Origin of the sequence: Salinivibrio sp. PR5, assembly GCF_001996085.1 — a bacterium.
GTDB lineage: Bacteria > Pseudomonadota > Gammaproteobacteria > Enterobacterales > Vibrionaceae > Salinivibrio > Salinivibrio proteolyticus.
This window is the reverse complement of sequence record NZ_MUFK01000016.1, coordinates 1-57,671: the sequence shown is the minus strand read 5'-3', so window position 1 is coordinate 57,671 and position 57,671 is coordinate 1. Positions and strand designations below refer to the sequence as shown.

Here is a 57,671-nt window from a genome sequence, read left to right as displayed (position 1 = left end):
TTTATCACCGTGGCTCATCCACACATCCAATAGCGCGGTGCCATCTTCTGCGATCGCATCTTCAATACCATCAAACAAAGCACTGTTGGCAACACGCTTAACTTGGGCATAACCAAATTCGCGGTGCTCAGAGCCGGCCACTTTACCGCCCAGTTGCTCAGCCATGGTTTGCATGCCGTAGCATACGCCAAGCACCGGCACGCCAGCATTAAAGACATACTCAGGCGCACGCGGTGAGCCAGCTTCAGCGACACTTTCAGGGCCACCGGAAAGGATGATGCCATCAGGGGCAAAATCACGAATATCTTGCTCTTCTACATCCCAGCTCCACAACTCACAATACACTCCGATTTCACGGACACGACGTGCGATCAGTTGCGTGTACTGGGAGCCAAAGTCGAGGATCAAAATACGTTGAGCATGAATGTTTTTGGTCATTATCTGGCTTTCTCAATTAAGTGGAACAAAGGGGCGTTGTCAGCCCTCTTGGACGAATAGAAAGCAGTGTGGCCCTTAAGCCACACCGCCATACATTATCCGAGGCGATAGTTAGGCGCTTCTTTGGTGATGGTCACATCGTGAGCGTGTGACTCTTTCATGCCCGCGCCAGTCACGCGAACAAATTGCGCTTTGGTACGTAAATCGTTGATGGTGGCAGAGCCAGTCAGACCCATGCATGAACGCAAACCGCCCATTTGTTGGTGGATGATTTCTTTCATCATGCCTTTGTAGTCTACGCGGCCTTCAATGCCTTCTGGGACCAATTTGTCGGCAGCATTGTCGCTTTGGAAATAACGATCAGATGAGCCTTTTGACATCGCGCCCACCGATCCCATACCACGGTACGATTTGTACGCGCGGCCTTGGTAAAGCTCAACTTCACCCGGTGATTCTTCCGTCCCTGCCAGCATGGAGCCAACCATCACACAGGATGCACCAGCGGCAATCGCTTTACACATATCGCCCGAGAAACGAATGCCACCGTCAGCAATGACCGGAATACCATATTCCTGCGCAACCGCTGCTGCATCACTGATGGCTGTGATTTGTGGTACACCAACCCCGGTTACAATACGGGTGGTACAAATCGACCCTGGGCCAATTCCCACTTTAACGGCATCAACACCAGCTTCAATTAGGGCACGAGCACCGTCTGCCGTGGCAACGTTACCCCCTACGATTTGCAGGTTTGGATACGCGGCGCGTGTATCACGAATGCGTTGCAGCACACCTTCAGAATGGCCGTGTGATGAGTCAATCAAAAGAACGTCAACACCGGCTTCCACCAAGGCGGCAACACGCTCTTCATTACCTGCGCCAGCACCGACGGCGGCACCCACGCGCAGACGGCCTTGCTCGTCTTTACAGGCGTTTGGTTTGCTTTCTGCTTTCTGGAAGTCTTTTGCGGTGATCATGCCGCTTAGGTGGTGGTCTTGATTGACGACCAAGATTTTTTCCACGCGGTGCTGCTGCATCATTTGCTGAACTTGCTCTCGATCCGCACCTTCTTGCACCGTGGCCAAGCGAGACTTCGGCGTCATCACTTCATCAACACGCTTGCTCAAATCAGACACAAAACGCACATCACGACCGGTGATAATACCGACAAGCTCTTTTTGCGCGTTAACCACTGGATAGCCGGCGAAACCGTTGCGTTCGGTGAGTGCTTTCACATCCGCAATGGTCATTTCTGGCGTCACTGTCACAGGGTTTGTGACCATGCCCGCTTCGTAAATTTTAACCAAGCGAACTTGCTCAGCTTGCTGTTCAATGGTCATGTTTTTGTGGATAAAACCAAGGCCACCTTCTTGCGCAAGTGCAATCGCCAGACGGGCTTCTGTCACCGTATCCATCGCCGCTGATAAAACAGGGATGTTCAGGCTAATAGAACGAGTCAGTTGGGTTCGCAGATCCGCAGTGTTCGGAAGAACAGTGGAATGGGCAGGGACGAGGAGTACATCGTCAAAGGTTAGCGCTTCTTTCGCGATTCTCAGCATTGCAATATCTCACACCAAAATTTGTGAAGGGGAACAAAATATTGCCGCAGCATTATACGTATAGCGCAAACGTTTGGCTACAGGTTTTTACTGAGAATTTTCATTTATTGGTGTCTTTGATTTTAGGCGCTTAATATTCAATCACTTCGAGTAAAAATGCCCGCTCACGCACGGCATACGCTTAGCAATTGGCATCCTCAAAGCAGACAGGTAGTATGCGTGCAGGTGAATGAAAAAGGTTGGCGACGTGAGCACAAACAATCGCAACATTTTGACGGTATCTCGGCTGAATGCCGAAGTTCGGCTGTGTCTTGAGCGCGATATCGGCATTGTCTGGTTAAGCGGGGAAATTTCCAATTTTACCGCCGCAGTCTCAGGGCATTGGTATTTATCGCTGAAAGATAACCAAAGCCAAGTGAAATGTGCCATGTTCCGCGGTAACAACCGTCGTGTTACCTTCAAACCCAAAAATGGCGACCAAGTGTTGGTCCGCGCCCGAGTGTCCTTGTATGAGCCACGCGGTGACTATCAATTGATCCTCGAAAGTATGCAGCCTGAAGGAGATGGGCGGTTACAACAAGAGTTTGAGCAACGTAAGCAAGCGCTTGCAGCCGAAGGGCTTTTTGCCCAAAGCGAGAAAAAGCCTTTACCTACTCAACCACGCCGTATTGGTATTATTACCTCCAAAACCGGCGCTGCCTTGCATGATATTCTGCATGTACTCAAGCGACGCGATCCTAGCCTGCCAGTGGTCATTTATCCTACGCTGGTGCAAGGGCGCGATGCCGCAGTCAGCATCGCGCAAGCCATTGGTCGTGCTAATAGCCGTGCAGAGTGTGATGTCTTGATTGTGGGTCGTGGCGGGGGATCGCTAGAAGATCTCTGGTGTTTTAATGAGGAAATCGTCGCCCGTACCATCGCTGCCAGCACAATTCCTATCGTCAGTGCGGTGGGTCATGAAGTGGATGTAACCATTGCTGATTTTGTCGCTGACATGCGCGCTCCAACCCCTTCAGCCGCTGCGGAGCTGGTTAGCCGCGATCTGAGTTATCGGCTTCAGCAATATCAGCAACGCGAGCAAGCACTCAGTCGCGCGATGGCCGATGTGCTTTATCGTCAGCAACGGCATCTCACCCAACTGTCGCACCGTTTGTCCCACCAGCATCCGCGCACGCGCTTACAACAGCAAAGCCAGCGATTAGATGAGCTACAACGGCGCATGCAACAGGCGATGATGACCAAAATTCGTCGCGCTCAGGCGCAATGTAACCAGTTGGACGGCCGATTGCAGCGTGCAACGCCAATCCACACCATTCATCGCCAGCAAGGGCATGTGAGCCAGCTTGAGCAGCGTCTTAATCACGCCATGGACGCTCACTTGCAGCACGCACAACAGCGGTTACATACTCTGATGGCAACCTTAGATGCCGTTAGCCCACTGGCCACCCTAACCCGAGGTTATTCCATCACGCGTACGGACGATGGCAAGGTGGTGACCCAGACCGATCAGCTTAGCGTGGGTCAAACACTACATACCCATCTGCGTGAGGGTGACATCACAAGTACGGTCACCGCGCTTGCACCCGCTTCTGTCTCCCCCACGCAGGATTAACCTCTGCGCAACCGACTTCTTTCTGATCTGATTGTGATCGCCTGATCGAGGGGTTAATGCCCCTTGATCAGCTTCCTACCCTAAAAAGAATATTTATCAATACACTTCCCGAAAGCATAAGTTACATGTTCTGCATTTGGATTTTAAGCGATATAAAAAACTATTTAGGTGGATATTTTGGACGTGATCCAGAATTAATGAAAAGAGAATAGCGTCAGGTTATGGTTGAATTCTCACCGCTCAAAAACCCGCCTAGCGCGGTATGACAGCGGATCGTTTCACTGACTGTAACCTGCATTTTAATGTGATTTAGATCAACTAAATTCAGTAAAAGATCATGAAAAAGATCGTAGACCGGCATAGAGGATCAAAAAAAGCCCAGCGCGATGGCTGGGCAAGTGATTACTTTTTGTTTCGGTTTTTCACCATATCCATCAAGCGCTTGCGCTGTCTGGACTGAGAAAGCGTCAGCTTCTCTTTCTTCCCTTCATACGGGTTTTCACTATTCTGGAACTGGATCTTAATCGGGGTGCCCATAATATCGAGCGTCCGGCGATAGTAGTTCATTAAATAGCGCTTGTAAGAGTCCGGAAGTTCATTAACCAAGTTACCGTGAATTACCACAATCGGCGGGTTATAACCCCCAGCGTGTGCGTATTTCAGCTTCACTCGGCGCCCTCGAATCATCGGCGGTTGGTGGTCGTCCTGCGCCATCTTCATGATACGCGTCAGCATCGACGTGCCTACACGCTTGGTCGCTGACTCATAGGCTTCTTGAATCGACTCAAACAAGTGACCCACACCCGTACCGTGCAGGGCAGATATAAAGTGAACACGCGCAAAGTCGACAAAACCCAGACGGCGGTCGAGCTCTGATTTGACACGCTCTTTCACTTCGCTATCCAATCCATCCCACTTGTTGACCGCTAGCACAATAGAGCGTCCGGCATTCAAGGCAAAACCCAGTAGGCTTAAGTCTTGGTCAGAGATGTTTTCGCGCGCATCAATCACCAGCAACACCACATTGGCGTCTTCAATCGCTTTAAGGGTTTGGATAACCGAGAACTTCTCGACTTTATCCGTCACGCGCTTACGACGTCGTACACCGGCGGTGTCAATCATCACGTATTCGCGTCCATCACGCTCCATAGGAATGTAGATAGAGTCGCGTGTGGTGCCCGGCATATCGTAAACCACCACGCGCTCCTCGCCGAGCATGCGGTTAGTTAGGGTCGATTTACCCACATTTGGACGGCCAATAATGCCGATTTTAATCGGCTGGGCTTGGAGGCGGGCGTACTCGTTTTCCGCTTCCTCTTCGGTCATGGTGGTTTCGTCTACCGGCTCGATATCATCCTCACCGGTGAGATCAACCAAACCAGCTTCTTGGTCTTCTTTGGCTTGTTCCGCGAACGGCATCAGCGCACGGTTGATCAAGGTACTTACACCGCGACCATGTGCGGCCGCAATTTGGTACATGTTGTCCATGCCTAGTTGCCAAAAGTCAGATGCGGCGGTGTCCGGATCCATCCCGTCGACCTTATTCACCACCAAGAAAGATGTTTTTTCACGGGTGCGAATATGCTGCGCAATCTCTTGGTCGGCCGGGGTTAAACCCACACGACCATCAACCATAAACAGGACAACGTCCGCTTCTTCAATGGCGGCCAAAGACTGCTCGGCCATTTTGGTTTCTACGCCTTCCTCGGTGCCATCAATACCGCCGGTATCGATCACGATGAACTCGTGTTCACCTAGCATCGCTTTACCGTATTTTCGATCCCTGGTCAGTCCCGGAAAGTCCGCTACTAGCGCATCACGCGTGCGGGTTAGACGATTAAAGAGCGTCGATTTCCCTACGTTCGGGCGCCCTACAAGGGCAATAACAGGAATCATGTAGACCTCTTCTCTTTCATTCTCTTATCAATGAACAAGGCTCCTCACTGTCAGAGCAGTCAGGAGCCCAAAATAATTATGTTGGCTAATTCTACTCGATGGTCAGTTTTCTCATTTGACCATCACGTGTGATCACAATATAGCCGTTATCCGTTTGTACTGGCGCAACAGCAATGCCATTACCTTCCAGTGACTGCTGAGCAACAAACTCGCCGGTTTGTGGATCAAGCCAGTGCAAATAACCTTGGCTGTCACCTACCATGATGTAACCGCTGCTCGCCGAAGGTGGCGTGAGAATCCGGTATTCCAGCTCAGTGTTACGCCATTTTTCCAGGCCGTTACGTGCATCCAATGCCACGACATCGTCTTTATCATCAATCAGATAAACGGTGTTGCCCGCAACCATAAAGTCTGTCGCTGTCGAAAAATCACGCTTCCACGCCGCTTGGCCAGAGCGCAAATCAATCGACACCAATTGACCATTATACCCCACCGCGTACAGGCGGTCGCCTTCAATCACCGGAGTGGCATCCACATCGACCAGACGATCAATTTCGGTCGCCCCTTTCGGCGTGGCAATCGGAATTTGCCAGAGCGAGCGACCATCTTGGATCATCGCCGCGCCCAATCGACCATTAGCCATACCCCAAAATAAACCGCCAGAGATAGTGACGGGCGCACTGTCACCACGCAAGCTGAGATTGGGTACATCGTTGGTGTTGCTCCATTGCACTTCACCCGATTCGGCATCCAACGCAACTAGCTCACCGCGGCTGGTGTTAACTACCACCAGTCCAGCTTCAACCAAAGGTTTTGACAGGATCTCACCGTTGACGTTTTGTTGCCAAACGAGTTCCCCGTTTTCGGCATCCAGTGCATAAAGCACCCCGGTTTCTGCACCGACATAGACTTTGCCGTAAGACGCACTCAAACCGCCCGAGAGCAACGCAGGTACATCGGTTTGCACTGATTGTTCCCATACCGACTGACCGGTCTGTAAATCGTACGCGCCGATAAGGCCGTTACGATCTGCGGCAAAGACTTTGTCATAAGCCACGACCGGACGCAGTGCAGAGTAATAATGACCGACGCCATCACCGACTTGTGCTTTCCATTGCAAGCTTGGGGTAAATTGGCTATTCACCGTCGGCAATGGTGCCATTTGCACCACATCTTCTTCACCGGCACAACCGGCGAGCAACGCCAAGGCAGCTGCCATCGCCGCCCCACGCCATAATCCTTTTGTCATACCGCGACCTTACTGACTGAGGTTGTTAAGCTTCATGTTGACAGTTGGGCTCTCTGCCGCTGCAAGTGACGCCGCATAGGCGCTACGTGCCGCATCTTTGTCGCCTTTAAGCAGCATGATATCACCACGGATCTCTTCCACTTTTGCGCGCCAGCTTGGTGCCGTCACGCTATCGAGCTCAGTCACTGCGGTGTCATAGTTACCTAACTCCGCCTCAATCCGCGCAAGACGTGTGGCAATTAAGCCATGAATGGCATCGTCTTTAACCCAAGCACTGGCTTGACGAAGCTGTTCGCTCGCTTGCGCAAGCTCCCCTTGTTCAACCAGTTTTTTCGCCAATTGCATAGCAGCTAACGCACGATAGCCTTCGTGGTCTTCGCTTTTAACCACGTTCTCAAGGGCGGCAGTTTCGCCTTTGTCCAGACCACTAAGCGCTTGAACATATTGCTGTGAGGCTTGTTCCTTGCTCTCAGTCACGTGTGCTTGGTAGTAACGCCATCCATATAGCACACCCAATCCGACTACAGCGCCAATAACAACGGCTTTGCCGTTATCTCGCCACCACTTTTTAATCGCTTCAACTTGCTGTTCTTCTGTGGTGTAGACGTCCACGATCTGTCCTCTCTAAATCAAATCTGCGAGTGTCGCGGCGACCTCGTCTTGTTTCAAGGTTTGCTGCTCGCCGCCTTTCAAATCTTTTACTGCCACGGTGCCATTGGCGACTTCATCTTCGCCAAGCACCAGTGCCACAGACGCACCGACTTTGTCCGCACGTTTAAATTGTTTTTTGAAGTTACCCCCGCCAAAGTGCGACATAACACGTAGGCCCGGGACTTGCTCACGTAAGCGCTCAGCCAGCTGCATACCGGCAACGAGGCTGCCTTCTCCAACCGTGACAACATACACATCCACTGCAGGACGCACATCATCTTGGTTCAGGGTTTCGAGCATCAGAACGAGACGCTCGAGGCCCATCGCGAATCCAACCGCAGGCGTCGCTTTACCGCCGAGTTGTTCAACCAGACCATCATAGCGACCGCCGCCACATACTGTACCTTGGGCGCCAAGGCTGTCTGTGATCCACTCGAACACGGTGCGGTTGTAGTAATCAAGGCCACGGACCAAACGGTGGTTAACCTCGTATTGGATGCCTGCTGCGTCCAAGAGTTCACATAAGCCGGCAAAATGCTGCTTCGATTCCTCATCGAGGTAGTCGCTAAGCTTAGGTGCATCCACCAGAATGGCTTGGATGTCGGCATTTTTGGTATCCAACACACGTAATGGGTTGGTTTTCATGCGGCGTTTGCTGTCTTCATCCAAAACAGATTCATGCTGCATCAAAAAATCCACCAAGGCTTGGCGATAGTCAGCACGCGCTTGTGGCGAGCCAATTGAATTAAGCTCCAAACGGACGTGATCGGCAATGCCTAGCTCACGCCATAGGCGCGCCGTCATCATGATCAGTTCAGCGTCGACGTCTGGGCCATCAATACCGAACACTTCCACGCCAAATTGGTGGAATTGACGATAGCGGCCTTTTTGTGGACGCTCGTGACGGAACATTGGGCCGGTGTACCAAAGGCGATGCTCTTGGTTATACAGCAAGCCATTTTCAATGCCGGCACGCACACAGCCCGCCGTCCCTTCCGGACGCAGTGTGAGGCTGTCACCATTGCGATCATCAAAGGTGTACATTTCTTTTTCGACAACGTCGGTGACTTCACCGATGGCGCGACTAAAAAGGTGGGTCGCTTCCACGATAGGCATGCGTACTTCGCTATAGCCGTAAGCACTGACCACCTGCTTGACCGTGTTCTCTAGTTTTTGCCATAGGGGAGACTGAGACGGGAGGCAATCGTTCATGCCTCGAATTGCTTGAATTGTTTTAGCCACGTTAACTTCCGTTACCGATTAAAGAGTGAGAATGGAGAAGGCGGCCGTTAGGCTTCGCCTTCCTTTTCAATTTGTGAGACGTCGATGCGGTTCTTTTCATCCATCATCGCCGCTTTCGCGCGAATTTTTGCCTCAAGTGCGTCGACAAGGTTGTCGTTATCGAAACGCTCTTTCTGACGCTTGCCATCGAGGTAATAGGCGCTGCGTTTGTTGCCTCCTGCCAAACCTAGGTGAGAGACTTCGGCTTCACCGGGTCCATTCACCACACAGCCAATCACAGAAACATCCATCGGCGTGGTGATGTCTTCAAGGCGCTGTTCGAGCGCATTCACGGTTCCTATCACATCAAATTCTTGACGCGAACAGCTTGGGCAGGCAATAAAGTTCACCCCGCGTGAACGAATCCGCAGTGATTTTAAAATATCAAAACCGACTTTGATTTCTTCTACCGGATCAGCGGCAAGGGATACACGCAAGGTATCACCAATGCCTTCCGCTAATAGCATGCCTAGGCCCACCGCAGATTTAACCGCACCCGCTCGGGCGCCACCCGCTTCGGTAATGCCAAGGTGCAGCGGTTGATCGATTTGCTGCGCCAATTTTCGATATGACTCAACAGCTAAGAATACGTCTGAGGCTTTCACGCTGACTTTAAATTGATCAAAGTTGAGCCGATCGAGGATATCGACATGGCGCATCGCTGACTCAACTAGCGCGTCTGGGGTCGGTTCGCCATATTTTTCTTGTAAATCACGCTCCAGTGATCCGCCATTCACGCCAATACGGATCGGGATATTCTTATCTCGCGCAGCATCCACCACGGCACGGATGCGTTCTTCACGGCCAATGTTACCTGGGTTGATGCGCAAGCAATCCACACCGTATTCTGCGACTTTTAAGGCAATACGGTAGTCAAAGTGGATATCCGCGACCAACGGGATCGCGGTCTGCGCCTTGATCAGTTTAAAAGCTTCAGCCGCATCCATCGTCGGTACCGAGACACGTACAATGTCGGCGCCCACTTTTTCTAGCGCTTTTATTTGCGCCACCGTGGCATCTACATCTGTGGTGCGCGTATTGGTCATCGATTGCACCGCTATCGGCGCACCATCACCAATGGGAACATTACCGACGTAAATACGTTTAGACGGACGGCGTTTAATCGGGGATTCGGTATGCATGTCGACGTTCTCTGATTACTGCGGAAGGCGCAACCGTGCCACTTGGCCGGTTGGATAGCCATCAAGATCAATATTATCGCCATTAAAAGTAATGGTCACCGCACTCGGGGCGCCCAATACCAGTTGATAAGGCGGCTCACCGTTTAGAGTCAGTGCATCGCCGTTGGTTTTAATGCCCGTGGCCAAGCGCGCACCGGTGGCATCACGGACGTCAATCCAGCAATCGCTGCTAAAGCGCATGACCAATGTGTTGTCCGCAGCGACCGGCGCTTCGTTATCATTGCCGACACTGTCATTGGCAACGCGCTGGGCTTCATCGATTTGTTCGCTGATGCTCGGTTCGCTGGTCGTTGACTCTGGCGCCACGGCTTGTGTCGCTTGTTGTCCTTCGCTAGAGGCCGGCACCGATGGCTCTGGTTCAGCGTCCGAGATAGGTGCTTGTGCAGGCGCATCGCTTTGTGTTTCTTGCGGCGCGGCTTCTGGAAGTGGCTCAGCCACCGGCATGGTATCGGTGTCATTCGGCGTGGTCACCAACTCGTCCGCTGCTTGCTGTGGCACTATGGGTTCAACGGTTTGTTGATTTTGCCAGTACCAAGCACCCGTGATCCCAACCAAGATCAGCGCAATCACACCCGAGAGCATCATCAAGCGACTCTCGCTTTTCTGACGCCGTGTTTTGCGTGAAAAGCTCTGCATTTTTTGCACCGTTTCAGCACTATTGGCTTCCATATCGCTGGTACCAATCAGACTATCGGCGTCAATTTGCATCAGTTTGGCGTAGGATCGCAAATAGCCACGTGTAAACGTGGCCAATTGTTCGGTATCTGGATTGTTGTTTTCGAGATCTTCAATCACGCTCACGCGCAATCTCAGCCTGTCGGCAACATCGCGAACACTCCAGCCCATTTTTTCACGCGCTTGCTTTAATACTTCCCCGGGCGCAGGTTGAGTATGCGTTTGCGCTTGTTCTTCCGTCTGTTCAGTATTCATTCGCTAGGTACAATTGATATTCTTTGGATTCTGGAAACTGTTGCGCCAATCGTTGTGCATCATGGGCAGCTTGCTCCGCGTTGCCTTGTTGTTGATGTGCCTTCACTAAAAGCAGCAACCCCGCAGGGCGCTCGCCGATCTGTCTTTGCAGACGTTGAATTCGTGCGATAGCACGCGTCTCTTGCCCATCCTCGATTTCAAGTTTGGCAAGTTGCAATCCTGACCGCACTCGAAGTGGGTCATGATCGACGGCTTTTTCAAACAAGGCTTTTGCACTTTGCCTTTCCCCAGCGGTTAGCTGACAAAAAGCGGCATTTTCATAACTGTCTGACACCCGATGATAATACGGTTGCGCAATGGCTTGCAAAAATGCTTGCTTCGCCGCAGCAAAACGCCGCTGCTCACACAAAAATACACCATAATTGTTATATACATCGCCATTATCGGGCGCCTGGCGCAATGCTTGTTGATAAAAACGGTCGGCTTTTTCACTTTCTCCGACACGTTGTTGATAATACGCCATCGACAGCAAGGCACGATAGTAGTCTGGCGCATATCGTAGCGCTTGTTGTAAGTTTTGCTGCGCTTGTTGATAGCGATCACTGTTTAGGTAGCCTAATCCCAGTGATATTCGGGCATCTGCTGCCCGAATACTATCAAATTCTGAACTTTTTTGCTTTTCTACTGGCGTGGCACATCCAGCCAACGTCATGATGAGTAAGAGTACACAGCCAGTACGGTGCATGTCCCTATCCTTTTTCTGAGCCTAATGGTCAGACTGGACGAACAGGGATAACCTCCTGTGCACCCAGTCGCTTCTCGGCGCGTTTGGTTCGATCAATGATATCGCCAGCTAATTGTCCACAAGCGGCATCAATATCATCTCCACGCGTCTTACGTACAGTCACGGTAAAATCGTATTCCATCAAGGTTTTCATAAACCTATCGATACGAGAATTACTCGGTTTCTTGTACGGAGACTCAGGATACGGGTTAAATGGAATAAGGTTAATCTTCGCTGGCGTATCTTTCAGTAGCTCTGCGAGCTGACGCGCATGCTCCATATAATCATTGACATGATCGAGCAAAATATACTCAACCGTGACACGACCACGGTTCGCGTTCGATGTCGCAATATAACGGCGCACGGCATCAAGGAATGCCTCAATGTCCCAGCGGTCATTGATTGGCATGATCTGGCTGCGAAGCTCATCGTTCGGCGCATGCAGAGAAATCGCCAACGCAACGTCGATTTTACCGATCATTTGCTCAAGGCCTGATACAACCCCTGAGGTTGAGACCGTCACGCGACGCTTCGATAGGCCGTAGGCGTTATCGTCTAGCATCAGGTTCAACGCTGGGATCAGGTTTTTCATGTTCAGTAACGGCTCGCCCATGCCCATCATCACCACGTTAGTGATCGGACGGCGACCGGTTTCTTTTTCAATCCCAATTTCTTTCGCCGCACGCCATACCTGACCGATGATCTCAGACACGCGCAAGTTGCGGTTAAAGCCTTGGGCACCGGTCGAGCAGAATTTACAATCCAGTGCACAACCAACCTGCGAAGAAACACACAAGGTAGCCCGGTCATCTTCTGGGATATAGACGGTTTCAACATCTTGGCCAGCCACACGCATGGCCCATTTAATGGTGCCATCTTTTGAGTACTGGGCCGATGCTACTTCTGGTGCGCGGATCTCCGCCACACGCTTGAGTTTCTCACGCAACTTCTTGTTGATGTTGTTCATCTCATCGAAGTCGTCGCAACCGAAGTGATAGATCCACTTCATGACTTGGTCGGCACGGAATGCCTTTTCGCCGAGCTCGTCAGCAAAATATGCACGGAGTGCCTGCCTGTCAAAATCAAGCAGATTAACTTTCTCTGTTGTCATTGGGGGTTGCCTCGTAAGAACTAGCTGTGTGGTAAAGACAAGTATATTCGCCATTGCGTCACGCTGCTTGTCCGCCCTGTCATGCCGACAAGGGGCTGGCGTGCGCGCTCAAGGCGCGAAATTGTACAGGCTTTAGATCACAGTTTCCACTCTCAGCGAGCAGGGTTATTTGCACTTAAGACGTAAAAAAAGAGGCCAACGCCTCTTTTTAAAACACCCGTGCGCTAAAAGCGTGATTAGCAACGAGGATGGACCTCATCAGCCGTGAAGAAGTAAGCAATTTCACGCTCAGCAGACGCGGGGCTATCCGAGCCATGCACTGAGTTGTATTGCATGCTTTCTGCAAAATCGGCGCGCAAGGTGCCACAGGCCGCTTCTTCTGGGTTGGTTTTCCCCATTAGCTCGCGATAACGGCTAATCGCGCCCTCACCTTCTAGCACTTGGACCATAATGGGACCCGAGGTCATAAACTCAACCAGTGACGCAAAGAACGGTTTGCCTTGGTGTTCGGCATAAAACCCTTCTGCTTGCTCCTTGGTCAGATGCAGCATTTTCGCTGCGACAATACGCAAACCAGCACTTTCGATACGCTGATAGATAGCACCAATGAGGTTACGCTCTACGGCATCAGGCTTGACGATAGAAAAAGTGCGTTCAATGGTCATTCGCTTTTCCTTTCACTCTCTATAATGGGCCTCAAGGGACGATACGGGCCTACCCTAGCAGACTTTATCCGTGCGCCCTATGGCTAATCAGGCGAAGCGTTAACTGGCACAAAAAATCAGTGACATGCTTCGCCTGTTTTCAGTCAATGAGCAATTATTTCGCCTCATCCAGCAACACACGGGCAAGGGTTTTCACGCCCATACCGGTTGCGCCCACCGCCCATTTGTCATTCGCGGCTTTTCGGTAGGTGCCGGAGCAATCAACGTGCATCCAACCTTTTTGATAATCCTCCACGAAGTAGGACAAGAACGCAGCCGCGGTGCTCGCGCCTGGCATGTATGCACCAGAAGACGCATTGGCAATGTCCGCGAACGATGAAGGCAAGAGTTTCCGGTGGAATTCTGCCAGTGGCAGCGGCCACATACCTTCACCTTCTTGCTGCGCCGCCTCAAGGGTGCGATGCGCCAGCGAGTCGTCAAAACTGAATAAAGCGTGATAGTCATTACCCAACGCGGCTTTCGCTGCACCGGTTAGGGTCGCGCAATCAATCAAGAGTTCAGGCTTGTGTTCACTGGCGTACATCAGACCATCGGCTAAGACTAATCGTCCTTCCGCATCAGTGTTGAGCACTTCGACCGTCACACCGTTTTTGTAGGTAATGATATCCCCAAGCTTATAGGCGCTGCTTGAGATCATGTTTTCTGCGCAGCATAGGATCAGTTTGACGCGCTTATTCAGCCCTTTAGCAATCGCCATCGCTAATGCGCCGGTCGCGGTGGCAGCCCCCCCCATATCGGCTTTCATCGACGCCATAAAGTCAGACGGCTTAATGCTGTAACCGCCCGAGTCGAAGGTGATCCCTTTCCCCACTAAACACGCATAGACAGGGGCAGATTCATCACCAATTGGGTTGAAGTCAAGCTGCAGCATGGTCGGTTTACGAGCCGAACCACGTCCAACGGTGTAAATACCGTTCCAGCCTTGCTCAAGCAAATCGGTGCCAGAAATAATTTTATAACTGACCGCCTCCGGGGCCATGGATTTGACAAACTCCCCCGCGCGGGCAGCTAGTTGATGAGGGCCCACTTCTTCGGCAGTTTGGTTGATAATGTCGCGCACCCAATCGCCCACTTGCTGGCGCAGGGCGAACTCATCGGCATCGGCGCCACTGAGGACGGCCTGTTCAAATGCGACGGTATTTTTCGGGCCGCGCAAACCTTGATAGAACGCCCACGCCAGTTCCAAGTCCCACTGGTCACCACCAAGCGTTAATGCGGGTACGCCTTGCCCTTCAAGCTTGCGAGCGGCTTGCTGTACTCTATCGCGTTGCGTCTCGCCTTTTGGCGCGTGTACAACCGCTTTATCCGCCTCAAATGAGACCAAGGCGTTCTCGCCCCAATGCGCGGCTGCCGGTTCATGCGACAAAGTAACCATTAATGTTTCAGACATAGTTGCACTCCTTGTACTATCGCGCTGCTTTTTGCTGCGCAGCGTCATCCGGCTATCTTAATCGAGGTCGATGACAGCCAGTTGAATGTAAAAAAGCGAGCCGATTGGCCCGCTTTTAATAATGTGTTAGATATTTGGCCACAGATACTGTGCCGAGGCAGTGGCTAAAATACAAGTATTATCAGCCACTCACGAGAGTTAACCCTCAGTCTAGCTCATCCATCCAACACATGATGATCGCTTCTAGGATACGCTCATTGGAGCGCTCCGGATCGTCATCAAAATCCTCTAACTCAGTGATCCAACGGTGTAAATCCGTAAAGCGTACCGCTTTAGGATCCACATCTGGGTAAATATCACTCAGTTCAATCGCGATATCGCGTGAATCTGTCCATTTCAAGCTCATCTTGCTTCTCCGTCCTTAGCGGCTTGGATTAATGGTTTTCTGCCGCATGGTTGAGGGTATAACGTGGGATCTCGACCACGAGATCTTCATCCGTGATTTTTGCCTGACAGCCGAGACGCGATTCAGGCTCCAGCCCCCACGCTTTATCCAGCATATCGTCTTCTAGCTCGTCACTTTCGTCGAGTGAGTCGAAGCCTTCACGAACAATGATGTGACATGTGGTACAGGCACAGGACTTTTCACAGGCATGTTCAATCCCAATACCGTTTTTTAGTGCCACGTCGAGAACCGTTTCACCTTCTTTGGCCTCTAATTCTGCGCCTTCTGGACACAAATCTTGGTGTGGCAGAACAATAATCTTAGGCATGATTACACCTCATCAATGGATTGGCCGGCCAACGCATGACGAATCGATTGGTCCATGCGACGTGCCGCAAAAGTCTGGCTTGCTTTATCCAGCGCTTTGATTCCGGCTTCTATCGCAGCGCCATCATCACCGTTGCGCAGAGCGATCAGTTTTTCTATTTCATTCACCAGTGCTTGTTGCTCATCGGCATCAAGCAAGGTATCGCCATCTTGTTGCATCGCAACAAGCAGCCCTTCAATCACGCGGTCAGCTTCAACACGCTGCTCTGCTAAGTAGCGCGCGTCTTTGTCTTCCGCCGCATGGGTAAACGATGATTTGATCATCGTAGCGATCTCGTCATCGCTGAGGCCGTAAGACGGCTTCACTTGGATGGACGCTTCAACCTCGGTCGATTTTTCCATCGCGGTGACAGACAGCAAACCGTCAGCATCCACTTGATAGGTGACGCGCACATGTGCCGCGCCAGCCGTCATGGGTGGAATGCCTTTCAGACTAAACTGGGCCAGTGAGCGACAGTCGTCGACCATCTCACGCTCGCCTTGTACCACATGCACTTTCATGCCAGTTTGGCCGTCTTTGAAGGTCGTAAACTCTTGCGCTTTGGCGACAGGAATCGTGGTATTACGTGGAATGATTTTTTCCACCAAGCCACCCATGGTCTCAATACCGAGTGATAAGGGGATCACATCCAACAACAACATGTCAGAGTCTGGCTTGTTGCCGACTAAAATATCCGCTTGAGTGGCCGCGCCCATGGCAACCACTTTATCTGGGTCAATGCTAGTGAGGGGCTCACGACCGAAGAATTGGCCAACCTGCTCACGAACCGCAGGCACACGGGTTGAGCCGCCCACCATAACCACTTCCAGCACCTCATCAGCACTGACACTGGCATCTTTCAGTGCACGACGGCACGACATCAAGGTTTTCTTGATCAGTGGCGCCACCAGCTGATCGAACGTTTCTCGCGTCAGCACGCCCTGCCAGCCAAGTACATCAATGGCCGTGGTGTCCGCCGACGATAGCGCAATCTTGGCTTGTGTCGCCGCGTGAAGTACCGTACGACGCTCATCGCCACTCAGGGTTTCAAATCCGGCTTGCTCGCAGATCCACTGTTCAACCAAGTGATCAAAATCGTCGCCACCCAGTGCCGAGTCACCGCCTGTGGCCATGACCTCAAACACCCCTTTCGAGAGGCGCAAAATAGAAATATCAAAGGTACCGCCGCCAAGGTCATACACAGCAATCACGCCTTCTTGACCAGAGTCGAGGCCGTAGGCAATCGCCGCCGCGGTTGGCTCGTTGAGCAGGCGCAAGACATTGAGGCCTGCAAGTTTGGCCGCATCTTTGGTCCCTGCGCGCTGCGCATCGTCAAAGTAAGCAGGCACCGTAATGACCACGCCTTCTAAGGCGTCGCCCAGGCTGTCCTCTGCGCGCTCACGAACGGCACGTAAAATATCAGCCGAACCTTGAACTGGGTTAATCGCCCCTCGACGCGTCTCGACTTGTGGAAGGCCGTTTTCGGTTTTAGAAAACTGATAAGGCAAATTAGGGTAGCGAGCTTGGACATCTTCCAATGAGCGCCCCATCATACGCTTCACGGACACCAAGGTGTTCGCGCTGTCTGTCTGCACTTTGTCTAGTGCATCGTAACCGACAGAAACAGTCTCTTCACCGTAGTGGACGACGGAGGGGATTAAAGGTCGGTCTTGATGGTCGTTCAAGGTGGTCGCCTTGCCACTTCTCACCGACGCTACCAAGGTGTTGGTGGTCCCTAAATCAATGCCCACCGCGTGTTTGTGCTCGTGCGGCGCAGCACTTTGACCGGGTTCTGAAATCTGTAACAGTGCCATGTCGAATCCTTAAACTTTACTGCGTTGACAGGCGAATAAGTGCAACATCAGCCCATGAGCTGATCTTCAACGCGTTCCACTTCTTGACGAAGTTTGACCGCAAACTTGAGCTTACGAACGATCACCGCAGCATCTTGCCACTGCGATTGTGCTAGCGCGGTTTTAACGTCCGCAATCAAGCTGTCGTAAAGCGCTTGAGCTTTCTCACCAAAATCAAACAATGCCGCGTCGTCATGACTGTCGGTGATTGACTCAAGTTCTTCGCGCAGCATCATTTGCTGCATTAAAAACTCCGGATCCTGCATGGTCTGTTGCTCGTCTTTCAAGTCAATGCCTTGCAGGAGCAGCATGTATTCTGCGCGACTCACCGGATCTTTTAGGGTCTGGAACGCATCGTTTATTTGGGATGCTTTCTGTACCGCCTGAAGACGGGTCTTATCGTCTTGGCTAGCCACATTGTCGGGGTGGTACTGACGTTGCAATTCCCGGAATGTGGAAGAAAGCGAGCTACCGTCCAGCTCAAACTGGTACGGTAGCTCGAAGAGTTCAAAATGATTCATGTGCTCTCACGAATTACACGTTAAAGCTTTCGCCACAACCACACTCGCTGCTCACGTTAGGGTTGTTGAACTGAAAGCCCTCATTTAGGCCTTCTTTCACAAAGTCCAGCTCTGTCCCTTCGAGATAAAGCAGGCTTTTGCTGTCGACGATCACCTTTACACCGTCACGTTCGAACACCTGATCGCCTTCTTGCAGCTCATCAGCAAACTCAAGGACATAAGCCATGCCTGAGCAACCTGACGTTCTGACACCCAGTCGCAGGCCGATGCCTTTGCCTCGGTTATCCAAAAAAGCTCTGACGCGATCAGATGCCGCTTGTGTCATGGTAATCGCCATAGTTACAACAACCCCTTGGTTTTACTGCTGGTGTTTTTTCTTGTAATCACTCACTGCCGCTTTGATAGCGTCTTCTGCCAAGATAGAGCAGTGCACTTTTACCGGCGGAAGTTCTAGCTCTTCGGCGATCTCTGAATTTTTAATCGCGGCGGCATCATCAATTGAGCGGCCTTTTACCCACTCAGTCACTAGCGAGCTTGATGCAATCGCTGACCCACAACCGTAGGTTTTAAATTTGGCGTCTTCGATGATGCCTTGGTCGTTCACCTTGATTTGTAGCTTCATAACGTCACCACAAGCCGGCGCACCTACCATGCCGCTACCGACAGACGGATCATCTTTTTCAAACGCACCGACGTTACGTGGGTTTTCGTAGTGGTCAATTACTTTATCGCTGTAAGCCATAATCGTTTCCTCAAATATGATTGCTCACTGTTGCCAGCTGGCGCGTTTTTTGAATTAGTGGTGCGCCCATTCAACGGTACTTAGGTCGATACCGTCTTTGTACATATCCCACAATGGAGACATTTCACGCAGTTTGTTCACCGCTTCGCGGACTTTTTCAACCGCGTAGTCCACTTCTTCCTCTGTGGTGAAGCGGCCAAATGAGAAACGCAGTGAGCTGTGTGCAAGCTCATCGTCACGTCCCAGTGCACGCAATACGTAAGAAGGCTCAAGGCTTGCTGACGTACAGGCTGAGCCTGAAGAAACGGCAAGGTCTTTCAATGCCATCAGCAAAGATTCGCCTTCAACAAACGCAAAGCTCACGTTTAGGTTGTGTGGAACACGCTGTTCCATATCACCGTTGACGTAGACTTCTTCCAGATCTTTGACGCCTTCGTAGAAGCGGTTACGCAATGCCAGTGCATGTTGGTAATCTTTTTCACGCTCTTCTTTGGCAATACGGAAGGCTTCACCCATGCCCACGATTTGGTGGGTAGGGAGTGTACCTGAACGCATACCGCGTTCGTGGCCACCACCGTGCATTTGCGCTTCGATACGTACGCGTGGTTTACGGCGTACATACAGTGCCCCGATACCTTTAGGTCCGTAAGCTTTGTGGGCGCTGAATGAAATCAGGTCCACTTTCATTTCTTGCACATCGATAGGCAGTTTACCGACAGATTGCGCCGCATCGACATGGAACATGATCTTGCGCTCACGACACAGTTCGCCAATGGCCGCGATATCTTGAATAACACCGATCTCGTTGTTCACGTGCATAATCGACACCAAGATGGTGTCGTCACGCATCGCAGCTTCGAGCTTTTTCATGTCTACCAAGCCATTTTCTTCTGGCTCAAGGTAGGTAACTTCAAAGCCCTCACGCTCGAGTTGACGGCATGGGTCCAACACCGCTTTATGCTCGGTTTTACAAGTAATGACGTGCTTGCCTTTCTTCGCGTAGAAGTGAGCGATGCCTTTAATTGCCAAGTTGTCAGACTCGGTCGCACCAGAGGTAAAGACGATTTCACGAGGATCAGCGTTACAGTAGTTCGCGATGTGCTCACGAGCGGTATCCACCGCTTCTTCTGCCTGCCAGCCAAAACGGTGCGAGCGAGAGGCCGGGTTACCAAAGAACCCGTCCATAGTCAGGTACTGACTCATTTTTTCAGCCACACGCGGATCAACCGGACACGTGGCTGAGTAATCAAAATAAATGGGCAATTTCATGTTTTTCTCCAATTACACCGACATGGTCATCAGGAGCGAACATTGACACCAATGGTGGCACTGTCTTGCTTTACTTGTGAGCTAAAAGAATGTCTGGGCGCCAAGGTGGCATCCAGTTTAGCGTCCTGACGATCTGCTACTTGCTTCACTTCGTTATCTTGCATCAGCTCACCGAGCGTGATGTCATTTAGAAAACCACTTATACGGGCACTTAAATCGCGCCACAAGGTATGCGTCAAACAGCGAGTACCGCCTTGACAGTCAGCTTTACCTTGGCACTTAGTGGCGTCTACGGATTCGTCAACCGCCGCGATCACGGCACCTACCGCGATATCAGTGGCTTCTACACCAAGACGATAACCACCGCCTGGGCCACGAACACTGCTCACTAGCCCCGCCTTACGCAGGCGAGAAAAAAGTTGCTCAAGGTAAGACAATGAAATGCCTTGACGCTCAGAAATGTCCGCCAGTGGCACCGGGCCCTGCTCAGAATGAAGGGCGACATCGAGCATCGCGGTTACCGCATAACGGCCTTTCGAAGTCAGTCTCATAACACGCTACCTGTGGTGAATAGATGGTCAAATGGTTACATACTTGAGTGTTTTGGTCAAGTATTTACCTGAGTAATTTAGTCAGGTTTTATTTGCCCTATTACGTCGTGCCAATGAAATCGATCAATGCCGTTATGAATTCTCTTTATTGGATGGTGATGCCTCTGCTGGCTGGGTCCCTTTTTCAACCGACGACAAGACGCCTCGCAGAATATTAAGCTCTTGGCTCTCCAGCCTTGCGCGATTAAACAGACGACGCAATTTGGTCATCACCATGCCAGGATGCTGTTTACGAATAAAACCAGTTTGGGTTAACACCTTTTCAAGGTGTTGGTAAAAACGGCTCAGCTCTTCATTAAGCGGATAGTCTTGAACCTGACTCTCGCCTTGATACGCCTGGCTTTCTAACCATGCCATACGTAGCTCATAGCAGAGTGTTTGCACCGCCATGGCCAAATTCAACGAGCTGTAATCTGGGTTGGCAGGAATAGCGACATGATAATGACAAGTTTGCAACTCCTCATTTGTGAGTCCTGTGCGCTCACGGCCGAACACAATCGCAACCGGATGAGACGGTGCTTCAGACAAGGCCTTTTTCCCACACTCGCGGGCATCTAGCATCGGCCATTCTAGCGTTCGGCTGCGTGCACTGGTCCCAATCACCAAGCCACAATCGGCCACGGCTTCTTCAAGCGTGTCCACCACTCGCGCGTTATTGGCGATATCACTGGCACCGGCAGCCAGTGCAATGGCTTGTCCATCAACGTCACATTGAGGTGCCACTAGGGTCATACGGCTTAAGCCCATTACTTTCATGGCTCGTGCCGCCGAGCCGATATTGCCGGAGTGGGAAGTGCCCACTAGCACTACGCGAATTTGATCTAGCATGGTGTTATCGTCGTCTCTTGCACTACTGGGGTAATTATTGGCTTTGACTACCCGCAAGCAGAGGTCTGAAAGATCTGCGCAGTTTATCACAGTGCAATCGATAATACTTCTCAGCTAGGACAAGAGCGACTATTAACGAAAAACATGTTACCGCGCTAATTACCTGACTCGTGGCGATGAAAAAATAACCACTTTCCTTTTCATCCAGCTCTGTTATACTCTCGCCCGCTTTCGTTCTTTAACATCCGTTGGGAAAATCGTATGCATCCGATGCTAAACATCGCCGTCCGTGCTGCACGGAAGGCTGGCGACTTTATCGCTAAATCTGCAGAACACAGAGACAACATCGAAACCGCGCAAAAAGGCACCAATGACTTTGTCACCAATGTGGACAAAGGTGCTGAGCAAATCATCATCGACATCATCAAAAAGTCCTACCCTGACCACACCATCGTTGGTGAAGAATCTGGCGTTGCGGAAGGTAAAGATAGCGACTATCAATGGATCATCGACCCACTGGATGGCACCACTAACTTCGTTAATGGCTTACCTCACTTCAGCGTTTCTATTGCTGTGCGCATTAAAGGCCGCACCGAAATCGGCTGCGTGTATGACCCAATGCGTAACGAGCTATTCACCGCACAACGCGGTGCTGGCGCGCAACTTAATAACAAACGTATCCGTACCGGCAGCGCAAAAGATCTGAACGGCACCATCCTCGCGACGGGGTTCCCCTTCAAAGCGAAGCAACATGCTGAAGGCTTTATGGCCGTGATCAGTGCTTTGTTTGTTGATTGTGCAGACTTCCGTCGTACCGGTTCAGCAGCCTTGGATCTGTGCTACGTGGCCGCTGGCCGTGTGGACGGTTTCTTTGAGCTTGGCCTTAAGCCGTGGGACCTTGCGGCCGGTGAGCTGATTGCTCGTGAAGCGGGTGCGATTTGTACCGACTTTAGTGGCGGCACCGATTACATGCACTCAGGCAACATTGTCAGTGGTAACCCACGTATCGTGAAAGGTATGCTGGCAAAAGTGCGTGAGAATGCGCCTGAGTCGATGAAGAAATAATCGACACGACAGACGAAACAAGAAAAAAGCGGTGCTCATCGAGCGCCGCTTTTTTTATTACCAAATGGAGTGGTAAAGCAGCAGCCACCGAGTCGGTAGCCGACAGCATTAAGGCATAGAGTCGAACTCTTGACCTTCTTTTTCCACCTCGGGTACCAGCAAGTGCTCGCGAGTAATCCCCAATTTCAGCGCCAACGCTGACGCAACGTAAATCGAAGAATACGTACCTACCGTGATACCAATCAGCAATGCCATGGCAAACCCGTGGATCATTGAACCGCCCAAGGTGAATAGAGCGATAACCACAAACAAGGTGGTCCCGGATGTAATCGTGGTCCGGCTTAAGGTTTGTGAGATAGAGGCGTTGATAATCTCATCCGACTCGCCTTTACGCAGCTTACGGAAGTTTTCACGAATCCGGTCAAATACCACGATGGTATCGTTCAACGAGTAACCCACCACCGTTAGCAACGCGGCAACAATGGTCAAGTCTACTTCAACTTGGAACAGTGAGAAGATCCCTAAGGTGATGATCACATCATGCGCCAACGCCATAACTGCACCGGCAGCCAGACGCCACTCAAAGCGGAATGAGACGTAGATCAAAATACAAACCAAGGCAATGATGATCGCCAGACCACCCGCTTCGGTCAGTTCGTCCCCGACGTTTGGACCCACAAACTCAATCCGGCGCATTTCGACTGCTTCACCCGTGCCTTCTTTGATCGCACGGAGCACTTCGTTACCCAGATTTTCGCCCTGCATATCATCGCGCGGACGCAAACGGACCATCACATCCGTAGCGCTGCCGAAGTTTTGCACCACCGCATCGTCAAACCCATCAGCAGATAAGGCTTCACGAATTGCAGGCAAATCTGCCGGCTGCTCGAAGCCGACTTCAATCAGGGTTCCGCCAGTAAAGTCCAGCCCCCAATTCAACCATTTGGTTGACAGGGTGACCACAGACGCGGCAATCATGACAAGCGAAAAAACGAAGGCCAACTTGGACCAACGCATAAAGTTGATCGACATGTCTGGTTTAAAAATTTGAAACATGCTTGGCTCCCTTAAATCGACAGTTTCTTGACGCGTTTACCGCCGTACACCAGGTTAACCAGCGCACGTGTACCGATAATGGCCGTAAACATTGAGGTCAAAATACCGATCGACAGCGTCACAGCAAAGCCTTTGATTGCCCCTGTACCCACTGCAAACAAGATGATGGCAGTGATCAATGTGGTGATATTGGCATCAGCAATGGTACTGAAGGCATTGGAGTAACCCCGATCAATCGCATGTTGTGGATTACGCCCTTCAATCAGCTCCTCGCGGATACGCTCAAAGATAAGTACGTTCGCATCCACGGCCATCCCCACGGTGAGGACAATACCGGCAATGCCGGGTAGCGTCATGGTCGCCCCAGGAATCAAAGACATGATACCGATGATCAGCACGATATTCGCAAACAGCGCACAGTTAGCAAAAAGGCCAAAGCGACGGTAGTAAATCAAGGTGAAGATCATCACCGCAACCAATCCCCAGATACAGGCTTGCACACCCATATTGATGTTTTGCTGCCCCATAGATGGACCAATGGTGCGCTCTTCAACAATAGAGATGGGAGCAATCAAGGCACCTGCACGTAACAGCAACGCGAGGTTGTGTGCTTCTGCAGGCGAGTCGATGCCAGTAATCCGGAAGTTACGCCCCAACGCCGATTGAATCGTCGCTTGGTTGATCACTTCTTCGTGCTTTTCCAAGATCACTTTGCCGTTTTCGTCGCGCTCTCCGCTGTCTTTGTACTCAGCGAAAACCGTTGCCATCAGTTCACCAATATGGCGTTTACTGAAGTCCGACATCTTGTCGCCACCTTCGCTATCTAGCGAGATATTGACTTGAGGACGGCTGTATTCGTCACGTGACGAGCTCGCATCGGTAATATGAGACCCGGTCAGGATCACGCGCTTTTTCAACACGGTTGGACGACCATCACGGGTCATCATCAGCTCGCTACCCGGCGGCACTCGGCCAGCCATGGCAGCAGACAAGTCGGCGTCTTGATCCACTTCGCGAAATTCCAAGGTCGCCGTCGCGCCAAGAATTTCTTTCGCACGCGCCGTATCTTGTACACCCGGAAGCTCAACCACAATGCGGCTCGCGCCTTGACGTTGCACCAATGGCTCGGCCACACCTAATTCATTCACACGGTTACGCAAAATGGTGATGTTTTGTGCCACCGCGTAGTTACGAATTTCTTTCAGGCGCTCTTCTTTGTAGACGGCGGTCAGTTTGCCTTGATCGCCATCTACCGAGAAGTTCATATCCAGATAGTTGTTCGACAGCAGCTCAAGTGCTTTGTCTGTGTCTTGCGCATTACGCAGAAGCACCACAACGCGGGTATTATCTTCAATTCGAATGCCGCGGTAGCGAATACGCGCTTCGCGCAGATCAGTACGGAAGCTGTCTTCCTGCTGCGTCATCAGCTTTTCGAGTGCCGCGTCCATGTCCACTTCCATGAGAAAGTGCACACCGCCACGCAAGTCAAGACCAAGCTTCATAGGCGTGGCACCCAGCGCGTCTAGCCAAGTCGGCGTCGCCGGAGCCAGGTTTAAAGCCACCACATAGTCGTTGCTATCAAAACGGGACATCAGAAGATCGCGAGCACTGATTTGGGTCTCAGTGTCTTTAAAGCGGGCCAACACGGTGCCGTCTTCGAGCGCGATAGATTGATAGGAGAGATCGTTGGATTCGAGGGTTTGTTTGATGGAGTCCAGCGCAGTCATATCTACCGAGGCGCCACGCGCCCCGGAAATTTGTACTGCTGGATCTTCACCGTATAAATTGGGAAGCGCATACACGATGCCGGTAACCAAGATTACCAGCAACATGATGTACTTCCACAAAGGATAACGGTTTAGCACAGCATGCATCCTTTATGGTTGCGAGAATTAAAGAGACTGGATGGTACCCTTAGGTAGAACAGCGGTCACGAAGTCTTTTTTAATCGTCACTTCGTTGTCGTCGTTCAGGGCGATGACAATAAAATCATTGTCTTCAGCGATTTGGGTGATTTTACCCACCAAACCACCACCGGTCAGTACTTCGTCCCCTTTGCTCATAGAAGCCATCAAGTTCTTGTGCTCTTTAACACGTTTGGCTTGCGGGCGGTAAATCATAAAGTAGAAAATCACCGCAAAAAGGCCAAGCATGATAAATAGCTGCATACCACCACCTTGTGGTCCGGCTTCAGCGGCTGCGTGAGCTTGTGAGATAAACATTCAATCACGTCCTCGTTCTAGTTGTTGAATTCGAAATCAGTCGAGCGGCGGCACTTCCTTGCCACGACGCGCGTAGAAATCCTCTACAAAGGCATCTAATCTACCTTCGTCAATCGCGTGACGCAAACCTTCCATCACTCGTTGATAGTAACGTAAGTTATGGATGGTATTGAGGCGCGCGCCAAGAATTTCGTTACAGCGGTCTAAATGGTGCAAGTAAGCACGGCTGTAATGGCGGCAAGTGTAACAGTCACACTCTGGATCCAGTGGCGAGGTATCACTTTTATGTTTCGCATTACGGATCTTGATCACACCGCCGGTAATAAAGAGGTGGCCGTTGCGGGCATTTCGGGTTGGCATCACACAATCAAACATGTCTACGCCACGACGAACGCCTTCCACCAAATCTTCAGGCTTACCCACGCCCATCAGATAGCGGGGCTTATCTTCTGGTAGTTGCGGACAGGTATGCTCCAAGATGCGGTGCATGTCTTCTTTTGGCTCACCCACGGCCAAACCACCGACAGCATAACCATCAAAGCCAATCTCAGTGAGCCCTTTGACCGATACATCGCGCAGATCTTCATATACACCACCTTGCACGATACCGAACAGCGCATTTTTGTTACCTAATTTGTCAAAGTGATTGCGGCTGCGCTTTGCCCAGCGTAATGACATCTCCATCGACTTTTTCGCTTCGGCGTGCGTCGCAGGGTAAGGGGTACACTCATCAAAAATCATTACGATGTCTGAACCAAGGTCATATTGGATCTCCATCGATTTTTCCGCATCCATAAAGATGCGATCACCATTCACAGGGTTACGGAAATGAACCCCTTCTTCGGTGATTTTACGGATATCGCCCAAGCTGAAGACTTGGAAGCCGCCAGAGTCGGTCAAGATGGGTCCTTGCCACTGCATAAAGTCATGCAAATCCCCGTGCAGTCGCATTACCTCTTGACCCGGACGTAGCCAAAGGTGGAAGGTGTTGCCAAGCAAGATTTCGGCACCGGTTCCTTTAACTTCTTCTGGGGTCATTCCTTTTACGGTCCCGTACGTTCCTACCGGCATAAATGCTGGGGTTTCTACAGTCCCGCGCTCAAAGATCAAACGGCCACGGCGGGCGCGTCCGTCGGTTTTCTTCAGTTCGTATTCCACGAATCCTCCTCAGTGCCAGAGAAACAGTCTGGCGTGTGTCTTATGCGTGCAAGGTTTATCATGCCGCAAGCATCGCACGAGCAGTTAATCTCGTGTCGTTGTCGATGAGTCAGCGTCTTGCTGACGGGTAATAAACATGGCATCGCCGTAGCTGAAAAAGCGATAGCGCTCTTCAACTGCCGCACGATAGGCGGCCATCGTATGTTCGTAACCGGCAAAAGAGCTCACCAGCATGATCAAGGTTGATTCCGGCAAGTGAAAATTGGTCACTAACACGTCCACCAGCTGCCATTGATAACCAGGATAGATAAAAATCTGAGTATCGTTGAAAAATGGCGCCAACGGCTCACCGTTTTGCTTCGCCGCTTGTGCCGCACTTTCCAGTGAACGCACCGAGGTGGTTCCCACCGCAATCACGCGTTTACCTTGCGCACGGGTGTGGTTCACCGCATCAACAACCTCTTGTGGCACTTCCGCATACTCTGCATGCATTACGTGCTCTTCGATATTATCAACGCGCACGGGTTGGAATGTTCCGGCGCCGACGTGCAAGGTAACAAACGCCATATTGACGCCTTTTTCTTTAAGCGCAGCCATAATGGCATCGTCAAAGTGTAACCCCGCCGTTGGCGCAGCAACTGCCCCGGGCTTTTGGTTATACACAGTTTGATAGCGTTCTTTATCGCTCTCTTCATCAGGGCGGTCGATGTATGGCGGCAACGGCATATGGCCGATGTCGTTAAGCGTATCTACCACGCCTTTATCGCCGTTTAGCTGGATTTCGAACAAAGCATCGTGGCGTGCCACCATCTCTGCAGGGATCTGTCCGTCATCGCCAAGGAATAATTCGGCACCGGGTTTGGGGGCTTTAGACGCGCGCACGTGGGCGAGGAAACGACGTTCGTCGAGCACGCGCTCCACCAGCACCTCTATTTTACCGCCCGACGCTTTGCGGCCATACACACGCGCAGGGATCACTCGTGTGTTGTTGAACACCATCAAATCCCCAGGCTCAACCAGCTCGAGGATATCTTTAAACTGACGATGTACCACCTCACCGCTTGTGCCATCGAGTGACAATAAGCGACTTGCACTGCGATCCGGCTGCGGATAGCGTGCAATTAACTCATCGGGAAGTTCAAAGTGAAAATCGGATAATTGCATGACATTTGCCTAGATAAAAAGCAGGCCGCTAGTATAGGTTCACCACGGTGAATATCAAGCAAGGTGGAGGATTAGTCGCCGCTTAAACTGTCACATCTTATTGCACTTCGCCTGCCTTTTATAACAACTATCCTTGATACGTATCACGTCGAATTAGTGCTAGGTAGACTAGAGTGTAAGTATAGCTTCCCTTCCCTGTCTTACTGTAAGGAGGTGCCATGTTTATCGTTGATGACATGATGACCCGGCATCCACATACGCTCTCCCCGGAACACACCTTGGCCGACGCTCATACGCTGATGAGTGCCGAACGCTTTCGTCATTTACCTGTGGTTGATGATGCGCAGCGACTGGTAGGACTCGTGACGCAACGCGACGTGCTATCCGCTCAAGCCTCTTCGTTAGGTAAAGCGACTAACGGGGACAACGAAATGAATACGCCCCTGTCGCATTTTGCTCATCGTCAACTAGTGACGGTGGATCCAGAAGCCTCTCTACGCGCAGCCGCCTTGACCATGCTAGAGCGCAAAATCGGTTGTTTGCCTGTGATTAAAAATCAGAAGTTGGTTGGCATTATTACCGACAGCGATTTTGTCGCCATAGCCTCAACTTTGTTGGAAATCCAAGAAGAAACTGAGCCCATGGAGGCCGACGAATAAAAAAGGGGAGTGTCGCCACTCCCCGTTTCGTCCCATCCGCATGGGTTAGAACTGATCTTCTTCGGTTGAGCCAGTCAACGCTGTCACCGACGATTGACCACCTTGAATGGTGTTGGTCATTTGGTCAAAGTAACCCGTGCCCACTTCTTGCTGGTGCGCCACAAAGGTGTAGCCTCGTTCAGCCGCTTCAAACTCTGGGCGCTGCACTTTTTCGACATAGTGACGCATCCCCTCACCTTGCGCATAAGCGTGGGCTAAATCAAACATGTTGTACCACATGTTATGAATACCCGCTAAGGTGATGAACTGATACTTGTAGCCCATGTCTGAAAGCGCTTGTTGGAAACGGGCAATCGTGTCTGCATCCAAGTTTTTCTCCCAGTTAAATGAAGGAGAGCAGTTATAAGCCAGTAATTGATCGGGGTATTTGGCGTGAATGGCTTCGGCAAATTGACGCGCTTCTTCTAAATCAGGTTTTGCCGTTTCACACCAAACTAAATCGGCATACGGCGCGTAGGCCAAGCCGCGAGAAATGGCTTGCTCAATCCCCGCACGCACACGGTAAAAGCCTTCGGCCGTGCGCTCGCCGACAATAAAGTCTTTATCGTAGGGATCGCAATCCGAGGTCAGCAAGTCTGCCGCATTGGCGTCGGTGCGCGCAATGACTAAGGTATCTGTCCCTGCAACGTCCGCTGCTAAACGCGCTGCCACCAGTTTTTGCACCGCTTCTTGGGTCGGCACCAATACCTTGCCCCCCATGTGGCCACATTTTTTCACCGACGCGAGCTGATCTTCGAAGTGCACCCCAGCGGCACCTGCATCAATCATGCTGCGCATCAACTCATACGCGTTGAGTACGCCGCCAAAGCCTGCTTCTGCATCGGCAACAATCGGCAAAAAGTAATCAATGCCATCTTCCGGGCTGCCCCCTTTCGACCATTGGATCTGGTCGGCACGGCGAAAAGCATTATTAATGCGCTTCACCACCGCAGGTACCGAGTCGACGGGATACAGTGATTGGTCTGGATACATGCTTGAAGCGGTGTTGTTATCCGCCGCCACTTGCCAGCCGGAGAGGTAAATGGCTTCAATTCCCGCTTTGGCCTGCTGGACAGCTTGCCCACCAGTGAGTGCACCAAGGCAATTCACATAGCCCTTTTTGGCCTCACCATTGACAAGATCCCAAAGCTTAGCGGCACCGCGCTTGGCAATGGTGTTTTCTGGGACAAAAGAGCCGCGTAGGTTCACCACCTCTTCCGCGCTGTAAGTCCGTTTTACGTTTTTCCAACGTGGATTTTCTGCCCACTCTTTTTCCAGTTGAGCGATTTGTTGTTGGCGAGTTAAAGTCATGTTCCATTCCTCTTATTTCTCGGGCGCAAGCCCAGTCCTGTCAATCCATTTTGTTGTGTTGCTTCCGTGCCACTATGGCAAATACTGATACCCAGGTAGGGTTAAGAAGTTGACCAACTCATCACTGGTCGTCAGCTGTGCCATCAAGGCGGCTGCTTGCTGATATTGCCCGCGGGCAAAGACATCGGCCCCTAACTCGTGTTCCAGTACTTTCATCTCTTCACTGAGGTATTGCTCAAACAATGCCTTGGTAACTACTTGGCCATTGCTCAATGGCTTTTGATGTTTGATCCATTGCCAAATCGACGCACGTGAAATCTCGGCAGTGGCGGCGTCTTCCATTAAGCCGTAAATCGGCACACACCCATTACCTGAGATCCATGCTTCGATGTATTGCACCGCGACCCGAATGTTGTGTCGCATTCCCGCTTCGGTGCGCTCTCCGTCACAAGGAGCAAGGAGATCGGCGGCGGTAATCGGCGCGTCTTGCTCGCGGGAGATATGTAACTGGTTAGGCTTGTCACCCAGTGCGCGGTCGAACACCGCTTTAGCGGTATCTGCCAGCCCCGGGTGCGCAATCCATGTACCGTCGTGGCCGTTATTGGCTTCGAGGGTTTTATCTTTTTCAATCTTATCCAGCACCTGCTGGTTTTCAGCCGGATCTTTACTGGGAATAAACGCGGCCATACCGCCCATCGCTAACGCACCGCGCTTGTGGCAAGTTTTTACCAACAAACGGGAGTAAGCATTGAGGAAAGGTTTATCCATGGTCACGACTTGGCGATCCGGCAAGACGCGATCCGGATGATTACGCAAGGTTTTGATGTAGCTAAAGATATAATCCCAGCGGCCGCAGTTTAGAGCCACAATGTGGTCGCGAAGATGGTAAAGAATTTCATCCATCTCAAACACGGCAGGTAGAGTCTCAATCAATACGGTGGCTTTAATGGTGCCACGGCTTAGACCAAATTCATCTTCAGCAAATGAGAAGACGTCACTCCACCATGCGGCTTCTTGATAGGCTTGTAACTTCGGCACATAAAAGTAAGGACCCGAGCCGGTCTCCAATAAGCGACGATAGTTGTGGAAAAAATACAAAGCGAAGTCGAATAAAGCGCCTGGAATAGGTTTGCCCTGCCACTCTACATGCTTTTCCGTGAGGTGAAGGCCACGCACGCGGCAGATCAGCCGAGCCGGATTATCATTGAGCTGATAACGCTTACCAGTGTCAGGGTGGGTATAACTGATGGTGCCGTTGACCGCATCACGCAAATTCCGCTGCCCCTCAACCACTTGCGGCCACGCCGGTGCAAATGAGTCTTCAAAGTCTGCCATGAAGACCTTCACATTCGCATTCAGTGCGTTAATCACCATTTTGCGATCGACAGGTCCGGTGATTTCTAACCGGCGATCTTGCAGATCGCTGGGGATCCCACGAATGGTCCAGTCCCCTTGGCGAATTGATTCGGTTTCGGGTAAAAAGTCTGGCAAGGTGCCTGCGTCAATGCGCTGCTGACGGACTTCTCGCGCCGCGAGCAGCTCAGGCACGCGTGATGCGAACTTATCAGCGAGACTCGCCACAAAACACAACGCATCATCGGTGAGTATTTCAGCTTGTTCCGGTGATAGCGCTTCTGTCAGCACCAGCGATTCACGTAACGTTGAACACGCTTCAGTCATGTTGCCTCCCTGGCCTCAGTTGTAATCCAATCACAACAAAAATGATTATTCCGCCACACTGCAACTTTTCTAGACAATGTGGTCACTGTTTAATCAAGTTGGCGTAGTTTGGCGTAAAAATCAACTAGAGATTCATTTCAACCCCGCAACAAAAAACACATAAATACAAACAAAACAGAAAGTTAAATAAAATAGAGTATTAGCTCGAATTGATTTTTTTGTACGAATTATTAGGAGGATATAAACCTGCTACGCAGATCATATTTTTGTCACCTATTTGTAACTCATTACGTAATTTAACTACACATTAAGCGACAAAAGATGTGTGGGAGAGGTAATAAATTTATTATTATCAGCCAGTTAATCGAAACAGCAAGATGCGTTGATTATAAACCGACTCACTGGCGTGATAATAATCCAACGATTCTATTTCACTTAATGAGGTTTTATTGCAGAGGAATATGCTACTTAATCTGCTATTAATCGAGATAAAAACCTAAATAGCAGATGAGCGCTAGCTAGTCAGTGCGATTAAGTAATGCTGCAACCAGATCAGCCAATTTATTAAAGGTATCAATGCGACTCGATGATGGACGCCACACCATGCCAATTTCACGATACGCGGCGCGTCCGGGTGGCGTTTCTAGATGCACGTCGAGATTATCGATTAAGCCATGATCAATCGCCATTTGCGGAATAAATGTGACGCCATTGCCGTTGGCGACCATCTGAATCAAGGTATGTAAGCTGGTCGCCATGAACGGGTTAATCTTCTGTGAGGCTGTCATTTGGCAGGCAGATACCGCATGGTCCGTGAGACAGTGCTCGCGCTCGAGCAAAAACACCGACTCATCGGGCAAGGCATCATAATCCACCGGCAGCGTTAATTGCGCGGCTTGCTTGCGGCTCATCACCATCTTGAAAGGATCACGGCCAACAATGCGGCTGGTCATGGCGCCGATATCCATCGGTAAGGCCAAAATCAGCACATCCATTTCGCCGTGTTTGAGCGCGGTAAGCAAGTTCGCGGTGGTATCTTCTCGTAACAAGAGATCTAAATTGGGATAGCGCTGGTTAACCTGCTGGACCACGTCGGAGAGTAAAAACGGAGCGATAGTCGGAATACAGCCTAAACGGACTTTGCCATGCATAGGATCAGACTGAACGTGAGTGAGCTCCATTAAATCTTGGCTTCGGGCAAGAATTTCGCGGCTGCGGCGTACCACTTCCTCTCCCATACCAGTCAGCACCAAGGTTTTATTGTCTCTTTCAATGAGCTGGGCACCAATCAACTCTTCTAGATTTTGGATCCCGGCACTGAGGGTCGATTGGCTAACAAAACACAGTTTCGCCGCCTCGCCAAAATGACGAGTTTCTGACAAGGTAACCAGATAGTGTAGCTGCTTAAGTGATGGATATTTGTTCATTCTGTCAAACTTTATACAATCGTTTTTTTCGATTATAACAATCTATTAATTCCACTTTTTTCAATGTAGCAAGTCAGCTATAGTTTGTCTCGCTTATATAGGAACCTGATCTTCAGGCAAACTTTTTAATTAGGAGCTGAGTTATGGTACTCGTAGGTCGTCAAGCACCAGATTTTACTGCCGCAGCCGTACTAGGTAATGGCGAAATCGTTGAAAACTTCAACCTGAAAGAGTTCACCAAAGGCAAAAAAGCTGTTGTCTTTTTCTACCCACTCGACTTCACTTTCGTGTGCCCATCAGAGCTGATTGCATTCGATAAGCGTTTCCAAGACTTCCAAGCGAAGGGCGTTGAGGTTATCGGTGTGTCTATCGACTCTCAGTTCTCACACAACGCATGGCGTAAAACTGCCATCGAAGACGGTGGTATCGGTGCGGTTAAATACCCACTGGTTGCAGACGTTAAACACGAAATCTGCAAAGCGTACGACGTAGAGCATCCAGAAGCAGGTGTTGCTTTCCGTGGTTCTTTCCTCATCGATGAGGAAGGCGTTGTACGTCACCAAGTCGTGAACGATCTGCCACTTGGCCGTAACATCGACGAGATGCTGCGCATGGTTGATGCACTGAGCTTCCACCAGAAGAACGGTGAAGTATGCCCAGCACAGTGGGAAGAAGGTAAAGCAGGTATGAAAGACTCACCAGAAGGTGTTGCTGCATACCTGTCTGAGCACTCTGCTGACCTGTAATTATTAACGGTCAAAAGGTGACGTGCCCTACGCACTGGACAATGTGAGATAATAATGAGGCCCGGTTAAACCGGGCCCTTTTTGTATCTATTCTCCATAACACGTTACTTGCATCGTCACGATCCCCTCCCTTTCTACCGCTTCTACTAGGTAATTCCCCTGCCTGCTGTCACAATACAGCCTCTATTATTGACACTGTGTTACTCACTAAGGGGTGGTATGTCTGTCTTAGTCGAAGTTTGTATTGATAGTATTGGCTCTTTAAAGGTGGCAGAGCGCGCTGGCGCTGATCGCATCGAGCTGTGTAGTGCTTTGCGCCTTGGTGGACTCACGGCCAGTTACGGCTATATGCAACTTGCCGCCCAACAAGCGAATATTCCCATTTATGCCATTATCCGGCCACGTGAGGGAGACTTTTTATACAGCAGTGATGAAGCAGAAGTCATGCTCAAGGATATTGCGATGGCACGCCAAGCTGGATGTGCAGGCGTGGTGATCGGCGCACTGACAGCCCAAGGACAGCTCGACTTACCGCTTATCGATGACATGTTGGCAGAAGCCAAAGGCATGGGCGTGACGTTTCATCGCGCGTTTGACCACTGCGCCGATCCTGAATCAGCACTGGAAGCGCTTTTAGCGCGTCCCGCGATTGAGCGGGTACTTACTTCGGGCCAAGCCAGCAGCGCAGAGCAAGGTAAAGAGGCACTGAAACGCTGGGTAGAAATGACCCGACAGGCTGCTTTACAGATCATGCCTGGCGCGGGGGTCACGCCTGATAATGCTGCGGCGATCCTCTCCCACTGCGGCGCGCGTGAAATTCATTTATCTGCCCGTATGGATCAGTCCAGTGCCATGCAACACCGGGCAATGGCCACCATGGGCGAAGGTGATGATGCCTGCTACCCAATGACCAACCCCGCCATTATCCGGCAAATAAAAGTCCTTTCCGCACGCTTGTGAGTGCGTGCAACAGGCTATGGCACAACACTGAACTGTGACTGACTCGGATATTTTGATGCGCGATCGCCGTCCTCGAGGCGGTAGCGTTGCATCGTAAAGGCGAGTTTTCTACCGTAAAAGCACAATGGTGTGAAAAGGAGTTTCCCTTGTCGGATAAAACATCAAGTAAAATCAGCAAAAAGCACTACGAAAAGAAACTGACGGAGCTACAAACCGAGCTAGTCAAACTGCAAGAGTGGGTCAAGCAAGAGCGCCTCAAAGTGGTGGTGTTATTCGAAGGGCGAGACGCCGCGGGCAAGGGTGGCGTGATCAAACGTATTACCGAAAAACTCAACCCACGTGTATGTCGCGTCGTCGCGCTAGATAAGCCCACCGAGCGCGAGCGTACCCAATGGTATTTCCAACGTTATGTTGAGCACCTGCCTGCCGGTGGTGAAATCGTTCTGTTTGACCGCAGCTGGTACAACCGAGCAGGGGTTGAGCGGGTGATGGGATTTTGCTCCGACGAAGAATACGAAGAGTTTCTACGTACCTGTCCCGAGTTTGAACGCATGTTAATGCGTGCTGGCATCATCTTGATTAAATATTGGTTTTCAGTTTCTGACGACGAGCAAGAAAAACGCTTTGCCGAACGTATTAGCACCCCCATTAAGCGCTGGAAGTTCAGCCCGATGGACTTAGAGTCTCGCAGCCGCTGGGTGCAATATAGCGAGGCCAAAGATCGTATGTTTGCTTACACAGACACCAAAGACAGTCCGTGGTGGGTGGTCGAAGCGGACAATAAAAAGCACGCACGGCTCAATTGCATTGCGCACTTGTTATCGCAGATCCCGTATCAAGAAATCACCTACCCCGAGGTCGATCTACCTGAAATCAATAAAGAAGGCTATGTACGCATGCCACTTGAAGAGCAAAGTTTTGTGCCCGATCAAGTTAGTGAGTGGCTCAATAATGAGCCAGACGATTAACCCTTATTTAAGCAGTTTTTCCAGCTCTTCTTTTTGAATATGGCGAACATCTTTTCCTTTCACAAAGTAAATGATGTATTCGCAAATATTCTGACAGCGGTCGCCAACACGCTCAATGGCGCGTGCTGACCACATCACTTTCAGCACGTTAGGAATTGAGCGTGGGTCTTCCATCATGTAGGTCATCAGTTGACGCAAGATCCCTTCGTATTCACGATCTAAGGAGTCATCTTTGCGATACACCCGCATGGCCGCCTCGATATCCATACGGGCAAACGCATCCAGTACCTCGTGCAGCATCTTCGCCGCACGTTGCCCTAGCGCCTCCAATGAGACGAGAAAAGGCTGCTGAGAGTGACTGGAGTTATCCAGTGCCATTTTCGCGATGCTGTCCGCCACATCACCAATACGTTCAAGATCGGTAATGGTTTTGATGATCGCCATCACCAGTCGCAAGTCACTGGCGGTCGGCTGACGTTTGGCAATAATTCGCGTGCACGCCTCATCGATCGCTACTTCCATGCCATTGACTTTGTGATCTTCACGAATAACATGACGCGCCAGATCGACATCTTGGTTATGCATGGCACGTAGTGCATCGGTCAGTTGGCGTTCGACCAACCCCCCCATGGTTAAAACATGGGTTCGAATGGCTTCAAGCTCAGCATTAAACTGCCCTGAAATGTGGCGACTGATGTTATGGTTATCCAAGGCCTGCTCCTTATCCGTAGCGACCAGTTATATAGTCTTCAGTTTGTTTATTTTTCGGCGTCGTAAACAAGGTGTCCGTGTCCGCGTATTCCACCAAACGCCCCATATTGATAAATGCGGTTTGATCCGAGACACGCGCGGCTTGTTGCATATTATGGGTGACGATCACCACGGTGTATTGGCTTTTCAAATCATTAATCAACTCTTCAATCGTCAACGTTGAAATCGGATCCAACGCTGATGAAGGCTCATCGAGCAACAATACCTCTGGTTCAATCGCGATCGCACGGGCGATAACCAAACGCTGCTGCTGACCGCCTGACAAGCCAAATGCATTATCATTGAGTCTGTCTTTTACCTCATTCCACAAAGCCGCCCCTCGCAGCGCTCGCTCTACCGCATCATCGAGCACCCGGGGATCATTGATACCCTGCAGGCGTAATCCGAACACCACATTTTCATAAACAGATTTAGGAAAAGGGTTGGGCCGCTGAAACACCATACCAACTTGGCGGCGTAATGCAGGCACATCAACGTCGCGATCGTAAATATTCTGCCCATGCAGGGTCACTTCCCCGCGAACACGACAGCCATCAACCAGATCATTCATCCGATTAATACAGCGTAGCAAGGTCGACTTACCACAGCCGGACGGGCCGATAAACGCCGTGACCTTTCCCTTTGGGATCCGCATATTAATATCAAACAAAGCTTGTGTTTGCTGATAGTACAAATTGAGATGACGGATCGACAGCGCGGTTTGCTCTTCAGGCAAATTTGCCAAATCGAGCTCGGGAGTCAGGCCAATTCGGGAGTTTATCGAAAACATAGGTTGTCGAGCCTCATCATTATTGTTCCAAATCGCGATACTTTTCACGCAAGTAATGGCGGATCCCGATAGCGGCAAGGTTTAACGCCACAATCACAGACACCAGTAAAAACGAGGTGGCATATACCAGAGGGCGTGCCGATTCAATATGGGTACTCTGAAAGCCAAGATCATAAATATGATATCCCAGATGCATAAACTTACGTTCGAGGTGCAAAAAGGGGAAGTTACCATCCACCGGCAAAGCTGGTGCCACTTTCACTACCCCCACCAGCATCAAAGGCGCAACCTCACCGGCTGCACGCGCAACGGCGAGGATCAGCCCAGTCATCATCGCCGGACTTGCCATCGGCAACACGACTCGCCACAGTGTCTCGGCTTGGGTCGCACCTAATGCAAACGCACCATGACGAACACTGGTCGGGATGCGTGCCAACCCTTCCTCCGTCGATACAATGACCACGGGCAGCGTCAAAATCGCCAATGTTAACGCTGACCACAGTACGCCCGGCGTTCCAAAGACAGGGGCCGGTTGAGCGGCTTGATAAAAGAGCTCATCAATCGAACCACCAATGAAATAGACAAAAAAGCCCAAACCAAAGACGCCATAGACGATCGAAGGTACCCCGGCCAAATTGACAACTGCAATCCTAATCATCCGTGTAAACGCGGTTTTTGGCGCATATTCATGAAGGTACACCGCGGCAATCACCCCAAGCGGCGTTACAATCACAGCCATCAACAGCACCAAAAATACGGTGCCAAAAATGGCAGGGAACACGCCGCCAGAAGCATTACCATCCCGTGGTGGCTCTGAGACAAACGCACCAATTTGATGACCCCAAAAGAGCAGCTTCTCAACCCCGCTCATTGCGTTGGGGTACCATACCGCCAAGACGTTACGAAGTGGCAATAGCACTTCTTCATGATGGCTGTCTTTGACCACCAACATGGCATCATCTTGGTGATGGCGTAAACTTTCCAGCTTCTTCTCGAGCTGGGAATATTGGTCCAATAGCTGCGCGCGCTGCTCTGCGATATGGGCTGGAGGCTCACGATTTGCGGCATGGGCCAAGGCCCAGCGTTTTTCCTCTAAACGCAGCTGTTCCAGTTGATAATTGACACTGGCGAGGTGGACACGTTCAATATCATCAATCACATCACGTCGCGCGGACAAGGCGTCAAGGCGTGCCTCAAGATCCGCCTCATCTAGGCGATGGCGCGTACCTTTCTCATCTACCAGCGCAACAGGCCATCCATAGAACATCCCATTCTCGACCCGCTCTATCATGGCTAACGATGCCGGAGTAAATTGGCTGCGAATGTTAAACGCCAACAACTGCCGGAAGTCCACCCCCTCACGCTCGCGATTACCGATCTTGACCACTAAACGGGCATAATCTGGGTTAGCATCTTCCGGTAATGTGATGCCTGCATCTTGCAGTTGCGTCGCGTCGACACGGTCCGTTTGGTAAATCTGACCAATCACCGTTTCTTGGCCTTCGGGTGTATTGAGCGTGAACTGGGTGATGGGCGTAGGCCAAAAATAGCCCAACCCGCGCGCACCAATAAGAAGCAACACACCAAGGATCGCAATCAAGCTGACACTGACCATGCCTGCGGTTATCCACACCCAAGGGGTTCCTGATTTCATCCATGCGCGCATACGAGCTCTCATCCCCACCTATAAGTTACTGTACTTGTCGCGCAAGCGTTGGCGTACGAGTTCAGCTAAGGTGTTAAACACAAAGGTAAATACAAACAAAATAAATGCGGTTAAAAATAACACGCGATAATGGGAACTCCCCACCTCAGACTCGGGCATTTCAACCGCGATATTGGCGGACAAGGTGCGCAACCCCTCTAACAGATTCCAATCCATGATGGGCGTATTCCCGGTCGCCATAAGTACAATCATGGTTTCGCCTACCGCACGTCCTAGTCCCATCATCACCGCCGAAAAAATACCCGGGCTTGCGGTGAGCAATACCACACGTGTCAATGTCTGCCAGTGAGTGGCCCCCAAAGCCAACGCGCCGCTTTTTAAATGCGGCGGCACAGAGAAAATGGCATCTTCCGCAATCGAGAAAATGGTTGGCACTACCGCAAAGCCCATCGCAATACCGACCACTAGCGCGTTACGCTGGTCATAGCCTATCCCTAATTCATGGGTGATAAAGCGACGCGCATCGCCGTCAAACCATAGGTGTTCTAACCAAGGCCCTAATTGCCAAGCCACCAAGGCAATCAGTAACAGGGCCGGAATGATCACCAAGATTTGTGCATTGTCCGGTAAGCGGCGGCGTACATAGCGCGGGATCATTCGCCAAATCATGCTAAGACCCAGCAAACAAAGTGGCACCATCAGCAACAGTAAAAATACCGTGGGCAGGTGTTGCTCAACCCAAGGTGCTAACCAGAGCCCGGCTAAAAAGCCGATGATCACGGTTGGCAGTGCCTCAATGGTTTCAACCGTCGGCTTCACGACTTTACGTAACCCCGAAGACATAAAATAGGCAGTATAAATCGCCGCACCAATCGCCATCGGGACGGCAAATACAAGCGCAAAGAGGGCCACTTTCAGGGTGCCAAAAATCACCGGAACCACGCTTAATTTAGCTTCAAACGTGTCATCCGCAGAAGTGGATTGCCACACATATTGGGGCTCTGCGTACCCTTCGTACCAGACTTTCTCCCAGAGTGAGTGAACACTAACTTCTGGGTGTGGGTTATCGACAGCAAACCATTGCCATACACCATCGGTGACGGTAATCAGTGCCTGTGCACGAGGAGAAAACGCCATTGCTTGCGGCAAGGTATCGAGCATGGCCGCAAAATAACGTTGCTTTTCGCTGGTCGCATGCAGCAAGCTCAGCCCCCCTTGCTCATCCGCAACCGCAATACTTTTACGATGCAACTCCGGTGAGGCCACAAACTTCCCTTTAGCTGGCTGAAATAACCGCACTTCGGTCAGCGATGGCTGGCCACTTTTCACCACATCAAACCACTGACTCAAGCCACCATCTTGATGATGTAGCATTAACGAACGCCCACCTGCGAGCAAGGTCATCGCCTTAACCGGACTCTCCACCACGTTGGCAAGATTAATGGTTTCACGTATGGCCATCTGTTGCCCGTGAATTCGCCACACCGTCAGTGTGCTGCCTTGACGCACAAAGAGGCGTTGTCCGTCAGGTGAGAGCGCCATATTATCAACCGGCTCACTCAGCGAGTGCCGTTCAATCCGTCCACTGCGATAAAGCACCAGATCCTGCGTGTGTGTCACCGCCACCAAAACAGGGGCTATATTTTCCCCGTGTAAACTGTCTGGCACAGCGAGCGCTAATTGGCGTAGCGCCGACGAGTCCAGTATCACAGGTAAAGGAAATGCCGCCATGCGGCGCAGCTTGGGCAATACCGAGGTATTGTCGCCATATTCAGCGCGAAAACGTAGCTGCCAAACGCCTACTTGTCCCGGTTTGATTTCTACAGCCATAAAGGGCGCGGTGGCAGGCACTGTCGCCATCGCAGGACGAGGAATATCTGATAAGTTACGCGCCAACATCACGGTTGCAACTTGGTCGACCTGTAAAGGACGACGGGCTACGGTTAAGGTGCCACTGTCATCAAGCGCATAAACCAGCTGCTCACGATTGTCAGCGCCAATAAAGTGCGGCGTAGATGGTGTTGGCACACTAAAACGGCCGGTCGGCGTCATACTCGCTTGATGAAAAAGCGGTAACACGACGGTCAGCAAATAAAAGAACAAGAGCAGTAAAGTGACCAATACCATCACGCCACCAAGACGTACTGTATGCCGTGTAAACGTGTCTTTTAAACGTCTTACTCGATTGGCATCTTTGAGTGATGGTGAAGTGTGGGTCATTCGTGCCTCTTGTTTTAGATCAAGCCCTTAATTGTATGTCATTACAATGACATTTTTATGACATCCCTACTCTGAACAGGGATACCACCGAGGGCTGTACGCAATAAAAATGAAACAAACGGGCTTTAGGCTGGCGCAGGTTGATATTGGGCACAGTTTAGCGACTTTACTGCAAAGCAGCATAGACAACACCTTGACCGGCCTCAATAATTGACCCGACAATCGCCGTAAGGATCACGCATGAAGCATTTTGTTATCACACTGATGGGTCCCGATCGCGCTGGGCTGGTTGATCAAATCTCACAGACCATTTTTACGCATCACGGAAGCTGGCAAGCCAGTCGCCTTAGCCAACTCGCTGGACAATTCGCAGGGATCATCCATCTATCTGTGTCTGATACCCATGCGGATGCGCTAGTCCATGCGCTTCGCGAATTGGATGGCTTACAGCTGCTGATCACCGACGCTAAGCCAGTCACCCCTAACCCGACCACACATACCTTGTCGGTCACGGGCAACGATCGTCGCGGCATTGTTCAAACACTCAGCCAATTACTGGCGGCTCACGGTATCACTATTAATAAACTCAATGCGCAAACACAAAGCGCGGCCAATACCGGTGGGCAAATATTTACTGCTGATTTTTATCTGGATATTCCGCTGGATGCGGATGTCTCCATGTTACACGAAGCCCTTGAAGCACTGTCCGACGACTTAATCGTCGAGTTTGACAGTAATTTCACCCAGTAGAACAGGATTTTCTCACGCTTTATGACATTAGATACTTACCACGTCGACAAAGAATTAAGTTGGCTATCTTTTAACGAACGCGTCCTCCAAGAAGCCGCCGATAAGAGCGTCCCCATTATCGAACGTGTTCGTTTTTTGGGGATTTTCTCCTCCAACCTTGATGAGTTTTATCAAGTGCGTTTCGCGGACGTTAAACGCCGTATCATCATTGACGAAGAGCGTGGGGTCGACAGTCATGCCAAAGAACTTTTAAGTAAAATTCAAGCGAAAGTCGTCAAACTAAACCAAGATTTCGACCATCTCTACAACGATATCTTGCTAGAGATGGCACGCCGCAATATCTTTCTCGTTAACGAACGTCAGCTCACCGATAACCAATCCCAATGGCTAAAGCGCTATTTTCGTAGCAATATTCTGCCCTACATTACGCCTATTATGCTGACCAAAGACGTCGATGTATTGAGCTTTCTGAAAGATGCCTACTCGTACCTCGCCGTACAGCTTAAAAAAGAAGGGGAAGAGCCCAAGTATGCGTTGATTGAGATCCCAACAGATGATCTTGACCGTTTTATTAAAGTCCCTGAGCCCAAGGGTAAACGACAGCGCAAAACCATCATCTTGCTCGACAACATCATTCGACTATGTCTTGACCAAATTTTCAGCGGCTTCTTCGACTACGACACGGTCGATGCCTATGCCATGAAAATGACCCGAGATGCAGAGTACGATCTTACTAATGAGGTAGAGCACAGCCTGCTCGAGAACATGTCGGAAAGCTTGGACCAACGCCTCACCGCTCTCCCGGTGCGCTTTGTCTACCAACGGGATATGCCGCCGGAAATGGTGAGTAAACTCATCCAAGTGCTGAAAATTTCTGATTATGACAGCGTCCTACCCGGTGCGCGTTATCATAACTTTCGTGACTTTATCGGCTTTCCTAACGTCGGGCGAAAATATCTGGAAAACCCACCACTGCCGCCATTCGAATCGGCCGATTTTCAACTACATAACAATGCTTTCGATGCCATTCGTGAGCGCGACATCCTGCTTTACTATCCGTATCACACCTTCCGCCATATGACGGAGCTGGTTCGTCAGGCTTCTTTTGATCCGTCCGTGCGCAGCATTCGCATTAACGTATACCGAGTGGCAAAGAACTCGCGGATCATTAACTCTATGATTGATGCGGCCAATAACGGCAAGCGCGTGACCGTGGTGGTCGAGCTACAAGCCCGTTTTGATGAAGAAGCCAATATCGAATGGTCGCGCGTGCTCACCGATGCGGGCGTCAAGGTCGTGTTTGGTACTCCAGGGCTTAAAATTCACTCCAAGCTTTGCCTGATCTCACGGCGAGAAAATGGCGAATTACGTGATTATGGCCACATTGGCACCGGTAACTTCCACGAAAAAACGGCCCGTATTTATACCGACTTTGCACTCTTTACCGCCGATCAGCAGATCACGTCTGAAATTCGTAAGGTCTTCGAGTTTATCGAAAACCCTTATCGTCCGGTCAAGTTCAATCATTTGATCGTGTCACCACGTAACTCTCGACGCCGCATTCAAAAGCTGATTGAGCGCGAAATCGAACACGCGAAAGCCAAGCGTAAGGCCGGGATCACCTTAAAAGTGAATAATCTGGTCGATAAAAGCCTGGTCAATCTACTTTACCGGGCCAGCAGCGAAGGGGTGAAAATTCGCATGATTGTACGCGGCATGTGCTCTTTAGTGCCGGGCGTGAAAGGCGTGAGTCAAAATATCAAGGCGATCAGTATCGTCGATAGGTTTTTAGAACACCCGCGTGTATTTGCGTTTGAAAATGGTGGGGAGCGTGATGTCTATATCTCTTCCGCCGACTGGATGACCCGCAATATCGATAACCGTATCGAAGTCGGTGCGCCCATCCGCGATCCGCGTTTAAAAGAACGTATCATGGACATCCTTGAGATCCAATTTTCCGATCGGACCAAGGCGCGTATCATCGACAAGGAGATGTCGAATACCTATGTTAAACGAGGGAACAAGAAAAAAATTCGCTCGCAAATCGAAACTTACGATTTCCTCAAGCAGTTAGAGAGACAGGAACTCAAACACGCGGAAAAGTTGCAGCATGACACACCCCAAAGCAAGTAATGATAAGCCGAGAGAGATTGCGGCCGTCGATCTTGGCTCTAATAGCTTTCATATGGTGGTTGCCCGCGTGGTCGGGCAAGGCCTACAAATTATCAGTCGTCACAAGCAGCGGGTGCGATTAGCCGCAGGATTGGATAAAAAGCAGCGCCTAAGCGACGAGGCCATTCAACGTGGTGTCGACTGTTTAACCATGTTTGCCGAACGCCTTAATGGCATTGAGATAGACAACGTACGGATCGCGGCAACACACACATTACGCCAAGCCAAAAATGCACACGAATTTATTGAACGGGCGAATCAAGTCTTCCCTTATCCGATTGAAATTATTGCGGGTGAAGAAGAAGCACGCCTGATTTATCTGGGGGTCTCTCACACCCAGCAAAATCTGGGTCGCCGTTTAGTCATTGATATCGGTGGAGGCTCAACCGAGCTGGTGATTGGTGAAGACTTTCAGCCCCTGCTCGTTAATAGCAAACGCATGGGGTGTGTCAGCTATAACGAACGCTTTTTCCCACAAGGCGCGCTGAGTGAAAAGCAGTTTCTTGCGGCCCAAACGGCCACCCAACAAAAGCTGGAAAGTCTGGCGAGTCAATACCGCAAAGCGGGATGGCAAGTCGCGTTAGGCGCATCGGGCACCATTAAAGCCATTCGCGAGGTGGTGATTGGGTTGGGCGATGAGGATGGCATTATCACGCGCAAGCGCTTGGATAATGTGATTGAAAAGCTATTAAAGTTCAAACACAGTGACAGCATCAATTTACCGGGATTGACCGAAGACAGGCAGCCGGTCTTTGCCGCTGGGGTGGCGATTTTATCCGGTGTTCTCGACGCGCTCAAAATTGATGAATTGCGCTTCTCAGATGGTGCTCTGCGTGAAGGCTTGCTGTATGAGATGGAAGAGCGTTTCCAACGCACCGACATTCGTGGACGCACCACAGATGATATGGCCGCACGCTACAATGTCGACCTTGCCCATGCACGGCGGGTGCAACAGACAGCCGCCCACTTCTACGCACAAGCCGAGCCCGAACAAGGCAGTAAAAAAGCGGAATTGGCTGGATTACTCAATTGGGCCGCTTTATTGCACGAAGTGGGGTTAAGCATTGGTTATCCGGGCTATCACAAACATTCGGCGTATATTCTCAGCAATACTAACCTGCCCGGTTTTAACCAAGAGCAACAAACCGTCTTGGCAACCCTTGCGCGCTTTCATCGTAAAGCGTTAAAGCTGGGAGAAATGCCAAAATTCACCTTGTTTAAACCCAAACTGATCGAAACGCTCATCTGCGCACTGCGGCTCGCCTGTGTGTTGCACTCACAGCGCAATGACGAAGCTCTCCCCGAGATTACGGTGACTATCGATAAAAACGGCGGTTGGCAGCTGCAGTTTCCCAAAGGCTGGCTGGGTGATAATCGCTTACTTGCGGCCGACCTGACCGCAGAGCAAGACTACTGGCAAGCGGCGGGTTGGTCGCTTTGTTTTAGCGACTAATCCAATCCAAGTGCGTGGCGCTGCGCATGCACCACTTGCGCCGGGAGGGGAATATACCCTTCTCGGCTTACTTCCTTTTGCCCTTGAGCAGAGAGGATATATCCCATAAACGCCGCCTCAAGAGGAGCTAGCGGCGCGTTGGGTGCTTTATTGATATAGAGATATAAATACCGTGTCAGTGGGTACTCACCGTCGCGAATTGACTGCTGAGTCGGCAGAACAGCAGGCTTACCGGGATGACCGACGGCGAGCATTTTCGCCCCCGACGCTTGGTGACCCATCCCAGCGTATCCAATCGCATTTAATGAGGAGGCCACAGATTGCACCACAGATGCCGACCCCGGTTGCTCGTTGACATTGGCGCGAAAGTCGCCTCGACACAATGCCGCTTGTTTAAAGTAGCCATAGGTGCCGGATACCGAGTTACGCCCAAATAATTGTAGATCGCGATGTTGCCAACGCCCCGTAAGCCCTAACTGTCCCCAGCGAGTAATAGACTCACTCGCCCCACACCAGAGCGTTCGCGAAAAGATAGCATCCAGCTGATTGAAGCTAATTCTCTGTAGTGGGTTATCTTGGTGGACATAAACCGCCATGGCATCAATCGCCACCGGCACAGCGGTGGGTGGATAACCGAATCGCGCTTGGAACGCATTTTCTTCACTGACCCGCATCGGACGGCTCATTGGGCCAAGTTGTGCTGTACCTTCCACCAGCGCGGGGGCCGCCGAGGCAGAGCCGGGGGTTTGCAGCTGAACATTTACCCCCGGGTACAAACGCTTAAACCCGTCGGACCACGCCGCCATCATGTTGCCTAAAGTATCGGAACCTACGGAATTTAAGTTCCCCGAAACGCCGCTGATACGCTGATATTCAGGCAGCATTGGCTGGGTCGTATGGCTATGGGCCAGTGCAGTCCAAAGCAGGCTGACACAGAGTATGCCCCACCTTAACATGCCAATCGCTCCGGTAACGTAAATGCAAAGGTACTACCCATCCCTACCTCACTTTGGATCTCGAGCTCCGCATCATGATGGCTAAGGGCGTGTTTGACGATTGCCAAACCCAGACCGCTGCCACCTGTTTCACGAGAGCGCGCCTTATCGACACGATAAAAGCGTTCAGTCAAGCGATCGAGGTGTTGCGGAGGAATGCCTTCGCCGCTATCCGTGACTTCTAAACGCGGACCTTTGTCGGTGCGATACCATTTGACGGAAATCGCCGCCTGAGCTGGGGTATGCTTCACCGCGTTATAGACTAAATTGGAAATCGCGCTGCGGAGTTGGTCGTCATTGCCTTTTACTTTTAGGCTCTTATCAACATCAAACGTCAGCACATGCTCACGATCACCACTCAAGGTTTGCGCCTCTTTTTGCAACACATCCAGCATGGCTGGCACATCAACATCGTGATCTAATTCTGGTTTTGCGGCCGCCTCAATTTTGGATAACGTCAGGAGCTGCTCAACCAGTGATTCCATGCGCGATAGCTGTTCAGTCATAACACCATGCGCTTTCGGCCACATCGGCCCTATCACCATGTCAGGATCTTCTGTCATCTCGAGATAACCGCGCAACACCGTCATTGGCGTACGCAGTTCATGTGAGACATTGGCGAAGAAGTTGCGTCGCATTCCTTCCAGCTGTTTGAGTTGGGTGATATCACGTACCACCATCAAGAACTCTCCCTCGGCATAGGGCATGGTACGAAATTCTAAGGTGCGCGCACTGTTGATGTGGGAGCGCATTTCTAACGGTATATCGTAATTTGCCTCGGCGATGTAGCTGACAAACTCGGGCGCGCGAATAAGATTACTGATATGTTGGCCATTATCATCTGGCATTCTCAAGCCAAGGAGTTCTTGTGCCAGCTTGTTACACCACACAATCGAGCCATCACTTTCAAAGACTACCACCGCATCGGGCAAGGATTCGGCCCCGTTGCGGAAACGACGGATCAGGTTTGCTAACTCTTTGCGACGGCGACGATTACGTTTTTGAAGCCGATAAATGCCATTAAACAATGGCTCCCAGGAGCCTGTGCCTGAAGGCGGGGTCAGGCTTTTATCTTTCCATAGCCAGTCGGACAGTTTGATTTGTTGATGCAGATGCCAAAGCAACATGGCAACCGTTGCACCCAATAGTAACCAAGGCAGGCCACCGAACAGCCAGCCAATAATAAACCAAGGCAAATAAAAAAAAGCCAGCTCCCAAGCTAGCTTCTTCCAAGACAGTCGTTCGACCATTTACTCTCCATCCACCCCAACCTATGTGGAGCGCTTTCTATCTTTTTAGTTACGTGTCGAGAAACGATATCCTGCGCCACGTACGGTTTGCACTAACTTATCATGACCGCCCGCTTCAAGCGCTTTGCGCAAACGCCGGATATGTACATCAACGGTACGATCTTCAACATACACATTGGTACCCCAAACGTTATTCAACAGCTGCTCACGGCTGTAGACACGCTCTTGATGCGTCATAAAAAAGTGCAACATCTTAAATTCGGTTGGCCCCATATCGAGCGGCTCATCATTGGCCGTCACACGGTGCGAGACAGGGTCTAACTTGAGGCCTTGTACATCAATCACATCGTCCAGTGTGGTCGGTGATACGCGACGCATCACCGCTTTTAAGCGTGCCATGAGCTCTTTCGGTGAGAAAGGTTTGGTAATGTAATCATCCGCGCCAACTTCTAGGCCTCGGACTTTATCTTCCTCTTCCCCACGCGCGGTCAGCATCACTACAGGAATTTGTCGGGTCAATTCATCGCGCTTAAGGTGCTTGATCAAGTTAATCCCCGATCCGCCCGGTAACATCCAATCCATGAGGATCATTTCCGGATAAGGCTCGCAAATTTGCGCCAGCGCTGAGTCGTAGTCTTCGGCCTCTACCGTTTGGTAGCCTTTTTGCTCCAGCACAAAGCACAGCATCTCTCGGATCGGCGCTTCGTCCTCAACAACTAGAATCCTTCTAACCATGATAATTACCTAGTGTTATCATTTAACTGGCGCCATTATGTGGATTTATTATGACATTTTTGTGACCCAGCGCGAGCAAATTCCCCGCACTTTGTGCATGCTGTGACCTAGCCAACACCTTGCTGTGTGACCAACACGCGACTTGCACCTCCGCCCTGACTGTCTACGCGAACTTGGGCACCAATCCGCTCGACTAAAGTACTCACATGAGAGATCACACCAATTTGGCGTCCATCCGCTTGAAGGGTATCGAGACACGACAGTGCCATCTCAAGGCTGTCGGGGTCCAAGGTGCCAAAGCCTTCATCGATAAACAGCGATCCTAACTGACGGGTATCTGCCGCTAATGAGGCGAGCGCCAGTGCCAGCGATAAAGAAACCAAGAAACTCTCTCCTCCAGAGAGGGATTCCACGCTGCGCACTTCATCTCCCATATCATGATCCACCACCTGCAATGCTAACAAACTGTCGGGTACGGTTTGCAGCGCGTAGCGAGGGGAGAGCGAAGCAAGGTGCTCGTTGGCAATCTCCACCAGCTGGGCGAGTGTGAGTGATTGGGCAAGGTTACGAAATTTGGCACCGCTGGCCGAGCCAATTAAGTCAGCCAGTTTTAGCCATTGTTCCGTTTTACTACGTTGGGTATCGATTTTGTCGGTTAAACTCCCCGCTTGCTGACGTGCCTGCTCGGCTTGCGTCAGCCGATGACGAATATCGAACACACGCTGTTCAGCCTGCTCTTGCGCGTGTTGCCACTCGGCTTGCTGCGTCTCCAAGACTGTCTCGTCATCTGTCAGCGCTTGCTCATCAAACCACGCTTTGGCGGTCGCAATGGCCTGATGACAATGATTTAGCTGCTGTTCACGTTCTTCAAAGCGTGTTTTCGCTTCCTGATAGCGCGCCTCAATCTGGTTTAAAGCTTGGCGTTCATCCGCCCGCCAAGCCTCGCTCAATGACAAATGCGCCATCAAAGTATACTGACTCATTCCCAGCGCAGGTTGCCACTGGATCCAACGCCTAACGGCGGTACGATAGTGCTGATTAGCATCTTGCCGTTGCTGCTGTAAGGTTTGCTGGCGGGCTTGTAAGCCGGCGCGTTGCTCACTGGCTTGCGTATACGCCTTTTCCGCCTCAGCTCGACGCTGGCGCTGCGCGTCTATGCGTGACTTGTACTCAGTTTCTAAGCTCGCAAGATCCTGATCCCCCACCAGCGCCTGTCGCGCCGCCATACGCTGCTGATGTTGTTGCGCCAAGTTCACCAACTGCGTCTGACGTGACTGAATGGCATCCGATAAGCTCTGACACTGCTGTGTGAGCGTGGCAAGCTCGGTGTCGGTACGCTGCTTTTCTGCCGCCATCCCCTCACGCTCCGCTTGCAAAGCGCGGTATTGCTGGATTTTTTGCTCCATTTGGCGAATGTAACGCGCGGATCCCACTTGTTGTAAGCTCGCCTGCCATTGGCCTTTGCCTAGCTGTTTATCGAGTGCTTCGCAGCGACTATCACGCTGAGCTTGTTGCTGGTGCCATTGTTCGTCGATGGCGGTAAGTCGTGTTTCACATTCGGTTAGCGCTTGGTCTAAGTGATGACGACGGGCAACAAGCTGCTCTCGAGCTTGTTGCAACTCACTGAGTGCCGCATCAATCTGCTGAATATGGGCAAGCTGTTGCTGACGTTCGGTCATGGCTTGATAACAAGCCACATAGTCCGCTTGCGTCTGTTGGGCTCGAGCTTCAATATCGATGAGTACATCGCGCAGTGGCGTCTGACTGTCGATGTCACTATCCAATTCAGCAATGGCGACACGTAGCCCTTTTTCGTACTGATCACGCTCCGCTTGCCACACTTGCCCTTGCTCACGCAACTCAGCACATGCATGTTCACTTTGTTGATGTTGCTTTTGCCAGTAGTAGTATTCTGCCTGGCTTTGATTGAGTGTCGCTTGCAGCTCAGCAAGGCGCGATTGCTGCTGATCAATCAAACTTTCTACAACGGGCGCATGGTGTAAGTAAGGATGCTCAGTCGCCCCACAAAGCGGGCAAGGGTCTCCCTCGTTAAGCGCTTGACGCAAGTCTTCCAACTCCATCACGGCCATCGCTTGCTGCAAACTGTGGCGTGCTTCGTCAACCTGTGCTTGTTGGCGCGTTACCGTTTCTTTCAAACGCGCTAGGTGGGTTTGGCTATCGCGGAAAATGGCATCAAACTTTTCGAATTCCGTCTGATTATGGCGGCAGCGTTCGTCCCAGTATTGCCAGTTATGCGCCTCATTTAAGACCGCCTCTTGTAAACGGCGGGTAGACTGTAATTGGCTGTAGCGCGCTTGATCGGTCTCTTGCTCCGCAATCAAACGCTCAGGTTCCGCAGCCGCGCGTTTTGTTTTTAACTGGTCACTGCTGGCATCCACTTGCGCAATATCCTGCTCAAGCTTATCGCGCTGAGGACGCCATTGCTGGGCTTGCTGCTGTCGCTGTCTGTGCTCATCACTCAGTGCGGCTAGCGCATCTTGGCAATCTAGAAATTGCTTGAGGTTGTCAAACACCGGCTGATAGTGCTCAGCCGCGTGACCGAAATCGCCAAACGCTGCCAGTTGCTCAGCAATGATCGTTTCACGATGCACCAAATGCTGTGCATGGGCACGGGTTTGTTCAAGGGTCTGTTGCGCTTGACGCCATTTTTGCTGTTCTTCATTGAGGGTAATGTTTTGCTCACGCATTTGCTCATCAAGACTGGCTAATTGGGTCTCAATTTGCTGAGCCTCACGCACCTTCGGCTCCATATCAGCCCACGCTTGCTCGGCGTCGGTCAATGCGCGATTGGCTTCTCGCCAACGATCCGCTTGTCGCTCATAGTCGGCTGCAACAGCCTGTTCATCACGGGCTAACGCAGCAAGATCTTCCCCCAAAGATAGGGACTGCCACTGGTGACGCTGCAGCGCATTGAGATCCTCTCGCGCCGCTTGGGCACGTTCAATCTGCGCCAATGTCTCCCGACGTGCTTCCACACCCGCTTTTTCTTGTTCCGCCTCATCCAGTGCCACTTGCGCGTCATCAAGTGCTTGTTGCGCCTGCGCTAAGTGGGTGTGTTGCTGGCGATAGTCGTTCAGCATTTTGAGCTGGTGTTGATGATGCTTGACCGTCTGTTGGCATTGGGCTTGCTCATCCACCAATTGCTGCTCTTCATCTTCGCTCAGTAGCTGAATGTCACCGAGCTGTTGCATGAGCTGATCCAGTGCTTGTTTTTCATCACGGGCACGCTCATGGGCCATTTGGGATAAACGGCTGTAAATTTCGGTACCAGTCATCCGCTCCAGCAGTGCTGCGCGATCATCTGCTGACGCTTTCAAAAAAGCCGCGAAATCTCCTTGAGGGAGCATCACCGCTCGACGGAACTGTTCATAGCTAAGCCCGACCAGACGCTCAATTTCACTGAGCACTTCCTGTTTCTTTCCTGCAAAACGTTGGCCGGTGGTGAGGTTTTCGAGCCAATGCTCACTGGCTTGGATCCGACCGTCGGCTTTTCCTCGCGCGCGACGTACCGACCAATGGGCACGCCAGCGACTGCCGTCATGGGCAAAGAAGTCGACTTCTGCGTACCCTTCACCTTTTCCTCGCGACAAAATACTGCGCACATCGTTGGCTTTGACTCGGGTTGCAGGATCGCCGAGACCAATATCTGCATCGTTCTTTTTGTTGGCTTGAAAGCGCGGGATTTTGTCGTATAACGCAAGACAGATAGCATCTAACAACGTGGATTTACCGGCGCCCGTTTTGCCAGTGATCGCAAACAAACCGCTATCACCCAAAGGGCCCTTCGAAAAGTCCAACTCAAACGGGTGTTGAATACTGGCCAGGTTCTCGCCACGTAATGCCAGAATTTTCATCGTTTATTGGTCCTCATCCTGTTCCAGTTGTTCAAGCAAATGTGAAAAAGTCGCTGCGATAGCCGGATCCGGCTCACCTTGATATTTTTGCTGCCAGCCGTGTCGGAAAACTTGAAACGGCTCAACATCAGACAAGCGCTGCTCACGAAATTGGCGCTCGTGGGTGCGGTCACGATAGTGCGGCGTTATTTTCGCCAAACGGATAGGCTGTCCCTCTAGCGCCACGAGGATCTTCTCACGCAACATCGGTTGCGGGGCATCCAATAGAACAGGCACCTCCAATAACGGCTGCATATCCAGCGATAGTGGGGAAAGGGTCATCGCCTGCAGCGCTTCTATCACTTCATCAAGCGGAGCAGGCTTGTCAGGCACACGCAATAGGTCGACCCGTCGCGGCACTTCAAGAGAGCGAATATCGGCAAGCTGCTCCCCCTCTAACGTGACAGCGAGCACTTGATGACGATAGTGTCGCTCTGACAGAGACAGCGGGATCGGCGAACCACAATAGCGAATTCGGTCTTGCTTCGCGACCCGCTGGGCAAGGTGCAAATGTCCCAGTGCCACATAGGCAACATACTTGGCAAAAATATCAGCCGGCAGCGCATGCTGGTTGCCGCCGAGAATGCGTCGCTCAGACATTTCTGATAGCTGCCCACTCGCCATATAAACATGCCCCATCGCAATCAGCGCTTGGCTCCCCGTGCATTTGGCGCGCGCCGCTTGTTCAGTTTGCTGATAAATCTGTCGCACCCCTTCGATGAGACGATCATCGTCTTCCCCCAATCCTTCCGTGCGTAAATCACTGCTACGTAAGAAAGGTACAGCCATCACCCAAGCGGCGGTTTGCCCCTCTTTGTCCGTCACTGGCACCATCATACGCTCGGTATCTAAACTGCCATCGCTGTGCCGTGAGATAGCACCAATTAAGTGTAAATCAAAGGCTTTGAGTAGCTCGTGTGGCGCATCGAGTTTGCTAGGTGAGTCATGGTTCCCACCGGTAATAATCACATTCAGTTGGGGCAACGCCTTCGCGACATCCGCTAAGAAGCGGTATAGCATACGCCAAGCGCTCGCAGGCGGATTGGCACTATCGAAGATGTCTCCGGCAACCAACAAGGCATCCGCCTCTTCATCTATCAATTGCTGCTGTAGCCAATCAAGAAACGCCTGGTGCTCTTGCTGACGATCATAGCCATGCAATTGGTGGCCAAGATGCCAATCTGAGGTATGAATGATTTTTAACACTGCTGGGGTTATCCGTTGGTTGAAAAAAGACGAGGTCATAGACACTCGCCAATGTCGCGAGCCGGGTAAAATTCTACGCTAATTGCAGCGACATTCGAGGATGAATGCAATACCATGTTGGCTTTCTCACAACTGGATGGATAAAGCCTCGCCATGATTTGGTTTAAGAACTTACTCGTCTACCGCCTCACCCGCGACATTCCTCTCGATCCCGAACAGCTCGAAAGCCAACTCAAAGAGTTCGACTTTACCCCTTGCGGCAGCCAGGACATGCAGAAGTTTGGCTGGGATAAAGCATTGGGTAAGCACGGCGACATGCTGACCCATGTCAGCGGTGGCAATATTTTGATCCGGGCACGCAAAGAAGAAAAGCTGCTCCCTGCCTCGGTGATCAAAGATGCGCTAGAAGAAAAAGTTGATGCCATGGAGCAAGCCCAAGGCCAACGTTTGAAAAAACGTGAGAAAGACAGCCTAAAAGATGATGTTGTCATGGAGTTGCTCCCGCGCGCTTTTACCCGCCAAAGCCAAATGTGCGCCCTTCTCATGCCGGCAAAAGGGCTGGTTCTGGTCGATGCGGCCAGTATTAAGAAAGCCGAAGAGCTACTTGCCTTACTCCGTAAATCTATCGGCAGCTTACCGGTTGTGCCCGTCGAAACCCAAACACCGGTGGAACACGCTATGACAGAATGGGTTAAACAAGGCAGCGCGCCTCAGGGCTTCCACCTTGGTGATGAGGCTGAACTCAAAGCATTACTTGAAGAAGGTGGGGTGATTAAATGCAAACAGCAAGATCTCACCAGTGAAGAAATTCACGCTCACCTCGATGCCGACAAACAAGTCACCAAACTCGCCATGGACTGGCAAGAACAAATCCATTTTGTGTTGGGCGATGATCTCAGCCTTAAGCGCCTGAAGTTTTCAGAAGAGTTACGCGATCAAAACGCGGATATCGACCGCGAAGATATCGCAGCCCGACTGGATGCTGACTTGTCGTTGATGTGCGGTGAGCTCGATGTATTACTTGATGGATTATTCACGACCCTCGGCGGTTTACAAACCGATTAATCACCCGAGTGAGCCTTTGTATACTGATGCAACTGGCTTAATCCACACAAAGACTAGGTAATTCCTGCTGGTAGTGTGGGCACTGTCACAGTAAAATAGCGCCCACACTCACCTTCACGATGAAGGTGCCTGACTTACACTCAGACTTTAGCTAGGAATTATGTTTACTCCAGAACTACTCTCACCCGCCGGTAGCCTTAAAAACATGCGCTACGCATTCGCCTATGGGGCTGATGCCGTTTACGCCGGACAACCGCGTTACAGCTTACGTGTGCGCAATAACGAATTTAACCACGAGAACTTGAAAATCGGGATCGATGAAGCCCACGCACAGGGCAAAAAGTTCTATGTGGTCTGTAACATTCAACCGCACAACGCCAAGCTGAAAACCTTTATCCGCGATTTGCAACCTATCATCGATATGGGTCCTGATGCACTGATCATGTCAGATCCAGGCCTTATCATGATGGTGCGTGAGCATTTCCCCGATATGGCAATTCACTTGTCGGTACAAGCCAACGCGGTGAACTGGGCGACGGTGAAGTTCTGGTATTCGCAAGGCGTTGAACGCGTCATCCTTTCACGTGAGCTGTCGCTTGAAGAAATCGAAGAGATCCGCAAACAATGCCCAGAGATGGAGCTTGAAGTATTTGTGCACGGCGCTCTGTGTATGGCTTACTCGGGTCGTTGTCTGCTCTCCGGCTACATCAACAAGCGCGACCCTAACCAAGGCACCTGCACCAATGCGTGCCGCTGGGACTATAAGGTTCACGAAGCCAAAGAAGACGATGCCGGCCAAGTGGTACAAGTACAGGAAGTCACACCAACATTGGGTGAAGGCCAGCCTGTCGACGATGTCGTTTTGCTTGAAGAAGGCCGTCGCCCCGGTGAATTAATGGCCGCTTATGAAGATGAGCACGGCACTTACATTATGAACTCAAAAGACCTCCGTGCCATTCAGCACGTTGAACGCTTGACCCATATGGGCGTTCACTCGCTGAAAATCGAAGGTCGGACGAAGTCCTTCTACTACTGTGCTCGAACAGCCCAAGTTTATCGTCAGGCGATTGATGATGCTGTCGCCGGTAAGCCTTTCGATGAAAGCCTCATGAGCACACTGGAAAACCTCGCGCACCGCGGTTATACCGAAGGCTTCTTACGTCGCCATACACACGATAGCTACCAAAACTATGATTACGGCTATTCGGTCTCTGACCAACAGCAATTTGTTGGTGAATTTACCGGTAAACGCCGTGGCGATTTAGCGGAAGTTGCCGTGAAGAACAAGTTTGTTTTAGGTGATAGCCTTGAGCTCATGACGCCGAAGGGTAACGTCCACTTCACTCTTGAAGTCATGGAAAACCGCAAATCAGAGTCTATCGACGACGCCAAAGGCAATGGCCACTTTGTGTTTATCCCTGTGCCAGAAGATATGGACTTGGAATATGCACTACTGATGCGTAACCTACAATCAGGTCAAGATACGCGTAATCCATCAGGAAAATAGTATGGCATTACTCATCACGGATAAATGCATAAACTGCGATATGTGTGAGCCCGAGTGTCCCAACGGGGCCATCTCGATGGGGTCCGAGATCTTTGAGATCGAGCCAGATTTATGCACCGAGTGTAAAGGTCACTACGAAAAGCCAACGTGCCAGTCAGTCTGCCCGATCTCAAAATGCATTATCACCGATCCCGATAATGTCGAGACTGAGGATCAGCTCCTAGAAAAATTTGTGGTCATCCAAGGGATGGCCTAAACCATTCAAAGCGCCGCAAGGCGCTTTTTTTATATCTGTATCACCCAAAATAGTAAACTAATGCTACGTGCTTTACAGTCATGCATGACAGCCCAGAGTAACGAAGGTACATTGAGACACTCAGGCTCACACATATCGCAGTTTATGCATTCATAAAGTCATTACTAAGCAAGCGTTAGTAAAAACGTATAGTGAGGAAAGAGAGTGTAGCACTCCACGCCGTGCACTTCTCAAACATGAATAAGCTCTTGATTTAGGGACGCCTTAAACGAAAAAACCCCAGCTTTTCAGCTAGGGTTTCTAAAGTAGTGGCGGAGGGCCGGGGTTGCGGACAACGGGCAGGCCATCCTGCGGGACTCAACGCGCACTGCAAGTGCCGCGACCAAGACGTCTGGCTCAGGGGAGCTTAAATGCAAAAAACCCCAGCTTCTCAGCTAGGGTTCCTAAGTAGTGGCGGAGGGCCGGGGTTGCGGGCAACCGGGACTCATTCGCCCGCAGGGCGAACCTGGCCAATAACAAAAAACTCTACTAAAATTAGCAGGGTTTCTAAGTAGTGGCGGAGTGGACGGGACTCGAACCCGCGACCCCCGGCGTGACAGGCCGGTATTCTAACCAACTGAACTACCACTCCGCACCAATTCTGTCTCATCAAAGTCTTACGCATATCCGCTTCGATGCTTAAATTTTTGCTAACTAAAGCCCAACATTAAGCTCTAATTAGATTATCTTGTTTTATGCGATGAGGATGTTGAATCGAGACGCGCAGTGTATGCCAATACATGAGCATCGCAGATATCAACAGCATCGAGCTATCAATAAGATAAGCAATGAGAGCCTGGCGATGTCCTACTCTCACATGGGGAGACCCCACACTACCATCGGCGCTGCTTCGTTTCACTACTGAGTTCGGCATGGAATCAGGTGGGTCCAAAGCGCTATGGTCGCCAAGCAAAATTTTGTTTTGTCTTCACTTTTTTAAAAAGTGAAAACCATCAACCTAGAAAGCTGTTCGTTCTCGCCACA

50 protein-coding genes, 1 tRNA gene and 1 rRNA gene (1 of these 52 running past the window's edge) are annotated in these 57,671 nt (G+C 51.0%); 12 read left to right on the top strand and 40 right to left on the bottom strand.

Translation table 11 applies throughout. The features are described 5' to 3' along the window. Together guaA and guaB are read right to left on the bottom strand one after the other, a co-directional pair. Positions 1 to 438 carry the 5' end (the start) of a glutamine-hydrolyzing GMP synthase gene (gene guaA, locus BZG82_RS08075; RefSeq protein WP_077765557.1) on the bottom strand. Its footprint begins 1,140 nt before the window's first position, so the window shows 438 of its 1,578 coding nt (coding positions 1-438); it begins with the start codon at positions 436 to 438; the stop codon falls past the left edge of the window. Between the two features lie 95 nt (positions 439 to 533). After that, a complete protein-coding gene (gene guaB / locus BZG82_RS08070; RefSeq protein WP_069590671.1) occupies positions 534 to 1,997 on the bottom strand; it encodes an IMP dehydrogenase in 1,464 nt (487 codons plus the stop codon). A 247-nt stretch (positions 1,998 to 2,244) separates the two neighbouring features. Here guaB and xseA point away from each other — a divergent pair, with 247 nt between their 5' ends. Then, complete coding sequence (gene xseA / locus BZG82_RS08065) at positions 2,245 to 3,609, top strand: exodeoxyribonuclease VII large subunit (protein ID WP_241837357.1); 1,365 nt, start codon at positions 2,245 to 2,247, stop codon at positions 3,607 to 3,609. Positions 3,610 to 4,011: 402 nt separating this feature from the next. Here xseA and der read toward each other — a convergent pair whose 3' ends face one another. The 19 genes from der to trmJ form a co-directional block, all read right to left on the bottom strand. Further along, positions 4,012 to 5,505: a ribosome biogenesis GTPase Der gene (der, locus tag BZG82_RS08060; protein ID WP_069590670.1), complete on the bottom strand. Its 1,494-nt coding sequence runs from the start codon at positions 5,503 to 5,505 to the stop codon at positions 4,012 to 4,014. A gap of 91 nt (positions 5,506 to 5,596) precedes the next feature. Beyond that, positions 5,597 to 6,754 (bottom strand): outer membrane protein assembly factor BamB, encoded by a 1,158-nt coding sequence (bamB, locus tag BZG82_RS08055; protein ID WP_077765555.1) that lies wholly within the window; start codon positions 6,752 to 6,754, stop codon positions 5,597 to 5,599. A 9-nt stretch (positions 6,755 to 6,763) separates the two neighbouring features. Continuing rightward, entirely contained in the window at positions 6,764 to 7,366 is a 603-nt protein-coding gene (locus BZG82_RS08050; protein ID WP_077478913.1) for a YfgM family protein, read from the bottom strand. A gap of 12 nt (positions 7,367 to 7,378) precedes the next feature. After that, positions 7,379 to 8,647, bottom strand: coding sequence for a histidine--tRNA ligase (gene hisS / locus BZG82_RS08045; protein WP_069590664.1), 1,269 nt, complete (start codon positions 8,645 to 8,647; stop codon positions 7,379 to 7,381). Between the two features lie 47 nt (positions 8,648 to 8,694). After that, on the bottom strand, positions 8,695 to 9,828 hold the full coding sequence (gene ispG / locus BZG82_RS08040; protein ID WP_077765554.1) for a flavodoxin-dependent (E)-4-hydroxy-3-methylbut-2-enyl-diphosphate synthase: 1,134 nt from the start codon (positions 9,826 to 9,828) through the stop codon (positions 8,695 to 8,697). A gap of 15 nt (positions 9,829 to 9,843) precedes the next feature. Then, on the bottom strand, positions 9,844 to 10,818 hold the full coding sequence (gene rodZ, locus BZG82_RS08035) for a cytoskeleton protein RodZ (RefSeq protein WP_077765553.1): 975 nt from the start codon (positions 10,816 to 10,818) through the stop codon (positions 9,844 to 9,846). Beyond that, positions 10,808 to 11,563, bottom strand: coding sequence for a type IV pilus biogenesis/stability protein PilW (gene pilW, locus BZG82_RS08030; protein WP_069590658.1), 756 nt, complete (start codon positions 11,561 to 11,563; stop codon positions 10,808 to 10,810). Before pilW ends, rodZ begins: the two co-directional genes overlap by 11 nt. Positions 11,564 to 11,591: 28 nt before the next feature. After that, entirely contained in the window at positions 11,592 to 12,713 is a 1,122-nt protein-coding gene (locus tag BZG82_RS08025; RefSeq protein ID WP_077456450.1) for a bifunctional tRNA (adenosine(37)-C2)-methyltransferase TrmG/ribosomal RNA large subunit methyltransferase RlmN, read from the bottom strand. A gap of 236 nt (positions 12,714 to 12,949) precedes the next feature. Next, positions 12,950 to 13,378 (bottom strand): nucleoside-diphosphate kinase, encoded by a 429-nt coding sequence (ndk, locus tag BZG82_RS08020; protein ID WP_077765552.1) that lies wholly within the window; start codon positions 13,376 to 13,378, stop codon positions 12,950 to 12,952. A gap of 154 nt (positions 13,379 to 13,532) precedes the next feature. Next, positions 13,533 to 14,828: an aminopeptidase PepB gene (pepB, locus tag BZG82_RS08015; protein WP_077765551.1), complete on the bottom strand. Its 1,296-nt coding sequence runs from the start codon at positions 14,826 to 14,828 to the stop codon at positions 13,533 to 13,535. Between the two features lie 205 nt (positions 14,829 to 15,033). Continuing rightward, positions 15,034 to 15,234, bottom strand: coding sequence for a Fe-S cluster assembly protein IscX (iscX, locus tag BZG82_RS08010; protein WP_077478907.1), 201 nt, complete (start codon positions 15,232 to 15,234; stop codon positions 15,034 to 15,036). Between the two features lie 28 nt (positions 15,235 to 15,262). Further along, positions 15,263 to 15,601, bottom strand: a complete 339-nt coding sequence (gene fdx, locus BZG82_RS08005; protein WP_069590648.1) for an ISC system 2Fe-2S type ferredoxin — start codon at positions 15,599 to 15,601, stop codon at positions 15,263 to 15,265. A gap of 2 nt (positions 15,602 to 15,603) precedes the next feature. Beyond that, positions 15,604 to 17,454 (bottom strand): Fe-S protein assembly chaperone HscA, encoded by a 1,851-nt coding sequence (gene hscA, locus BZG82_RS08000; protein WP_069590647.1) that lies wholly within the window; start codon positions 17,452 to 17,454, stop codon positions 15,604 to 15,606. 47 nt (positions 17,455 to 17,501) lie between these two features. Beyond that, complete coding sequence (gene hscB / locus BZG82_RS07995) at positions 17,502 to 18,014, bottom strand: co-chaperone HscB (RefSeq protein ID WP_069590645.1); 513 nt, start codon at positions 18,012 to 18,014, stop codon at positions 17,502 to 17,504. A 13-nt stretch (positions 18,015 to 18,027) separates the two neighbouring features. Next, positions 18,028 to 18,351: an iron-sulfur cluster assembly protein IscA gene (gene iscA / locus BZG82_RS07990; RefSeq protein WP_069590643.1), complete on the bottom strand. Its 324-nt coding sequence runs from the start codon at positions 18,349 to 18,351 to the stop codon at positions 18,028 to 18,030. A gap of 21 nt (positions 18,352 to 18,372) precedes the next feature. Continuing rightward, on the bottom strand, positions 18,373 to 18,756 hold the full coding sequence (gene iscU, locus BZG82_RS07985) for a Fe-S cluster assembly scaffold IscU (RefSeq protein ID WP_069590641.1): 384 nt from the start codon (positions 18,754 to 18,756) through the stop codon (positions 18,373 to 18,375). A 54-nt stretch (positions 18,757 to 18,810) separates the two neighbouring features. Further along, positions 18,811 to 20,025, bottom strand: coding sequence for an IscS subfamily cysteine desulfurase (locus tag BZG82_RS07980; RefSeq protein ID WP_069590640.1), 1,215 nt, complete (start codon positions 20,023 to 20,025; stop codon positions 18,811 to 18,813). Positions 20,026 to 20,054: 29 nt separating this feature from the next. Next, positions 20,055 to 20,576, bottom strand: a complete 522-nt coding sequence (gene iscR, locus BZG82_RS07975; RefSeq protein WP_069590637.1) for a Fe-S cluster assembly transcriptional regulator IscR — start codon at positions 20,574 to 20,576, stop codon at positions 20,055 to 20,057. A gap of 132 nt (positions 20,577 to 20,708) precedes the next feature. Next, on the bottom strand, positions 20,709 to 21,464 hold the full coding sequence (trmJ, locus tag BZG82_RS07970; RefSeq protein WP_077478904.1) for a tRNA (cytosine(32)/uridine(32)-2'-O)-methyltransferase TrmJ: 756 nt from the start codon (positions 21,462 to 21,464) through the stop codon (positions 20,709 to 20,711). Between the two features lie 261 nt (positions 21,465 to 21,725). Here trmJ and suhB point away from each other — a divergent pair, with 261 nt between their 5' ends. Beyond that, positions 21,726 to 22,529: an inositol-1-monophosphatase gene (gene suhB / locus BZG82_RS07965; protein WP_069590632.1), complete on the top strand. Its 804-nt coding sequence runs from the start codon at positions 21,726 to 21,728 to the stop codon at positions 22,527 to 22,529. Positions 22,530 to 22,637: 108 nt separating this feature from the next. On the opposite strand, the gene secF is transcribed toward suhB, so the two are convergent. From secF to queA, 5 genes are all read right to left on the bottom strand, one after another. Next, the gene (gene secF, locus BZG82_RS07960; protein ID WP_077678135.1) at positions 22,638 to 23,585 is read right to left on the bottom strand and encodes a protein translocase subunit SecF; all 948 of its coding nucleotides are present in this window, start codon (positions 23,583 to 23,585) and stop codon (positions 22,638 to 22,640) included. Between the two features lie 11 nt (positions 23,586 to 23,596). Beyond that, positions 23,597 to 25,450 (bottom strand): protein translocase subunit SecD, encoded by a 1,854-nt coding sequence (gene secD, locus BZG82_RS07955; RefSeq protein ID WP_077678134.1) that lies wholly within the window; start codon positions 25,448 to 25,450, stop codon positions 23,597 to 23,599. Positions 25,451 to 25,477: 27 nt separating this feature from the next. Next, on the bottom strand, positions 25,478 to 25,807 hold the full coding sequence (gene yajC, locus BZG82_RS07950; protein WP_069590628.1) for a preprotein translocase subunit YajC: 330 nt from the start codon (positions 25,805 to 25,807) through the stop codon (positions 25,478 to 25,480). A gap of 36 nt (positions 25,808 to 25,843) precedes the next feature. Further along, complete coding sequence (gene tgt / locus BZG82_RS07945; RefSeq protein ID WP_069590626.1) at positions 25,844 to 26,965, bottom strand: tRNA guanosine(34) transglycosylase Tgt; 1,122 nt, start codon at positions 26,963 to 26,965, stop codon at positions 25,844 to 25,846. A gap of 84 nt (positions 26,966 to 27,049) precedes the next feature. Then, positions 27,050 to 28,129 carry a tRNA preQ1(34) S-adenosylmethionine ribosyltransferase-isomerase QueA gene (queA, locus tag BZG82_RS07940; protein ID WP_077478901.1) on the bottom strand — a complete coding sequence of 360 codons (1,080 nt, stop codon included), beginning with the start codon at positions 28,127 to 28,129 and terminating at the stop codon, positions 27,050 to 27,052. A 218-nt stretch (positions 28,130 to 28,347) separates the two neighbouring features. On the opposite strand from queA, the gene BZG82_RS07935 reads away from it, so the two are divergent. After that, entirely contained in the window at positions 28,348 to 28,788 is a 441-nt protein-coding gene (locus tag BZG82_RS07935; RefSeq protein WP_069590622.1) for a CBS domain-containing protein, read from the top strand. Between the two features lie 45 nt (positions 28,789 to 28,833). On the opposite strand, the gene aceA is transcribed toward BZG82_RS07935, so the two are convergent. The 3 genes from aceA to BZG82_RS07920 all read right to left on the bottom strand — a co-directional run bounded on the left by aceA (position 28,834) and on the right by BZG82_RS07920 (position 33,245). Then, positions 28,834 to 30,138 (bottom strand): isocitrate lyase, encoded by a 1,305-nt coding sequence (gene aceA / locus BZG82_RS07930; protein WP_069590620.1) that lies wholly within the window; start codon positions 30,136 to 30,138, stop codon positions 28,834 to 28,836. A 72-nt stretch (positions 30,139 to 30,210) separates the two neighbouring features. Beyond that, positions 30,211 to 31,818, bottom strand: coding sequence for a malate synthase A (gene aceB, locus BZG82_RS07925; protein WP_069590619.1), 1,608 nt, complete (start codon positions 31,816 to 31,818; stop codon positions 30,211 to 30,213). Positions 31,819 to 32,336: 518 nt separating this feature from the next. Beyond that, complete coding sequence (locus tag BZG82_RS07920; RefSeq protein WP_077765550.1) at positions 32,337 to 33,245, bottom strand: hydrogen peroxide-inducible genes activator; 909 nt, start codon at positions 33,243 to 33,245, stop codon at positions 32,337 to 32,339. A 143-nt stretch (positions 33,246 to 33,388) separates the two neighbouring features. On the opposite strand from BZG82_RS07920, the gene BZG82_RS07915 reads away from it, so the two are divergent. The 3 genes from BZG82_RS07915 to ppk2 all read left to right on the top strand — a co-directional run bounded on the left by BZG82_RS07915 (position 33,389) and on the right by ppk2 (position 35,919). Beyond that, positions 33,389 to 33,991, top strand: a complete 603-nt coding sequence (locus BZG82_RS07915) for a peroxiredoxin C (RefSeq protein ID WP_069590615.1) — start codon at positions 33,389 to 33,391, stop codon at positions 33,989 to 33,991. A 219-nt stretch (positions 33,992 to 34,210) separates the two neighbouring features. Further along, positions 34,211 to 34,951 carry a copper homeostasis protein CutC gene (locus BZG82_RS07910; RefSeq protein ID WP_077765549.1) on the top strand — a complete coding sequence of 247 codons (741 nt, stop codon included), beginning with the start codon at positions 34,211 to 34,213 and terminating at the stop codon, positions 34,949 to 34,951. 146 nt (positions 34,952 to 35,097) lie between these two features. After that, a complete protein-coding gene (gene ppk2 / locus BZG82_RS07905) occupies positions 35,098 to 35,919 on the top strand; it encodes a polyphosphate kinase 2 (RefSeq protein WP_077662913.1) in 822 nt (273 codons plus the stop codon). 3 nt (positions 35,920 to 35,922) lie between these two features. Here the strand turns inward: ppk2 and phoU are convergent, their stop codons facing one another. From phoU to BZG82_RS07885, 4 genes are read right to left on the bottom strand one after another with little or no spacing between them, the layout of a single operon-like run. Further along, positions 35,923 to 36,630, bottom strand: coding sequence for a phosphate signaling complex protein PhoU (gene phoU / locus BZG82_RS07900; RefSeq protein ID WP_069590609.1), 708 nt, complete (start codon positions 36,628 to 36,630; stop codon positions 35,923 to 35,925). Between the two features lie 10 nt (positions 36,631 to 36,640). Beyond that, on the bottom strand, positions 36,641 to 37,459 hold the full coding sequence (pstB, locus tag BZG82_RS07895) for a phosphate ABC transporter ATP-binding protein PstB (protein WP_077639624.1): 819 nt from the start codon (positions 37,457 to 37,459) through the stop codon (positions 36,641 to 36,643). Positions 37,460 to 37,478: 19 nt separating this feature from the next. Continuing rightward, positions 37,479 to 39,125 carry a phosphate ABC transporter permease PstA gene (gene pstA / locus BZG82_RS07890; protein ID WP_077765548.1) on the bottom strand — a complete coding sequence of 549 codons (1,647 nt, stop codon included), beginning with the start codon at positions 39,123 to 39,125 and terminating at the stop codon, positions 37,479 to 37,481. Between the two features lie 18 nt (positions 39,126 to 39,143). Then, positions 39,144 to 41,345: an ABC transporter permease subunit gene (locus tag BZG82_RS07885; RefSeq protein WP_077765547.1), complete on the bottom strand. Its 2,202-nt coding sequence runs from the start codon at positions 41,343 to 41,345 to the stop codon at positions 39,144 to 39,146. Between the two features lie 240 nt (positions 41,346 to 41,585). Here BZG82_RS07885 and BZG82_RS07880 point away from each other — a divergent pair, with 240 nt between their 5' ends. From BZG82_RS07880 to ppx, 3 genes are read left to right on the top strand one after another with little or no spacing between them, the layout of a single operon-like run. Further along, on the top strand, positions 41,586 to 42,095 hold the full coding sequence (locus tag BZG82_RS07880; RefSeq protein ID WP_077765546.1) for a glycine cleavage system protein R: 510 nt from the start codon (positions 41,586 to 41,588) through the stop codon (positions 42,093 to 42,095). 21 nt (positions 42,096 to 42,116) lie between these two features. Continuing rightward, a complete protein-coding gene (gene ppk1 / locus BZG82_RS07875; protein ID WP_077478893.1) occupies positions 42,117 to 44,228 on the top strand; it encodes a polyphosphate kinase 1 in 2,112 nt (703 codons plus the stop codon). Next, positions 44,206 to 45,720: an exopolyphosphatase gene (gene ppx / locus BZG82_RS07870; protein ID WP_077765545.1), complete on the top strand. Its 1,515-nt coding sequence runs from the start codon at positions 44,206 to 44,208 to the stop codon at positions 45,718 to 45,720. The genes ppk1 and ppx overlap by 23 nt, the downstream gene beginning before the upstream one ends. Here the strand turns inward: ppx and BZG82_RS07865 are convergent. From BZG82_RS07865 to BZG82_RS07845, 5 genes are all read right to left on the bottom strand, one after another. Further along, positions 45,717 to 46,676 (bottom strand): PstS family phosphate ABC transporter substrate-binding protein, encoded by a 960-nt coding sequence (locus tag BZG82_RS07865; protein WP_077765544.1) that lies wholly within the window; start codon positions 46,674 to 46,676, stop codon positions 45,717 to 45,719. The genes ppx and BZG82_RS07865 overlap by 4 nt on opposite strands. After that, a complete protein-coding gene (phoR, locus tag BZG82_RS07860) occupies positions 46,670 to 47,965 on the bottom strand; it encodes a phosphate regulon sensor histidine kinase PhoR (protein WP_077481289.1) in 1,296 nt (431 codons plus the stop codon). The genes BZG82_RS07865 and phoR overlap by 7 nt, the downstream gene beginning before the upstream one ends. A 45-nt stretch (positions 47,966 to 48,010) precedes the next feature. Continuing rightward, the gene (phoB, locus tag BZG82_RS07855) at positions 48,011 to 48,700 is read right to left on the bottom strand and encodes a phosphate regulon transcriptional regulator PhoB (RefSeq protein WP_069590589.1); all 690 of its coding nucleotides are present in this window, start codon (positions 48,698 to 48,700) and stop codon (positions 48,011 to 48,013) included. A 107-nt stretch (positions 48,701 to 48,807) separates the two neighbouring features. Next, positions 48,808 to 52,575 (bottom strand): AAA family ATPase, encoded by a 3,768-nt coding sequence (locus BZG82_RS07850; RefSeq protein WP_077765543.1) that lies wholly within the window; start codon positions 52,573 to 52,575, stop codon positions 48,808 to 48,810. 3 nt (positions 52,576 to 52,578) lie between these two features. After that, the gene (locus tag BZG82_RS07845) at positions 52,579 to 53,859 is read right to left on the bottom strand and encodes an exonuclease SbcCD subunit D C-terminal domain-containing protein (protein ID WP_077765542.1); all 1,281 of its coding nucleotides are present in this window, start codon (positions 53,857 to 53,859) and stop codon (positions 52,579 to 52,581) included. Between the two features lie 117 nt (positions 53,860 to 53,976). Between BZG82_RS07845 and rdgC the strand changes: the two genes are divergently transcribed. The 3 genes from rdgC (at position 53,977) to BZG82_RS07830 (ending at position 56,648) form a co-directional block, all read left to right on the top strand. Then, positions 53,977 to 54,885: a recombination-associated protein RdgC gene (gene rdgC / locus BZG82_RS07840; RefSeq protein ID WP_198536719.1), complete on the top strand. Its 909-nt coding sequence runs from the start codon at positions 53,977 to 53,979 to the stop codon at positions 54,883 to 54,885. Between the two features lie 160 nt (positions 54,886 to 55,045). Then, the gene (trhP, locus tag BZG82_RS07835) at positions 55,046 to 56,392 is read left to right on the top strand and encodes a prephenate-dependent tRNA uridine(34) hydroxylase TrhP (protein WP_077765541.1); all 1,347 of its coding nucleotides are present in this window, start codon (positions 55,046 to 55,048) and stop codon (positions 56,390 to 56,392) included. 1 nt (position 56,393) lies between these two features. Then, positions 56,394 to 56,648: a YfhL family 4Fe-4S dicluster ferredoxin gene (locus BZG82_RS07830; RefSeq protein ID WP_069363281.1), complete on the top strand. Its 255-nt coding sequence runs from the start codon at positions 56,394 to 56,396 to the stop codon at positions 56,646 to 56,648. 554 nt (positions 56,649 to 57,202) lie between these two features. Here the strand turns inward: BZG82_RS07830 and BZG82_RS07825 are convergent. Together BZG82_RS07825 and rrf are read right to left on the bottom strand one after the other, a co-directional pair. After that, positions 57,203 to 57,279 (bottom strand) — tRNA-Asp (locus BZG82_RS07825). Positions 57,280 to 57,481: 202 nt separating this feature from the next. Further along, positions 57,482 to 57,597, bottom strand: a 5S ribosomal RNA gene (gene rrf / locus BZG82_RS07820). Positions 57,598 to 57,671 lie beyond the last annotated feature (74 nt).

Bases quoted from the DNA above. Each gene is read 5' to 3' on its own strand.
- guaB (WP_069590671.1), bottom strand. From the start codon at position 1,997: ATGCTGAGAATCGCGAAAGAAGCGCTAACCTTTGACGATGTACTCCTC.
- der (WP_069590670.1), bottom strand. From the start codon at position 5,505: ATGATTCCTGTTATTGCCCTTGTAGGGCGCCCGAACGTAGGGAAATCG.
- bamB (WP_077765555.1), bottom strand. From the start codon at position 6,754: ATGACAAAAGGATTATGGCGTGGGGCGGCGATGGCAGCTGCCTTGGCG.
- ispG (WP_077765554.1), bottom strand. From the start codon at position 9,828: ATGCATACCGAATCCCCGATTAAACGCCGTCCGTCTAAACGTATTTAC.
- rodZ (WP_077765553.1), bottom strand. From the start codon at position 10,818: ATGAATACTGAACAGACGGAAGAACAAGCGCAAACGCATACTCAACCT.
- pilW (WP_069590658.1), bottom strand. From the start codon at position 11,563: ATGCACCGTACTGGCTGTGTACTCTTACTCATCATGACGTTGGCTGGA.
- BZG82_RS08025 (WP_077456450.1), bottom strand. From the start codon at position 12,713: ATGACAACAGAGAAAGTTAATCTGCTTGATTTTGACAGGCAGGCACTC.
- ndk (WP_077765552.1), bottom strand. From the start codon at position 13,378: ATGACCATTGAACGCACTTTTTCTATCGTCAAGCCTGATGCCGTAGAG.
- pepB (WP_077765551.1), bottom strand. From the start codon at position 14,828: ATGTCTGAAACATTAATGGTTACTTTGTCGCATGAACCGGCAGCCGCG.
- iscX (WP_077478907.1), bottom strand. From the start codon at position 15,234: ATGAGCTTGAAATGGACAGATTCACGCGATATCGCGATTGAACTGAGT.
- fdx (WP_069590648.1), bottom strand. From the start codon at position 15,601: ATGCCTAAGATTATTGTTCTGCCACACCAAGATTTGTGTCCAGAAGGC.
- hscA (WP_069590647.1), bottom strand. From the start codon at position 17,454: ATGGCACTGTTACAGATTTCAGAACCCGGTCAAAGTGCTGCGCCGCAC.
- hscB (WP_069590645.1), bottom strand. From the start codon at position 18,014: ATGAATCATTTTGAACTCTTCGAGCTACCGTACCAGTTTGAGCTGGAC.
- iscA (WP_069590643.1), bottom strand. From the start codon at position 18,351: ATGGCGATTACCATGACACAAGCGGCATCTGATCGCGTCAGAGCTTTT.
- iscU (WP_069590641.1), bottom strand. From the start codon at position 18,756: ATGGCTTACAGCGATAAAGTAATTGACCACTACGAAAACCCACGTAAC.
- BZG82_RS07980 (WP_069590640.1), bottom strand. From the start codon at position 20,025: ATGAAATTGCCCATTTATTTTGATTACTCAGCCACGTGTCCGGTTGAT.
- iscR (WP_069590637.1), bottom strand. From the start codon at position 20,576: ATGAGACTGACTTCGAAAGGCCGTTATGCGGTAACCGCGATGCTCGAT.
- trmJ (WP_077478904.1), bottom strand. From the start codon at position 21,464: ATGCTAGATCAAATTCGCGTAGTGCTAGTGGGCACTTCCCACTCCGGC.
- suhB (WP_069590632.1), top strand. From the start codon at position 21,726: ATGCATCCGATGCTAAACATCGCCGTCCGTGCTGCACGGAAGGCTGGC.
- secF (WP_077678135.1), bottom strand. From the start codon at position 23,585: ATGTTTCAAATTTTTAAACCAGACATGTCGATCAACTTTATGCGTTGG.
- yajC (WP_069590628.1), bottom strand. From the start codon at position 25,807: ATGTTTATCTCACAAGCTCACGCAGCCGCTGAAGCCGGACCACAAGGT.
- queA (WP_077478901.1), bottom strand. From the start codon at position 28,129: ATGCAATTATCCGATTTTCACTTTGAACTTCCCGATGAGTTAATTGCA.
- BZG82_RS07935 (WP_069590622.1), top strand. From the start codon at position 28,348: ATGTTTATCGTTGATGACATGATGACCCGGCATCCACATACGCTCTCC.
- aceA (WP_069590620.1), bottom strand. From the start codon at position 30,138: ATGACTTTAACTCGCCAACAACAAATCGCTCAACTGGAAAAAGAGTGG.
- aceB (WP_069590619.1), bottom strand. From the start codon at position 31,818: ATGACTGAAGCGTGTTCAACGTTACGTGAATCGCTGGTGCTGACAGAA.
- BZG82_RS07920 (WP_077765550.1), bottom strand. From the start codon at position 33,245: ATGAACAAATATCCATCACTTAAGCAGCTACACTATCTGGTTACCTTG.
- BZG82_RS07915 (WP_069590615.1), top strand. From the start codon at position 33,389: ATGGTACTCGTAGGTCGTCAAGCACCAGATTTTACTGCCGCAGCCGTA.
- BZG82_RS07910 (WP_077765549.1), top strand. From the start codon at position 34,211: ATGTCTGTCTTAGTCGAAGTTTGTATTGATAGTATTGGCTCTTTAAAG.
- pstB (WP_077639624.1), bottom strand. From the start codon at position 37,459: ATGTTTTCGATAAACTCCCGAATTGGCCTGACTCCCGAGCTCGATTTG.
- pstA (WP_077765548.1), bottom strand. From the start codon at position 39,125: ATGCGCGCATGGATGAAATCAGGAACCCCTTGGGTGTGGATAACCGCA.
- BZG82_RS07885 (WP_077765547.1), bottom strand. From the start codon at position 41,345: ATGACCCACACTTCACCATCACTCAAAGATGCCAATCGAGTAAGACGT.
- BZG82_RS07880 (WP_077765546.1), top strand. From the start codon at position 41,586: ATGAAGCATTTTGTTATCACACTGATGGGTCCCGATCGCGCTGGGCTG.
- ppk1 (WP_077478893.1), top strand. From the start codon at position 42,117: ATGACATTAGATACTTACCACGTCGACAAAGAATTAAGTTGGCTATCT.
- ppx (WP_077765545.1), top strand. From the start codon at position 44,206: ATGACACACCCCAAAGCAAGTAATGATAAGCCGAGAGAGATTGCGGCC.
- BZG82_RS07865 (WP_077765544.1), bottom strand. From the start codon at position 46,676: ATGTTAAGGTGGGGCATACTCTGTGTCAGCCTGCTTTGGACTGCACTG.
- phoR (WP_077481289.1), bottom strand. From the start codon at position 47,965: ATGGTCGAACGACTGTCTTGGAAGAAGCTAGCTTGGGAGCTGGCTTTT.
- phoB (WP_069590589.1), bottom strand. From the start codon at position 48,700: ATGGTTAGAAGGATTCTAGTTGTTGAGGACGAAGCGCCGATCCGAGAG.
- BZG82_RS07850 (WP_077765543.1), bottom strand. From the start codon at position 52,575: ATGAAAATTCTGGCATTACGTGGCGAGAACCTGGCCAGTATTCAACAC.
- BZG82_RS07845 (WP_077765542.1), bottom strand. From the start codon at position 53,859: ATGACCTCGTCTTTTTTCAACCAACGGATAACCCCAGCAGTGTTAAAA.
- trhP (WP_077765541.1), top strand. From the start codon at position 55,046: ATGTTTACTCCAGAACTACTCTCACCCGCCGGTAGCCTTAAAAACATG.
- BZG82_RS07830 (WP_069363281.1), top strand. From the start codon at position 56,394: ATGGCATTACTCATCACGGATAAATGCATAAACTGCGATATGTGTGAG.